56 protein-coding genes and 1 riboswitch (1 of these 57 only partly in view) are annotated in these 55,015 nt (G+C 69.3%); of the genes, 19 read left to right on the forward strand and 37 right to left on the reverse strand.

Annotated elements, in window-relative coordinates:
* From fliJ to fliR, 9 genes are all read left to right on the forward strand, one after another.
* Window positions 1-173: the end of a flagellar export protein FliJ gene (gene fliJ, locus BN940_RS11340; RefSeq protein ID WP_043683106.1), read on the forward strand. 277 nt of this gene lie to the left of the window's left edge; only the last 173 of its 450 coding nucleotides appear in the window; its start codon lies off the left edge, out of view; its stop codon occupies window positions 171-173.
* Between the two features lie 19 nt (window positions 174-192).
* The gene (locus tag BN940_RS17995) at window positions 193-1,563 is read left to right on the forward strand and encodes a flagellar hook-length control protein FliK (protein WP_206778292.1); all 1,371 of its coding nucleotides are present in this window, start codon (window positions 193-195) and stop codon (window positions 1,561-1,563) included.
* Window positions 1,564-1,645: 82 nt separating this feature from the next.
* The gene (locus BN940_RS11350; RefSeq protein ID WP_043683109.1) at window positions 1,646-2,119 is read left to right on the forward strand and encodes a flagellar basal body-associated FliL family protein; all 474 of its coding nucleotides are present in this window, start codon (window positions 1,646-1,648) and stop codon (window positions 2,117-2,119) included.
* Window positions 2,119-3,135 carry a flagellar motor switch protein FliM gene (gene fliM, locus BN940_RS11355; RefSeq protein WP_043683111.1) on the forward strand — a complete coding sequence of 339 codons (1,017 nt, stop codon included), beginning with the start codon at window positions 2,119-2,121 and terminating at the stop codon, window positions 3,133-3,135. Before BN940_RS11350 ends, fliM begins: the two co-directional genes overlap by 1 nt.
* Window positions 3,132-3,659, forward strand: coding sequence for a flagellar motor switch protein FliN (fliN, locus tag BN940_RS11360; protein ID WP_043683115.1), 528 nt, complete (start codon window positions 3,132-3,134; stop codon window positions 3,657-3,659). Before fliM ends, fliN begins: the two co-directional genes overlap by 4 nt.
* 6 nt (window positions 3,660-3,665) lie before the next feature.
* Entirely contained in the window at window positions 3,666-3,986 is a 321-nt protein-coding gene (fliO, locus tag BN940_RS11365) for a flagellar biosynthetic protein FliO (RefSeq protein WP_043683117.1), read from the forward strand.
* On the forward strand, window positions 3,986-4,759 hold the full coding sequence (gene fliP, locus BN940_RS11370) for a flagellar type III secretion system pore protein FliP (RefSeq protein ID WP_043683119.1): 774 nt from the start codon (window positions 3,986-3,988) through the stop codon (window positions 4,757-4,759). The genes fliO and fliP overlap by 1 nt, the downstream gene beginning before the upstream one ends.
* Before the next feature lie 10 nt (window positions 4,760-4,769).
* The gene (fliQ, locus tag BN940_RS11375) at window positions 4,770-5,039 is read left to right on the forward strand and encodes a flagellar biosynthesis protein FliQ (protein ID WP_043683122.1); all 270 of its coding nucleotides are present in this window, start codon (window positions 4,770-4,772) and stop codon (window positions 5,037-5,039) included.
* Window positions 5,040-5,058: 19 nt separating this feature from the next.
* The gene (gene fliR, locus BN940_RS11380) at window positions 5,059-5,844 is read left to right on the forward strand and encodes a flagellar biosynthetic protein FliR (protein WP_043683125.1); all 786 of its coding nucleotides are present in this window, start codon (window positions 5,059-5,061) and stop codon (window positions 5,842-5,844) included.
* 5 nt (window positions 5,845-5,849) lie between these two features.
* Here fliR and BN940_RS18000 read toward each other — a convergent pair whose 3' ends face one another.
* The 13 genes from BN940_RS18000 to flgB form a co-directional block, all read right to left on the reverse strand.
* The gene (locus tag BN940_RS18000; RefSeq protein ID WP_052355811.1) at window positions 5,850-6,584 is read right to left on the reverse strand and encodes a hypothetical protein; all 735 of its coding nucleotides are present in this window, start codon (window positions 6,582-6,584) and stop codon (window positions 5,850-5,852) included.
* Window positions 6,585-6,586: 2 nt separating this feature from the next.
* Window positions 6,587-8,374: a methyl-accepting chemotaxis protein gene (locus tag BN940_RS20120; protein WP_043683128.1), complete on the reverse strand. Its 1,788-nt coding sequence runs from the start codon at window positions 8,372-8,374 to the stop codon at window positions 6,587-6,589.
* Window positions 8,375-8,557: 183 nt separating this feature from the next.
* Entirely contained in the window at window positions 8,558-9,793 is a 1,236-nt protein-coding gene (gene flgL / locus BN940_RS11395) for a flagellar hook-associated protein FlgL (protein WP_043683130.1), read from the reverse strand.
* A 25-nt stretch (window positions 9,794-9,818) separates the two neighbouring features.
* Window positions 9,819-11,492, reverse strand: a complete 1,674-nt coding sequence (flgK, locus tag BN940_RS11400; protein WP_043683133.1) for a flagellar hook-associated protein FlgK — start codon at window positions 11,490-11,492, stop codon at window positions 9,819-9,821.
* A 131-nt stretch (window positions 11,493-11,623) separates the two neighbouring features.
* Window positions 11,624-12,598, reverse strand: a complete 975-nt coding sequence (gene flgJ, locus BN940_RS11405) for a flagellar assembly peptidoglycan hydrolase FlgJ (protein ID WP_043683136.1) — start codon at window positions 12,596-12,598, stop codon at window positions 11,624-11,626.
* A gap of 8 nt (window positions 12,599-12,606) precedes the next feature.
* The gene (locus BN940_RS11410; protein ID WP_043683139.1) at window positions 12,607-13,755 is read right to left on the reverse strand and encodes a flagellar basal body P-ring protein FlgI; all 1,149 of its coding nucleotides are present in this window, start codon (window positions 13,753-13,755) and stop codon (window positions 12,607-12,609) included.
* A 4-nt stretch (window positions 13,756-13,759) separates the two neighbouring features.
* Window positions 13,760-14,452, reverse strand: coding sequence for a flagellar basal body L-ring protein FlgH (locus tag BN940_RS11415; protein ID WP_148304952.1), 693 nt, complete (start codon window positions 14,450-14,452; stop codon window positions 13,760-13,762).
* 11 nt (window positions 14,453-14,463) lie between these two features.
* Window positions 14,464-15,249 (reverse strand): flagellar basal-body rod protein FlgG, encoded by a 786-nt coding sequence (gene flgG, locus BN940_RS11420; RefSeq protein WP_043683145.1) that lies wholly within the window; start codon window positions 15,247-15,249, stop codon window positions 14,464-14,466.
* 31 nt (window positions 15,250-15,280) lie between these two features.
* Window positions 15,281-16,030, reverse strand: coding sequence for a flagellar basal-body rod protein FlgF (flgF, locus tag BN940_RS11425; RefSeq protein WP_043683148.1), 750 nt, complete (start codon window positions 16,028-16,030; stop codon window positions 15,281-15,283).
* Window positions 16,031-16,045: 15 nt separating this feature from the next.
* A complete protein-coding gene (flgE, locus tag BN940_RS11430) occupies window positions 16,046-17,275 on the reverse strand; it encodes a flagellar hook protein FlgE (RefSeq protein WP_043683150.1) in 1,230 nt (409 codons plus the stop codon).
* Window positions 17,276-17,344: 69 nt separating this feature from the next.
* Window positions 17,345-18,031, reverse strand: a complete 687-nt coding sequence (locus BN940_RS11435) for a flagellar hook capping FlgD N-terminal domain-containing protein (RefSeq protein WP_043683152.1) — start codon at window positions 18,029-18,031, stop codon at window positions 17,345-17,347.
* Window positions 18,032-18,042: 11 nt separating this feature from the next.
* Window positions 18,043-18,450 carry a flagellar basal body rod protein FlgC gene (gene flgC / locus BN940_RS11440; protein WP_043683153.1) on the reverse strand — a complete coding sequence of 136 codons (408 nt, stop codon included), beginning with the start codon at window positions 18,448-18,450 and terminating at the stop codon, window positions 18,043-18,045.
* A gap of 23 nt (window positions 18,451-18,473) precedes the next feature.
* Complete coding sequence (gene flgB, locus BN940_RS11445) at window positions 18,474-18,887, reverse strand: flagellar basal body rod protein FlgB (protein ID WP_043683156.1); 414 nt, start codon at window positions 18,885-18,887, stop codon at window positions 18,474-18,476.
* A gap of 260 nt (window positions 18,888-19,147) precedes the next feature.
* Between flgB and flgA the strand changes: the two genes are divergently transcribed.
* From flgA to BN940_RS11460, 3 genes are all read left to right on the forward strand, one after another.
* The gene (gene flgA, locus BN940_RS11450; protein WP_043683160.1) at window positions 19,148-19,846 is read left to right on the forward strand and encodes a flagellar basal body P-ring formation chaperone FlgA; all 699 of its coding nucleotides are present in this window, start codon (window positions 19,148-19,150) and stop codon (window positions 19,844-19,846) included.
* Between the two features lie 85 nt (window positions 19,847-19,931).
* Entirely contained in the window at window positions 19,932-20,219 is a 288-nt protein-coding gene (gene flgM / locus BN940_RS11455; RefSeq protein WP_043683163.1) for a flagellar biosynthesis anti-sigma factor FlgM, read from the forward strand.
* Complete coding sequence (locus tag BN940_RS11460; protein WP_043683166.1) at window positions 20,216-20,653, forward strand: flagella synthesis protein FlgN; 438 nt, start codon at window positions 20,216-20,218, stop codon at window positions 20,651-20,653. The genes flgM and BN940_RS11460 overlap by 4 nt, the downstream gene beginning before the upstream one ends.
* Before the next feature lie 168 nt (window positions 20,654-20,821).
* On the opposite strand, the gene BN940_RS11465 is transcribed toward BN940_RS11460, so the two are convergent.
* The 23 genes from BN940_RS11465 to BN940_RS11575 form a co-directional block, all read right to left on the reverse strand.
* A complete protein-coding gene (locus tag BN940_RS11465) occupies window positions 20,822-22,981 on the reverse strand; it encodes a flagellar biosynthesis protein FlhF (RefSeq protein ID WP_052355813.1) in 2,160 nt (719 codons plus the stop codon).
* A complete protein-coding gene (locus tag BN940_RS19870; protein WP_043683169.1) occupies window positions 22,963-23,238 on the reverse strand; it encodes a hypothetical protein in 276 nt (91 codons plus the stop codon). Before BN940_RS19870 ends, BN940_RS11465 begins: the two co-directional genes overlap by 19 nt.
* Window positions 23,235-25,349, reverse strand: coding sequence for a flagellar biosynthesis protein FlhA (flhA, locus tag BN940_RS11475; RefSeq protein WP_043683172.1), 2,115 nt, complete (start codon window positions 25,347-25,349; stop codon window positions 23,235-23,237). Before flhA ends, BN940_RS19870 begins: the two co-directional genes overlap by 4 nt.
* Complete coding sequence (flhB, locus tag BN940_RS11480) at window positions 25,346-26,509, reverse strand: flagellar biosynthesis protein FlhB (protein ID WP_043683175.1); 1,164 nt, start codon at window positions 26,507-26,509, stop codon at window positions 25,346-25,348. Before flhB ends, flhA begins: the two co-directional genes overlap by 4 nt.
* Before the next feature lie 89 nt (window positions 26,510-26,598).
* Window positions 26,599-28,149, reverse strand: a complete 1,551-nt coding sequence (locus BN940_RS11485; protein ID WP_052355814.1) for a methyl-accepting chemotaxis protein — start codon at window positions 28,147-28,149, stop codon at window positions 26,599-26,601.
* Window positions 28,150-28,331: 182 nt separating this feature from the next.
* Window positions 28,332-28,976 carry a protein phosphatase CheZ gene (cheZ, locus tag BN940_RS11490; protein WP_043683177.1) on the reverse strand — a complete coding sequence of 215 codons (645 nt, stop codon included), beginning with the start codon at window positions 28,974-28,976 and terminating at the stop codon, window positions 28,332-28,334.
* A gap of 13 nt (window positions 28,977-28,989) precedes the next feature.
* The gene (cheY, locus tag BN940_RS11495; protein WP_043683179.1) at window positions 28,990-29,373 is read right to left on the reverse strand and encodes a chemotaxis response regulator CheY; all 384 of its coding nucleotides are present in this window, start codon (window positions 29,371-29,373) and stop codon (window positions 28,990-28,992) included.
* A gap of 65 nt (window positions 29,374-29,438) precedes the next feature.
* A complete protein-coding gene (locus tag BN940_RS11500) occupies window positions 29,439-30,506 on the reverse strand; it encodes a protein-glutamate methylesterase/protein-glutamine glutaminase (RefSeq protein WP_043683180.1) in 1,068 nt (355 codons plus the stop codon).
* A gap of 22 nt (window positions 30,507-30,528) precedes the next feature.
* A complete protein-coding gene (locus BN940_RS11505; RefSeq protein ID WP_043683182.1) occupies window positions 30,529-31,374 on the reverse strand; it encodes a CheR family methyltransferase in 846 nt (281 codons plus the stop codon).
* Between the two features lie 27 nt (window positions 31,375-31,401).
* Entirely contained in the window at window positions 31,402-33,141 is a 1,740-nt protein-coding gene (locus tag BN940_RS20125) for a methyl-accepting chemotaxis protein (RefSeq protein ID WP_043683185.1), read from the reverse strand.
* Window positions 33,142-33,201: 60 nt separating this feature from the next.
* Complete coding sequence (locus BN940_RS11515; RefSeq protein ID WP_043683188.1) at window positions 33,202-33,702, reverse strand: chemotaxis protein CheW; 501 nt, start codon at window positions 33,700-33,702, stop codon at window positions 33,202-33,204.
* A 22-nt stretch (window positions 33,703-33,724) separates the two neighbouring features.
* A complete protein-coding gene (gene cheA, locus BN940_RS11520; RefSeq protein WP_043683190.1) occupies window positions 33,725-35,899 on the reverse strand; it encodes a chemotaxis protein CheA in 2,175 nt (724 codons plus the stop codon).
* A 9-nt stretch (window positions 35,900-35,908) separates the two neighbouring features.
* Window positions 35,909-37,066, reverse strand: coding sequence for a flagellar motor protein MotB (gene motB, locus BN940_RS11525; RefSeq protein ID WP_084330655.1), 1,158 nt, complete (start codon window positions 37,064-37,066; stop codon window positions 35,909-35,911).
* Window positions 37,067-37,084: 18 nt separating this feature from the next.
* Window positions 37,085-37,957, reverse strand: coding sequence for a flagellar motor stator protein MotA (motA, locus tag BN940_RS11530; RefSeq protein WP_043686993.1), 873 nt, complete (start codon window positions 37,955-37,957; stop codon window positions 37,085-37,087).
* Window positions 37,958-38,080: 123 nt separating this feature from the next.
* Window positions 38,081-38,647, reverse strand: coding sequence for a flagellar transcriptional regulator FlhC (gene flhC, locus BN940_RS11535; protein ID WP_043683192.1), 567 nt, complete (start codon window positions 38,645-38,647; stop codon window positions 38,081-38,083).
* 28 nt (window positions 38,648-38,675) lie between these two features.
* Window positions 38,676-38,996, reverse strand: coding sequence for a flagellar transcriptional regulator FlhD (flhD, locus tag BN940_RS11540; protein WP_043683194.1), 321 nt, complete (start codon window positions 38,994-38,996; stop codon window positions 38,676-38,678).
* Window positions 38,997-39,400: 404 nt separating this feature from the next.
* A complete protein-coding gene (locus BN940_RS11545) occupies window positions 39,401-41,086 on the reverse strand; it encodes a glycerol-3-phosphate dehydrogenase/oxidase (protein ID WP_043683197.1) in 1,686 nt (561 codons plus the stop codon).
* Between the two features lie 15 nt (window positions 41,087-41,101).
* Complete coding sequence (locus BN940_RS11550) at window positions 41,102-42,835, reverse strand: ABC transporter substrate-binding protein (RefSeq protein WP_043683200.1); 1,734 nt, start codon at window positions 42,833-42,835, stop codon at window positions 41,102-41,104.
* Window positions 42,836-42,908: 73 nt separating this feature from the next.
* Window positions 42,909-43,217, reverse strand: a complete 309-nt coding sequence (locus BN940_RS11555) for a DUF2160 domain-containing protein (RefSeq protein WP_043683202.1) — start codon at window positions 43,215-43,217, stop codon at window positions 42,909-42,911.
* Window positions 43,218-43,244: 27 nt separating this feature from the next.
* On the reverse strand, window positions 43,245-44,063 hold the full coding sequence (locus BN940_RS11560; protein WP_043683205.1) for a carbohydrate ABC transporter permease: 819 nt from the start codon (window positions 44,061-44,063) through the stop codon (window positions 43,245-43,247).
* Window positions 44,056-44,949 (reverse strand): carbohydrate ABC transporter permease, encoded by an 894-nt coding sequence (locus BN940_RS11565; RefSeq protein WP_043683207.1) that lies wholly within the window; start codon window positions 44,947-44,949, stop codon window positions 44,056-44,058. The genes BN940_RS11560 and BN940_RS11565 overlap by 8 nt, the downstream gene beginning before the upstream one ends.
* Window positions 44,946-46,025: an ABC transporter ATP-binding protein gene (locus BN940_RS11570; protein ID WP_043683210.1), complete on the reverse strand. Its 1,080-nt coding sequence runs from the start codon at window positions 46,023-46,025 to the stop codon at window positions 44,946-44,948. Before BN940_RS11570 ends, BN940_RS11565 begins: the two co-directional genes overlap by 4 nt.
* A 1-nt stretch (window position 46,026) precedes the next feature.
* The gene (locus tag BN940_RS11575) at window positions 46,027-47,100 is read right to left on the reverse strand and encodes an ABC transporter ATP-binding protein (RefSeq protein ID WP_043683213.1); all 1,074 of its coding nucleotides are present in this window, start codon (window positions 47,098-47,100) and stop codon (window positions 46,027-46,029) included.
* A gap of 132 nt (window positions 47,101-47,232) precedes the next feature.
* Between BN940_RS11575 and BN940_RS11580 the strand changes: the two genes are divergently transcribed.
* From BN940_RS11580 to BN940_RS11600, 5 genes are all read left to right on the forward strand, one after another.
* Window positions 47,233-47,997 (forward strand): DeoR/GlpR family DNA-binding transcription regulator, encoded by a 765-nt coding sequence (locus tag BN940_RS11580; protein ID WP_043683215.1) that lies wholly within the window; start codon window positions 47,233-47,235, stop codon window positions 47,995-47,997.
* Between the two features lie 9 nt (window positions 47,998-48,006).
* A complete protein-coding gene (gene glpK, locus BN940_RS11585) occupies window positions 48,007-49,500 on the forward strand; it encodes a glycerol kinase GlpK (protein WP_043683217.1) in 1,494 nt (497 codons plus the stop codon).
* 136 nt (window positions 49,501-49,636) lie between these two features.
* On the forward strand, window positions 49,637-50,107 hold the full coding sequence (locus BN940_RS11590) for a TM2 domain-containing protein (protein WP_043683219.1): 471 nt from the start codon (window positions 49,637-49,639) through the stop codon (window positions 50,105-50,107).
* A 4-nt stretch (window positions 50,108-50,111) separates the two neighbouring features.
* Window positions 50,112-50,876, forward strand: coding sequence for a lipoate--protein ligase family protein (locus tag BN940_RS11595; RefSeq protein ID WP_043683222.1), 765 nt, complete (start codon window positions 50,112-50,114; stop codon window positions 50,874-50,876).
* A 46-nt stretch (window positions 50,877-50,922) separates the two neighbouring features.
* Window positions 50,923-51,105, forward strand: a complete 183-nt coding sequence (locus BN940_RS11600) for a ribbon-helix-helix protein, CopG family (RefSeq protein WP_043686996.1) — start codon at window positions 50,923-50,925, stop codon at window positions 51,103-51,105.
* Between the two features lie 57 nt (window positions 51,106-51,162).
* Here the strand turns inward: BN940_RS11600 and BN940_RS11605 are convergent, their stop codons facing one another.
* Entirely contained in the window at window positions 51,163-52,893 is a 1,731-nt protein-coding gene (locus BN940_RS11605; protein ID WP_148304953.1) for a SulP family inorganic anion transporter, read from the reverse strand.
* Between the two features lie 165 nt (window positions 52,894-53,058).
* On the opposite strand from BN940_RS11605, the gene panD reads away from it, so the two are divergent.
* Together panD and BN940_RS11615 are read left to right on the forward strand one after the other, a co-directional pair.
* Window positions 53,059-53,472 (forward strand): aspartate 1-decarboxylase, encoded by a 414-nt coding sequence (gene panD / locus BN940_RS11610; RefSeq protein WP_043683224.1) that lies wholly within the window; start codon window positions 53,059-53,061, stop codon window positions 53,470-53,472.
* Window positions 53,473-53,564: 92 nt separating this feature from the next.
* Window positions 53,565-53,657: riboswitch (TPP riboswitch) on the forward strand.
* Between the two features lie 52 nt (window positions 53,658-53,709).
* On the forward strand, window positions 53,710-54,975 hold the full coding sequence (locus tag BN940_RS11615) for a purine-cytosine permease family protein (RefSeq protein ID WP_043683227.1): 1,266 nt from the start codon (window positions 53,710-53,712) through the stop codon (window positions 54,973-54,975).
* The last annotated feature ends 40 nt before the right edge of the window (window positions 54,976-55,015 follow it).

Genomic DNA, 55,015 nt, shown 5'->3' on the forward strand with positions numbered 1-55,015 from the left:
GCATCGAGGCCGGACGCAAGCAGTGGCACGACGAAAAGCGCCGCCTGAACTCCTACGAAACCCTCAAGGCGCGCCAGGTCCGTCAGTGGCAGTATCGCGAGCAGCGCCGCGAACAGCGCGCCAGCGACGAGATCTCGGCCGGCCTGTACCGGCGCACCCGACAGCCGCATTGAATCCGCACACGCCATGAACATGCCCGTCCTCCCTGTCACCAGCTCCAGCCCGGCGCCCGCAGACGCCGCCGCGCGCGGAGCGGACGCCGCCGCCCCAACGGACGCCCCGGCCTTCTCGAACGTGCTGTCGCAGCAACGGGACGGCGCCGCCGGCCGCGCGACGGAATCCCGCCGGCCCGACAAGGCCGATGGCCGGACCGACGGCGCAGGCGGCCGGGTCAATGGCGCCCGCGGCCGGGCCGACGCGGACGCCGCCGAGCGGCGCGAACCCCTCGGCCCGGACGAGACCCTGTCGCTGATCCTGGACAGCGCCGCCCTGCCCCTGATGACGCAGGCCGCCGCCGAAAACCGCCCGCTCCAGACGGACCGGCCGGATGCCGCCGCCAGCCCGCGCGCGGCCCGCCTGCCGGCCGACGCCGCCGCGGGCCGGACGGCGGCGCCCCTCGCCGCACACGGCGACGCCCGCAGCGACGTGCGCGTCCTCGCTCCGGATCCGGACGCGCGCACGGCTTCGGCCGCGCATCCGGCCGAAGCCGGCACGGACGGCCGCAACCAGGCTGCGCGCACCGACACCGCGGTCTCCCATGCCGCGGCCGCCGCCAGCCGGACGCCCCTGCAGGCGGATACGGCGGCGCCGGCGGCCCAGGGGCCCGGCCGCGCCCGTACCGCCGCTGCGGCCCAGGCCCAGGCCCAGACCCAGGCCCACGCGCAATCCGCGCACCAGCCCCAGTCCGCGGGCCAGGCGCTCGCGGCGCAGGCTGCCGGAACCCGGGTTGTGGAATCCTCCGTCTCCGTCCGGCCCGACGCCGGCCCGGACACGTCCCAGGCCGCCGCGCCGAACGCCGCCGCCCTGGCCTCGGCCGCCGCGCCCACCAGCGCCGCCCTGCTGCCCGCCGCGGCGCCGGCGGCGAACCCGGCCGCGGCGCCCGTCGCCGTGTCCACCCCGCTGTCCAGCCCGCAATGGCCGCAGGATTTCAGCCGGCAGGTCCTGCAGCTGGCCCAGAACCTCACCGGCGCGGGCCACACCGTGCAGATGCACGTCAATCCACCGGAACTCGGGCCGATCCACATCACTCTGCACGTGGGCGAATCCATCGCCCAGGCGTCCTTCGTCTCGCCGCACGCCAACGTGCGCCAGGCCCTGGAAAATGCGCTCCCCCACCTGGAGCAGCAGCTGGCCCAGGCCGGCCTGTCGCTGGGCCAGGCCGACGTCGGCGACCAGCAGCCCGGCCAGCAGGCCCAAGGCCAGGGCCAGGCGCCTTCGGCCCGCAACGGCACGGCCGTCTTCAGCCTGGACGGCCAGAGCGCCGAAACGGCCTCCCTGCCGGCCGCAGCGTCGGCCCCCCGGTCCGCCGCCCGTCCGGATGCGCTGGTGGATACCTTTGCGTGAACTCTTTCGCTCCCCCGGGCAGGACCCGCATTACAATGCTTCATTTTGCCCTTCCGTCATCGTGACGCATTAACCCGGAACCATGCTCAGGCTACTCAAATTCATCCTCCTGCTCATCATCGTCATCGGCGCCTCGGTCGGCGCAACGATGTGGTTCACGAGTAGAGACGGCACACCCAGCGTGCCGGCGGCCGCCTCGGCGACCGAGCAGCCGGCTCCGGCGGCGCCCGTGGTGGTCCCGGCACCGATCTTCGCAGAACTCGATCCCTTCACGGTCACGCTGTACGGCGAAACCCGCAACCGCATCCTCTACACCGCGATCACCCTGCGCCTGGGCGACGAAGCCTCGCGCAAGCAGATCACGGACTACATGCCCGAAGTCCGCGACCGCATCCTCAAGGTGCTCTCGGCGCAGCAGCTGCCCCTCATCCAGAAGCCGGAAGGCCGCCAGGCGCTGGTCGACGCCCTCAAGGCCGCGCTGACCCATCCGTTCGCGGCGCAGCTGCCCAGTCCGCAGATCGCCGACGTCCTCTTCACAGCCTTCGTGGTGCAGTAATGGTCTACCAGAGCATGCTCTCCCAGGACGAAGTCGATGCCCTGCTCGCAGGCGTCACCGGCGAGGAGTCCTCGGGCCAGCAGGCCGCGGCCGAGTCCCAGGACGGGGTCCGCCCCTACGACCTGGGCTCGCCGGACCGCGTCGTGCGGCACCGGATGCAGACCCTGGAGCTGATCAACGAGCGCTTCGCCCGCCGCCTGCGTTCGATGTTCTTCGGCTTCATGCGGCGCAACGCCGACATCACCGTCAACGCGATCAAGATCCAGAAATACTCGGATTTCGAGCGCAACCTGCCCGTGCCCAGCAACCTGAACATGGTGGCCATGAAGCCGCTGCGCGGCACGGGCCTGTTCACCTACGACCCGAACCTGGTCTTCCTCGTCATCGACAGCCTGTTCGGCGGCCACGGGCGCTACAACACCCGCATCGAAGGGCGCGACTTCACCAACACCGAGCAGCGCATCATCCGCCGGCTGATGGGCCTGACGCTGGACTGCTACCGCGAGTCCTGGGAATCCGTCTACCCGCTGGAGCTGGAATACATCCGCTCGGAAATGCACACCAAGTTCGCCAGCATCAGCACGGGCAACGACATCGTGGTGGTGGCCTCGTTCAACATCGAACTCGGCGCCTCCGGCGGCAAGCTCAACATCTGCCTGCCCTATTCCATGCTCGAGCCGATCCGCGACCTGCTGTCGCGCCCGCTGCAGCAGAACGCCGCCGACGCGATCGACCAGCGCTGGACCCAGCAGCTCTCGCGCGAGGTGCGCAGCGCCGAGGTCGAGCTGTCGGTGGAATTCGCCCGGATCGACACCTCCATCGCCGAGCTGCTGCACCTGGCCGTGGGCGACGTGCTGCCGGTGGACATCCGGCCCTCCGTCACGGCCCGGGTGGGCGGCGTGCCGGTGCTGGAATGCGGCTACGGGACCTTCAACGGCCGCTACGCCCTGCGCGTGCACAAGGTGCTCGCCTCGCCCGACGACTCCGACAAACTGCTAGCCCGCACGAAAAAATGAGCGACATCAAAGACGACGACACCCAGGACCCGAACCTGACGGGCCAGGCCTCCGGTGGCTCCGTGGAAGACGACTGGGCCGCCGCCATGGCCGAGCAGCAGTCCGCGCACGACCAGCCCACCCAGGCCAGCGGCCTGGGCGCGGAAGACGACTGGGCCGCCGCCCTGGCCGAACAGACCGCCGCGACGCAGGCGCCGGCCCAGTCCGCCGCCGCCCAGGTGTTCCAGCCGCTGTCCAGCCAGGCCGCCGAGGGCGACAGCGACATCGACATGATCATGGACATCCCGGTCCAGCTGTCGGTGGAACTGGGCCGCACGCGCCTGACGATCAAGAACATCCTGCAACTGGGCCAGGGCTCGGTGGTGGAACTCGACGGCCTGGCCGGCGAGCCCATGGACATCTACGTCAACGGCTACCTGATCGCCCAGGGCGAGGTCGTGGTCGTGGACGAGAAATACGGCATCCGCGTCACCGACATCATCACGCCCTCGGACCGTATCGCGCGGCTGAACAACCGCCGCTGATCCGCCATGGACCAGGACCAGATCCTGCGCGTCGTCCTCGCCCTGCTGTTCATCCTGGGCCTGCTGCTGATGCTCGCCTGGGTGGCCCGCCGCGGCGGCTGGCTGCCGGGCCGCGCACAGACGGCGCGCCTGCGCGTGCTCGGCACGCTCAGCCTGGGGGCGCGCAGTTCGGTCGCCCTGGTCCAGGTCGAGGACGCCCGCCTGGTGCTGGGCGTGACCGCCCAGCAGATCACCCTGCTGCATACCCTGCCGGACGCCTCCCGGGCGGGGGACGCCGCGTCCGGGGACTTCGCCGACACGCTCGGCAAGACCCTGTCGGGCTCCTGATGCGCCGCCCCGCCCCGCACGCCGCGCGACCGGCGCCCTGGCTGCTGGCCGGCCTGGCGCTGATCCTGTCCTGGCCCGCCGGCGCCCTGGCGCAGGCCACCCTGCCCGCCCTGACCGCCACGCCCGGCCCCAACGGCGCGGAAACCTGGTCGCTGAGCGTGCAGACGCTGGTCATGCTGACCATGCTGTCGTTCCTGCCGGCGGCGCTGCTGATGATGACGGGCTTCACCCGCATCATCATCGTGCTGGGCCTGCTGCGCAACGCCCTGGGCACGGGGGTCTCGCCGCCCAACGCGGTCCTGGTGGGCCTGGCGCTGTTCCTGACCTTCTTCACGATGTCGCCCGTCTTCGACCAGATCTACGCCCAGGCCTACCAGCCGCTGGCGCGCGACGAGATCACCTTCGAGCAGGCGCTCGGCCGGGGCAGCCAGCCGCTCAAGACCTTCATGCTGCGCCAGACCCGCGAAGCGGACCTGGCGATGTTCGCCGAGATGGCCGGCGTCGGCCCGCTGGAAGACCAGAATGCCGTCCCCCTGCGCGTGCTGGTGCCCGCCTTCGTGACCAGCGAGCTCAAGACGGCCTTCCAGATCGGCTTCACGATCTTCATCCCCTTCCTCATCATCGACCTGGTGGTCGCCAGCCTGCTGATGGCGCTGGGGATGATGATGGTGCCGCCGGTGACGATCTCGCTGCCCTTCAAGCTGATGCTGTTCGTGCTGGCCGACGGCTGGCACCTGCTGCTGGGCTCGCTGGCCCGCAGCTTCTACCAATAGGAGGCCCGGCATGACTCCCGAAACCGTCATGTCCATGACCTACCAGGCGCTGCGGGTGGCCCTGATCATGGCGGGGCCGCTGCTGCTGATCACCCTGGCCGTGGGCCTGATCATCAGCATCTTTCAGGCGGCCACGCAGATCAATGAAATGACGCTGTCGTTCATTCCCAAGGTGCTGGCCGTGGGCGCCACCCTGGTGCTGCTCGGGCCCTGGCTGATCGGCACCATGGTGGACTACATCCGCACCCTGCTCGACTCCATCCCGGGCCTGGCCGCCTAGGGCCCGTTCCCACAGGGCCATGATTTCCTTCCAGATCGGCCAGCTCTACGACTGGATCAACGGCCTGCTGTGGCCGCTGTTCCGCATCGCGGGGCTGGTGGCGCTGGCGCCCGTGCTGGGGGAATCGTCCATCCCCATGCGGGTGAAGATCGGCCTGTCCATCGCCCTCACCCTGATCGCCGCGCCCCTGGCCGGCCCGATGCCGCAGATCGCGCCGGCCTCCTGGAGCGGCCTGCTGATCGCCGCCCAGCAGGTGCTGATCGGCATGGCGCTGGGCCTGAGCATGCGGCTGGTCTTCACCGCCGTCATGATGGCGGGGGAATTCGTCGGCCTGAAGATGGGCCTGGCCTTCGCCTCGTTCTTCGACCCGGCCACCGGCGCCAACACGGCGGTGCTGTCGCGGCTGATGAACGTCGTGGCGATGCTGGTGTTCCTGGCGGTCAACGGCCACCTGCTGATGCTCGACGGCCTGGTGCGCACCTTCGACCTGCTGCCCGTGGGCGCGCCGCTGATGACCGACGGCTGGGGCGCGCTGCTGGACTGGAGCGCCCAGCTCTGGGTCTCGGGCACCCTGCTGGCGCTGCCGCTGGTGATCGTGCTGCTGACGATCAACCTGGCCATGGGGATCCTGAACCGCACGGCGCAGCAGCTCTCGGTGTTCGCCATCGGCTTTCCGATCTCGCTCACCACGGGCCTGATCACGCTGGCCATCGTGGTGCCCCAGAGCGGCGATTTCCTGGCCAGCCTGTTCGAGGGCGGCTACCAGGCCATGGCGCGCATCGCGCGCAGCCTGGCCGGCATGTAATCGCGTCAGCGATCCTTGCGCACCGGATAGGTGACGCCGGGGATGACCCGGGTGCCGGCCGGCAGCAGCGGATTGGCGCCGCCCGCCTTGGGCGCGCCCGCCTGGCCGGCGCGGGCCCTGGCCGATTTGCCGGAGGTCCGGGCCGCCGGCGCGGCGGGCGGCGGAATGGTCAGGGACGCGGGCTGGATGGCGTCGGCGGCCGGCACGGCGAGCGGCACCGCCGCGGCGCCCGCGGTCTCTCCCGCTGGCGCCGTGGCGGCCTGGACGGGCAGCGGAGCGGCCGCCGCCGGGCGCGCGGCCTGCTCGCGTCCGGCCTGCTGGCGTTCGGCCCGCGCCTCCTGGTCGGCCTGCGCCGCCGTCCTGGGGCGCCGGTTCAGGGGCAGGTTGATGGCGTTTTCCATGCGCTGGAACGTGCCGTCCGGGCCGAAGCGCAGCCAGGCCTCCTGGCGGATGTAGACGGCATCGGTGGCGAGGGAGCCCTTGAAGGCCCAGCGGGCCAGCGTGGTGTCGCCCTGCCGCCAGACGTCCACCGGCCGCGCGCCGAGGTAGTCGGAAGCCTGCTCCATCGTGGTGCGGCCCTCCACGATGCGGTCCAGCCCCGACGTATTCAGGACGTCCGTGGATGCGCACGCCGACAGCAGCGCGACCGAGACCGCCAGCGCGGCCCGGCGCAGCCGCCCGGCCGCGCTGGCCCCGCCCGGAACCCGCCCGGGCGCGCGGCGCGCGAAAAAAGATCCCATGCTCAGAATTCCTCCCATTCTTCCTCGCGCGCCGGCTGGCGGGCGGGTGCGGACTTGCGTGCGGCCGGCAGCCGCGGCGCGGCGGCGGGGGCCGGCCGCTCGCGCCGGGCGGAGGCCGGGGCCGGGGCCGGTTCGTGCCCGGCGGCCGATTCGGCCGGCAGTGCGGCGGCGGGCGGCACGGCGGCGATCGGCGCGGCGGCGGACGGCGGCATCCCGTGATCGTCGGCGGCGGCGTCGCCCACCTGGAACACCGCCAGCGCCTGGTTGACTTCGGCGGCCAGGGATTCCAGCGATCCGGCCGATTCCGCCGCCTGCTGCACCAGCAGGGCGTTCTGCTGGGTCACGGAATCCATCTGCGCGACCGCCAGATTGATCTGGTCGATGCCCGAGGACTGCTCGATGGTGGCGGCGGTGATCTCGCTCATGATGTCCGACACGCGGGTGACCGCCTCGACGATCTCCCGCATGGTCGCGCCGGCCCGCTGGACCTGCGCCGAACCGGCGCCGACGCGGCTGACGGAATCCTCGATCAGCCCCTTGATTTCCTTGGCGGCGGCCGCCGAACGCTGGGCCAGCGCGCGCACTTCCCCGGCCACCACGGCGAAGCCGCGGCCCTGCTCGCCGGCGCGGGCGGCCTCGACCGCGGCGTTGAGCGCCAGGATGTTGGTCTGGAAGGCGATGCTGTCGATCACGCCCACGATGTCGGCGATCTTCTGCGAGCTGCCCGAAATGCCTTCCATGGTGGCGACGACCTCGCCCACCACCTCGCCGCCGCGCGAGGCCACCTGGGAGGCGGTATGCGCCAGCTGGTTGGCCTGCTGGGCGTTGTCGGCGTTCTGCTTGACCGTGCTGGCCAGCTGCTCCATGCTGGCCGCCGTCTGCTGCAGGGCCGCCGCCTGCTCGTCCGTGCGGCTGCTCAGGTCCAGGTTGCCCGCCGCGATGCGCTGGGCGCCGCCGGCCATCTGCCCCATCCGACCCCGCACGCCGGAGATCATGGCCTCCAGGCTGTCGCGCATCGTCTTCAGGTCGCGCAGCAGGGCGCCGATCTCGTCGCTGGAGCGCGGCACGATGGCCACGCGCAGGTCGCCGCCGGCGATGCGCTGCAGATGGCGGCCCACGGCCTGCAGCGGCCGCAGCACCGTGCGGATCAGGGTCCGGTAGGCGAGCAGGGCCAGCACCACGGCCACCACCAGCAGCGCCAGCAGGCCGGTATTGGCCCAATGGAACAGCTGCGCCAGTTCGGCGCGCGAGGCCGAGCTGCGGTCCTGGATGAATTTGTCGAACTGGCCGAACACGCGATCCATGCCGCGCGCCGCGCCGCGCAGGCGGCCGCGCTTCAGGGCCTCGAAGCCCTTGGCGTCCTGCTTGGCCGCGAAGTCGCGCAGCTGCTCGACCTGGGCCCAGTAGTCCTTGAAGGACGCGTCCAGCATGTGCAGCAGGTTCTCCCCGTCGGAGCCCGCCAGGGCGCCCGAGGCCTGCAGGGACGCCATGCCGTCGCGCGAGCGCTTCAGCAGCTGGTCGGCCTGGCCCAGTTCCCAGAGGCGCTGCTTTTCGTTGGTGATGCCCAGCGCGCCGTCGACCTGGGTGGCCGCCTGCTGGGCGTAGATGTAGGCGTTCTTGACGTCGGAATTCGCCTGGACCCCGATGGCCGACAACTGGCCCACCGTGCGCTGGCTTTCCCGCTGGACGAACCAGGCGCTGCCCACCGCCGCGAACGTCAGCAGGGACAGCAGCGCCACGACCAGCGTCAGCCGGGCGCGCAGGGACAAAGTCAGGGTGATTTTTCTCATGTCTCCTCTACCTCTATCAGGTTCCCAGCATGCCATGTCGGCGCCGGGATGCTTCCAAAGAAAATAGGGCCTTGTAGGCCCCATTCGTCGGTATTGCTCCGCCCCTGGTCCAGGGGCGGAAACAGACCGGGACAGCCAAGGCCATCCCGGAAATTGCCACTTGCCGCGATGCCCGCGGCCGGATCACTGATTGCGGTTGAACAGGCTCAGGCCCTGGATGGTCTGGAACGCGAGGCCCGCGCCTTCCAGTGCCATCTTGCGCAGGCTGAGCTGCGTGGAGGCCTCATAATAGTCCAGGTCCTCGATGTTGGACAGCGCCTGGGCGTAGCCCAGGTTGCGCTGGGAACCGCTGCCGTCCAGGGCGGTCAGTTCGTTCATGCGCGCGCCCACGGAAGCGCGCACCGTCAGCACGTTGTCGTAGCTGGTGGCGACCCGCTGCATGGTGGTGTTCAGCACGTTGCGCAGCGCCGCCGTGGCCTGGCCGTTGCCCGAGGAAGGCGTGTTCAGGGCGGCGATCGCGTCATCGAAGGACTTGAACAGATTGACGTCCTCGTGCTGCAGGGGCTTGACGTCGAACTGGTCGCCGCTGGCCGGCGAACCGGAGATCTGCACGGTGGTGCCATAGCCCAGGTCGAGCGTGGCCTGCCCGGACGCGAGGGTGAAAGGCGAGCCCGCGGGCGGGGGCATGGGGGTCCCGGTGGACGCATCCGTGACGGTGACGGTATAGGTCGTCGGGCTGGTGAAGTTGACGCTGAAGCTGTAATTCGCCGCGGCGTTGCCGGCCGAGCCGTCCGTCACCCCCGGCTGCCCCACCACCGCCGTGCCGGTGTTGCCCGCATCCGCGTAGGACGCATAGGCCCGCGTGCCCGGCTGGGCGCGCTGGAAGACGTCCGAACCCACGTCGCTGCCGGCGATCCGGCGCGTCTGGTCGGCCTGGATCAGGCGCTGCAGCGTATCGCCGCTGTAGTTCCCGCTGGCGTCGTAGGCGGGCGTGTCGCCCTTGGAGCCGGAAAACAGATATTGGCCACTGCCGTCCGTGGTGTTGGCGACGCCCATCAGGGAATCGCGCGCATTCTTCAGCACATTGGACAGGGTCGCCCGGTCGGAGTCCGACAGCGTGCCGTTCGAGGCCTCGACCAGCCGGGTGCGCACGTCCTGCAGCAGCAGCGTCAGCGAATTGAGCGCGTCTTCCTCCGCGCCCAGACCCTGGCTGGCGACCGCGCGGTTGTCGGCGTAGCGCGCGTTCTGGGCCTGGGACTGGGAAATATTGATCGCCTGCGAGGCGCCCAGGGGATCGTCGGCCGGAGAGACCATCTTCTGGCCCGTGCCGATCTGCTGGTAGAGGTGCAGCAGGTCGGCCTGCTGGGTGTTGATGGTCTTCAGGCCGGTCTGGAAAACGAGGCTGGAGCTGATGCGCATGATGGATTCCTGAAACGGGCGCGGCTTAGCTGCGCAGGGCGAGCAGGGTGTCGAACAGGGTCGAGGCCGTGTCGATCAGGCGTGCGGCGGCGCGGTACTGTTCCTGGAACTGCTGCAGATTGATGTATTCTTCGTCCAGATTGACGCCGGACACGGCCTGCTGCGCCGAAAAATTCTGGGAGATCAAGGATTCCTGGGCTTTCTGGGCCGTGGTATTGGCCTGCGTCTTGACCGCCACGTTGTTGACCAGTTTGGAATAGCCTTCGTTCAGGCCCATGGAGCCATTGGCCAGGACTTTCTTGGAACGCAGGGCGGCCAGTTCGAGGGCGTTGTCGCCGTTGGCGGTGCCGGCGCCCACGCCCGGGGAAGCCTCCCCGGCCGCGGCGACCTTGTCGGGATCGGTGATCGCCACCGTCATGGCGGCCGCCGCGTTGCGCGTGGGCTGGATCAGCCAGCTGTCGCCCGCCGCCGGGGTCATGCCCGCCGTGTCGATTTCCAGGCCGTCGAAGCTCAGGGTCGTGCCCGCCGCCGTGGGCGTCACGGCCGTGCCTTCGGGCACCCGCGTGATCGTGTAGTTCGTGCCGTCGAACTGGATCCGGTAGTCCTGGTTGGTGATCTTGGACAGATCCCCGGGCACGTAGGTGGCGGCCGGCGTGCCCGCCGCCGCGCTGTTGTTCTCGTTGCCGATGACCTTGGGCGTGCCCACGGTGAAGAAATCGCCGCCCAGGGTGCCGGACAGGTCGTAGCCCTGGGCATGCTGCTCGTTGATGGCGACCGAGATCCCCAGGGCGATGCGCCCCAGGTCGTTCTGGGTCGAGTCGAGGACGTCGGTACGGAAGGTCAGCAGGCCGCCCAGCTTGCCGCCGGTGATCAGCGTATCGCTCATCTCGACGGGGATGGTCGTGCCGCCCGGGCCCGGGACGGTGAAGCTGACGGCGGTGCGCGACGGGTCGGCCTTGGAAGGATGCGTTTCGAGATGGAAGACGGAATCCCCCCCCAGCACCGTCTGGCCATTGCCGACGGTGATGTTGACCCGGTCTTCCTGCACGTAGGTCTTGATGTCGATGAGCTGGCCCAGTTCGGACACGAGCTGGTCGCGTTGATCGAGCAGGTCGTTGGGCGGCTGGCTCGGATTGGTGGCCTTGGCCGTGGTGATCTGGCGGTTCAGGTCCTGGATGCGGTCCAGGTAGCTGTTGATCTGGCTGACGGTGGTGTCGATCTGGGTATTGACGTTGATCCGCTGATTGTCGATGAAGGCATTGGCATCCCGCAGCTGGGCCGCCAGGCTGTTGGCCTGGCCGATGAGCTCCTGGCGGGCGGCCACGTCGGCGGGAGCCGAGGCCACCGCGTCCAGGCTGTCGAAGAATTTCTGGATGGCCGGGGAAATGCCCACCGTGCGGTCGGCCACCAGATTGTTGATCTGGCTGATCTGGTCGCCATAGGCCTTGAGGGCGGCGCCGCGCATCAGCGAAGTGGCGAGCTGGTTCTGCAGGAAATTGTCGTAGGAACGCTGCACGCTGACGGCCTGCACGCCCCGGCCGATCCAGCCGGCGGAAGTCGACATGGCGCCCGCCGTCTCCGACAGGACGGTCTGGCGGCTGTAGCCGGCGGTCGCGGCGTTGTTGATGTTGTGCCCGGCCGTCTGCAGACGGTTTTGCGCGACCAGGAGGCCCGCCTTGCCGAGATTCTCCAGATTCATATGCTGCAATCCTATCGGTTGCGGTGCGCGCCGGAGGGGCGTGCACCGGAATTCTTCCCTGATGATAACGGCAGGCGCGCACGGAAATTTAGGTCCGGCGCGCTTAGGTCCGGCGCGCGGGGGCCGCGCCCTCAGCGGGCGTTGAAATACCCCATGATGGAAATCAGCTTGTCGGCATAGCCCGGGTCGGTGGCGTAGCCGGCTTCCTGGATGCGCCGGGCGGCGGCCTCCGCGGAAGGGGCGGTGGCGACCTTGCCGTAGCGCTCGCTGCCGCCGATCAGTTCGGCATAGTCCTGGAAGGACTCGGCATAGGAGCCGTAGGCCCGGAAAGGCTGCGACAGGCGGCGCGCCACGCCGTCCTCGTCATATTCGGTGGTCGTCACGTGGACCACTTCGCCGCGCCAGCCGCCGCCGGCCTTGATGCCGAACAGGTTGTGGCTGCTGCGGCCGTCGGGGCGCAGGATCTCGCGCTCACCCCAGCCCGATTCCAGCGCCGCCTGGCTGAGGATCAGCCTGGCCGGCACGCCGCTGCGCCGGGACGCCAGTTCCGCGGCGCCGGCCATGCGGTCCACGAAGGCGCGGATGTGTTCCGGCGCGCCCTGAATGGCGCCGCCGATCCGGTCGCCCGCGCCGCGCCGCGCCAGGCGGTCGATCAGGCCTTCGATGGAATCGGCCATCTCGCGCCGGCCCTCGCCGATGCGCGACTGCAGGCCCGGCAGGCGCGAGCGGGCCACCTCGGGCGGATCGCCCGAGGCACCGGCCGACGACTTCAGCACCCCGCCCCGCATCTGCGCCATCAGCGCGTCGGCCAGGCCCAGGCCGGGGTCGGCCATGGCCAGCGCGGCCTGCTCGTCGCCCAGGCTCTGGGCCATGCGCGTCGCCTCGGAGTCGAACAGGGACGGCATCTGCGCCGACTGCTGGCGCGCCTGCTTGAGCATCATCTGGATGAAGATCGCCTCGAACTGGCGCGCGACCTCGCGCTGCGGGTCCTGCGCGGCATCCCCCCCGGCCCGCACGCTCTGCTTCAGGGCATTCAGGCCGCTGAAGTCCAGCGCCGACGGCGTGGCGTCGGAACCGGGCAGCGGCATGTGCGAAACGAATCCCATGGCCGGCCTCAGATCACTTCCAGGTCGGCGCGCAGGGCGCCGGCGCTCTTCAGGTTCTGCAGGATGGACAGCAGGTCCTGCGGCGTGGCGCCCAGGGCGTTGAGCGCCCGCACCACGTCGGCCAGGTTGGCGCTGGTGGTGACGCGCTGGATGGCGCCGCCCTCGCTGCGCATTTCGATCTGGGTGTTCTGCGTCACCACGGTCTCGCCGCCGCCGAAGGGCGTGGTCGGCTGGCTGACCTGCTGCTGCGGGCTGATGGTGACCGACAGGTTGCCGTAGGCGATGGCGGCCTCGTCGATGGTGACGGTGCGGTTCATCACCACCGAGCCGGTGCGGGCGTTGACGACCACCCGGGCGCGGGCGGGCGGCAGGCCGACCTGGAGGTTTTCCACCTGGGACAGGAAGGCGAGCTGGGCCTTGGGATCGGCGGGCGCGCGCAGTTCGATGGTGCGGCCATTCAGGGCGGTCGCCGTCTGCGCGCCGAACTTGCGGTTGAGCGCCGCCACGACGTTCTGGGCGATGCCGAAATCGCTGCTGTTCAGCTCCAGGCGCACCATGCCGTTCTGGGCGTAGGTCGTGGGCACGCCGCGCTCGACGATGGCGCCGTCCGGGATGGTGCCGCCGTTCAATTGATTGACCTGCACGCTGGCGCCGCCCTGGGACGCGCCGGCACCGCCGACCAGCAGATTGCCCTGGGCCAGGGCGTAGACCTGGCCGTTGGCGCCCTTGAGCGGCGTCATCAGCAGCGTGCCGCCGCGCAGGCTCTTGGCGTTGCCCATGGACGACACCACCACGTCCAGGCTCTGGCCCGGCTGGGCGAAGGCGGGCAGGCGCGCGGTCACCATGACTGCGGCGACGTTCTTCACCTGCATGTTGGTGCCCTGGGGCACGGTCACGCCCAGCTGGGACAGCATGTTGGTCAGGCTCTGCTGGGTGAAGGGCGTCTGGCGCACCTGGTCGCCGCTGCCGTCCAGGCCGACCACCAGGCCGTAGCCGATCAGCTGGTTTTCGCGCACTCCGGTGAACGACGCCAGATCCTTGATGCGCTCGGCGGCCTGCACGGCGCCCGGGAGCGCCAGCGCCCCCAGGCACAGGGCCAGGGCGCCGGCGGCCAGGCGGCGCGAAAGGAAGGAAAGCGGAATCAGCGATGCGGCCATGACGTCAGAACGGAGCGATGTTGAGGAAGAAGCGCTGCAGCCAGCCCATGGTCTGGACTTCGTCCATCACGCCCTTGCTGCGGTATTCGATGCGGGCGTCGGCCACCTGGGTCGAGGCCACCGTGCCGCTGCCGGTGATCGAGCGGGGGTCCACCACGCCCGAGAAGCGCACGTATTCGCTGCCCCGGTTGATGGCGATCTGCTTTTCCCCGGCGATCTGCAGATTGCCGTTGGGCAGCACCCCGATGACCGTGGTGGTGAGCGTGCCCGTGAACAGATTGGTGGCGCTGCTGGACCCCTTGCCCTCGGACTTGTTGCCGCTGTCGGTTTCGAAGTTCTGCTTGGCCCCCAGGTCGGTGGGCAGGATCGCCGGCGCCAGGCCGATGGTCATGCTGGAACTGCCGCTGCGGTCGGTGGACGTGCCGACCGTCTTGGCGGCATTGGTCTTTTCCTGGATCACGATCGTGACGATGTCGCCCACGTTGCGCGGCCGGCGGTCCTCGAACAGGGGATAGTTGCCGTAGGCGGTGGGCTGGTAGATGGAGCCGTTGGCTTCCGCCGCGGGCGCCGCCGGCGGCGGGGGCGGCGCGGTCAGCGGCCCCGTGACGATCGGCTCGGGCGGCACCAGCGCGCACCCGGACAAGACCAGCGCCAGCACTGCCGCACACGCGCCCGCCGCACCCCGCAATCCCTTCATGGACATCCTGGTTACATCTGGGTCAGGCGGGCGAGCATCTGGTCGGACGTCTGCACTGCCTTGCTGTTCATCTCGAAGGCACGCTGGGTGGTGATCATGTTCACCAGTTCCTCGGCCACGTTGACGTTGGACGTTTCGACGTAGTTCTGCAGCAGCACGCCCGCGCCGTCCAGGCCGGGCTGCAGCACGTTGGCCGGCCCCGAGGCATCCGTCTCGGCGTACAGGTTCTCGCCCAGGCTCTGCAGGCCGGTCGGATTGATGAACGTGGACAGCTGCAGCTGGCCGACCTCGACGTTGGTGCCGGTCGCGCCCGGCTGGGTCACGGACACCGTGCCGTCGCGCGCGATCGTGATGGTGAGCGCGTTGTCGGGGATGTTGATGCCCGGCTGGATGGGATAGCCGCCTGCCGTCACCAGCATGCCGTTCTGGTCGCGCTGGATGCTGCCGTCGCGCGTGTAGGCGAAGGTGCCGTCGGGCAGTTCCACCTGCAGGAAGCCGTTGCCCTGGACGGCCACGTCCAGCGCATTGCCGGTTTCCTTCAGGTTGCCCTGGGTGTGGATGCGCTCGGTGGCCACGGTGCGCGCGCCGGTGCCCAGCTGCAGGCCGGAGGGCAGCTGGTTGGCCGCGCCGACGCTGGCGCCGGGCTGGCGGATCGTCTGGTACATCAGGTCCTCGAACACGGCGCGGCTGCGCTTGAAGCCCGTGGTGTTGACGTTGGCCAGGTTGTTGGAAATCACGTCCATGCTGGTCTGCTGGGTTTCCAGACCGGTCTTGGCGATCCACAGGGAACGTATCATGTCTCTGGGTCCTGTTTCGGGGGCGCCGGGCTCAGCCCGCCGCCGAAAGAATCGAATTGCCGCGTTCCGCGTTGGTGCTGGCGTTCTTGATCACCTGCATCTGCTGCTCGAACTGGCGGGCGTTGGAAATCATGGCCACCATCATGGCGGCCGGATTGACGTTGCTTTTCTCGACGAAGCCCGGCGCGATCTTGACTTCCGGGGCGGCCTGGGCGGGCTGGCCCCCCGCCAGGCGGAACAGGCCGTCGTCGCCGCGCACCAGCTGGTCCTGGGGCGGATTGACCAGTTTCAGCTGCGCCAGCAGCTGGATGTCGCGCGGATTGTCGCCGGCGCCCAGGGCGCTGATCTGGCCGTCCGTGGCGAAGGTCACGCTGCCGCGCTCGGGGATCTCGATGGGGCCGCCGTCGTTGGACAGCACCGGCAGGCCGGTGTGCGTGACCAGCTGGTTCCGGTCATTGACGGCGAACTCGCCCGCGCGGGTATAGGCCTCGCCCTGCGGGGTCTGCACGGCGAACCAGCCGTCGCCGGCGATGGCCGCGTCCAGGGCATGGCCGGTCTCGGCCATGGTGCCCTGGCGGAAATGGCTGCCCGGGGTGGACGCCACGGTACTGACCCGGGTGGGCAGCTCGCCCGCCTGGGGCACCACCGGCACGGAGCGGTAGATCGCCATCTGCTCGCGGAAGCCGGCCGTGGCCACGTTGGCCATGTTGTTGGCGATGACCGACTGCTGCTCCAGGATGCGGGCCGCGCCGTTGGAGGCGGTGTAGAGGATGCGATCCATGCCGGGCTACCGCGGTCAGCGCATGGCCATCAGGGTCTGGAGCACCTGATCCTGCGTCTTGATCGTCTGGGCGTTGGCCTGGTAGGTGCGCTGGGCGATGATCAGGTTGACCAGTTCCTGGCTCATGTCCACGTTGGATTCCTCGACCGCCTGCCCCTTGACGCTCGCCAGCCCGTTGCTGCCCGGCGTGCCCATGATGGCCTGCCCCGAGGAGGCGGTCTCGACCCAGGCGTTGCCGCCCACCGACTGCAGCCCCTGCAGATTGTTGAAGTCCGCCATGGCCACGAAGCCGGTGGTCTTCTTGGCGCCATTGGTGTAGTTGGCCACCACGGCGCCGTCGGTCCCGATCGACAGGCTGGCGAATTCGCCCGAGGCATAGCCGTCCTGCACGAAATTGGTGGTATAGCCGCCGGAGAATTGCGTCGAATCGTCGTAGCTGACGGTGACGTTGAGCGCCGCGGCACCGCCCGCCGCCGGCAAGGCGATCGTCCCGGTGGGTGCCGCCGGCGTCGTCACCAGCCGGCCCGCCGTGTCGAAAGTCAGGTTGGCCGAGCCGACATTGCTGGTCGTGCCCGTCGCCGGATCGGTATATTGATAAGTGACGGTCCAGGCATTCGTCCCGGTGCGCTGGTACACCTGATCGACCCGGTGCGCCTTGCCCAGGGAGTCGTACACCGTGACCGGCGTCGAGGTGGAAAAGGTGGTGGGATCGGTCAGGTCGGGGGCGGGAACCGGGGAGAGGATGTCCGCATCCGCATCGAGGTTGAGCTTGTTCTTGACGGTTTCCGTGAACTTGGGCTCGATGTTGCCCACCGGCACGGTCAGGCCGACCAGGCCGCCGCCCATGATCGGGCGCGGCGGCGTCACGCTGTTGTCGACGTTGAACCCCATCAGCTGGTTGCCCTGGGCATTGACGATGCGGTTTTCCTTGTCGCGCGTGAACTGCCCGTTGCGGGTGTAGAACGTGGTGCCGTCCGTCGGGGACGTGATGACGAACAGCCCGCGGGTGCCGTCGATGGCGATGTCGAGCTCGTTGCCCGAAACGGACAGGACCCCCGTCGTGAAGCGCTGCGTGACCCCGGCCATCTGGACCCCCAGGCCGACGCGCGAACTGGCATAGATATCGGCGAAGGCGGTGGACGCTGCCTTGAAGCCGACCGTCTTGGCGTTGGAGATGTTGTTGCCGATGACGTCCAGATCCTGCGAGGCGGTGTTCAAGCCGCTGAGACCTTGTCCGAAACCCATGGTTGACCTCTTTCAGTGCGTAGTGCGTTGATTCGTGGAAACGGCGGCGCCGTGCGGCCGCCGTCCGGATTACATGACCTGCCGGACGTCCAGCAGGGAAATCTTTTCGCCCAGGGCCAGATTCAGCCGCAGGCCCTCGGCGGTGTAGGCGACGCTGCCGATGTGGCCGGAGGTGAGCGCCTCGGCCGAGACCGGCTGGCCGTTGGCGTCGGACGCCGCCACCTGGACGGTGTAGGCGCCGTCCGGCACGGCGACGCCCGCGGCGTCCAGGCCGTCCCAGCTCAGGGGATAGATGCCGGCGTCCTGCGCACCGAATTCGTAGATGCGCACGGCCTTGCCGGTGGCGTCCAGGATGGAGACCGTGGTCTTGGCGGCGCCGGACATCAGGTCGATGCCGAAAGGCGTGGCGATCTTGGCGCCCGTGTCCGGATCGCTGCCCAGGGAGATCTTCTCGCCCGGATACAGGATGTCCTTGCCGATCAGGCCGGCGGCCTGCAGCGACTGGGACATGTCCATCTGGCCCGAGAGGGCCAGCAGGGTGTTGTTCAGGCTCTGGATGCCGTTGACCATGGACAGCTGCGCGATCTGCGTGGTGACCTCGGCGTTGTCCATGGGATTCAGGGGGTCCTGGTTCTGCAGCTGCGTGACCAGCAGGGTCAGGAAGCGGTCCTGGGTGTCGCCCAGCAGGCTGCTGGACTGCGCATTGGCCAGCGTGGAAGCGGTGCTCGTGCCGTAGACATCGTTGACGGTGGTCATGGCGGGACTCCTTATTGACCCAGGGTGAGGGTCTTGGCCATCAGCGATTTGGCCGTGTTGATGACTTCCACGTTGGCCTGGTAGGAACGCGAAGCGGAAATCATGTTGACGGTCTCGGCGACGACATCGACGTTGGGCAGGGTGACGTAGCCCTTGGCGTCCGCCAGGGGGTTGCCGGGATCGTACTGGATGCGCGGGGGCGCGTTGCTTTCGAGGACCGAGGCGACCTGCACGCCGCCGACGGCCTCGGAGCGGGCCGAGGGCGTCATCTGGAACACGACCTGGCGGGCCCGGTAGGGCTGGCCGTCGGGGCCCGCGGCGCTGTCGGCGTTGGCGATGTTGCTGGCCGACACGTTCATGCGCTGGGATTGGGCCGACAGCGCCGAACCGGCGATCTGGAAGATGCTGAAGGTGGACATGGCGGTTTCCGTGGCGCGGCCGGTTATTGCTGGATCGCGGCCAGCAGGGATTTGATGCGCCCGTTCAGCACCTGCAGGTCGGTCTGGTAGCGCAGGGTGTTGTCCGCGAACTGCACGCGCTCGACGTCCATCTCGACCGTGTTGCCGTCCAGGCTGGGCTGGGTGGGCACGCGGTAGAGTTCTTCGGCGGGGCCGCTGGTGTGGGCGCTGGCCGGGATGTGGCGCGCCGAGGTCAGCGTCAGGGACGTGTCCGGCAGGCGCGGCAGGCCTCCCTCGCCCATCGCGTCGCGCAGGGTGGCGTTGAAATCGACGTCGCGCGCCTTGTAGTTGGGCGTGTCGGCGTTGGCGATGTTGGACGCCAGGATTTCCTGGCGTTGCTGACGCAGGGCCAGGGCTTTCTGGTAGAACTCGAAGTCCTTGCCGATTCGATCGATCATGGCTTTACACTGAAACGGATGAGCAGTGTGCGCCGCCACCGTGCACCAAATGATCCCCCGACCATTCGCGGTTTTCTCGCACGCCATCATAGTACGGTCCCCGTCAGGGGGATAAACGCCAAAACAAGGCGGGGATTGAAGCCCTATTCGTCCGATGCGGGCCGGACACCGGCCTGCGCACGGCGGCCCCGGGCGGCCCGCGGCCCCCGAAGCCCGGCGCTGCGGGTTCGAACCCGCCGGCGAGACACTACAATGGGGCGATGCGCGCATCCCGATTCCTGCCGTCCCTGCTGCTGGCCGCCGTGCTGCCGGGGCCGGCGCACGCCCAGGCGGCCCGCCCCGCCCTGCAGGACCCGGCGGCCGTCGTTGCCCAGGTCGAGACCCTGCTGCAGGACCGGGCGGCGGACTGGCCGGGCCGCGCCGTCATCCACGTGGACGCCCCCCGCATCGTGAACCAGCCGGCCTGCGAGCGGATGGAGGCCTTCCTGTCCGGCTCGGGCCTGCAGCCGCGCACGCCCGTCGGGGTGCGCTGCCTGGCACCGCAGCCCTGGACGATCTACGTGCAGGCCAGCGTCCAGATCCTGGGCACCTATTTCGTCGCCAACCGCCTGATCCGGCGCGACGAGGTCCTGAGCCTGGACGACCTGGACACTCGCGAAGGCGACCTGCTGCGCAACCGCCGGCTGATCGGCGATCCGGCCCACATCGTGGGCTGGATCGCCACGCGCCGCATCCGGGCCGGCGGGCCGATCGAATCGGGCGCCCTGCGCGACCCGAACGCCATCGAACGCGGCCAGCAAGTCCGCACCATCGCGCGCGGCGTCGGCTTCGTCGCCACCGGCGAGGGCCAGGCGCTGGAATCGGGCGGCCCCGGCGCCCGGATCCAGGTCCGCACCCCGGGGGGACAGATCATCACCGGCACGGTGATCGACGCCCACACGGTCCAGGTTATGATGTAGCGACGGGGAACCCTAAAGAATCCGCCCGGCCCGCCGTTACGAGGGATGCACCAATGATCCTTCCCACCCAACCCGGAGACGAGTCTTGAAAATCAATTCCACTTCGTCCAACCCCCTGCTGAACGGGGTGGCCGGGGGAACGCGCAACGACACGGCCTCCCCTGCCGCGCCGAGCGCGGCTGCCGGTAGCCGCACGGCGGTCGATCTCAGTCCGGCCGCCCGCCATCTGGCCGCCCTGAACGACAGCGACGCCGACGTCCAGGCCGAGCGCGTCCAGCAGATCCGCGACGCGCTGGCCTCCGGCGAACTGAAGATCGACCCCAGCCGGATCGCCGACGGCCTGCTGGCCAGCGTCCGCGACCTCCTCAAATGAGCCTGGCGGACGACCTGCTGCAATGCGTCCAGGCCCAGTCGGGCCTGCTGGACGAATTCATCCAGACGCTGGAAGCAGAATCCGCCACCTTGCTGGACACCCCCACGAACCTCGCCCTGGCCGAACTGGCCCAGCGCAAGAACGACTACGCCGAACGCCTGGGCCGGCTGGACGGGGAACGCGCCCGGCTGCTGGGCGAACTGGACCAGGCGGACGACGCCGGCGGCATCGACGCCGTCTGCGCCGTCCACCCCGAACTGCGCCCAGCCTTCGACGCGCTGTTCGAGCGCGCCGACCGGGCCAGCCGCCTGAACCAGGACAACGGCCAGCTCCTGCGCACCTTCATGGAACACAACCAGCGCGCGCTGGACACCCTGCATTCCCTGGTCAACCAGGACCTGTACGACGCCCGCGGGCGCCTGCCCCGCCGTTAGTTTCGCCGCCGGGCCGCCCCAAGGCGAAAAGCGCCCCATCGGGAAGCAGCAAGAAGCCGCAGGCTGCGCAGCGTGGGGGGCCCTCTTTTCGCCGTCGGGCCGCCCCAAGGCGAAAAGCGCCCCCTCGGGGGGCAGCAAGCAGCCGCAGGCTGTGCAGCGTGGGGGCCCTCAGTCCGCCAGCAGTTCTTTCAGCGCATACAGCTTGAGCAGCCCGGCGTGGGCATGGCGCGGCGCGAGCCGGTCGGCGCCCAGCATGCGGGCGGCGACCCGGGCCGCCGGCGCCAGGGCCGGATCCTGGGCCAGACGCCAGGCCGCCAGCCCCATCTGGGCGACGAACACGGCCCGGTCCACCAGCGGTTCGCGGCCGGCTTCGGCCAGCAGCGGCGCGGCCTGCCGCCAGGCTGCCTGGCATTCCTGGCGCAGGATCAGGGCGCGGGCGATCCGGCCCGGATCGGGGTCCACCGCCATCCCGGCCACGGCGTGCCAGACTTTCAGCAGGCGCCCATCCCGGGGATCCACCGCCCGCAGGCTGAAGACCCGCACCGGCAGCGCGGGCTCGCCGCGGACGCGCAGTTCGGCCTCGCCCAGCGCGGCCCACCAGGCCGGCCGGGCGTCTTCCAGGCCCGCCGCCGACAGCAGGGGCCAGAACGTCTGCGCATCCAGCGGCTGATACATCAGGGACTGGACGGCGGCCGACAGGACACCGGGCTCGTCGTCGAGGAAGACCCGGGCGCGCGGGCTGCAGGCGGCCAGCCAGCGGCGCTCGCGGGCGCTCAAGGCGCGCAGCAGGGCCTGGCTGCCGCCGTCGAACACGTGCAGGACCGCAGAGGGCGCATCCTCGGTTTCGGTTTCGATCTGCGCCAGCAGCGCATCGGCGGCCGAAGGCGCCGGAATCCGCCCGCCGCGCTGCGCTTCCGGCCTGCCGCCCCCCGGGAGGACACCTTTCGCCTGGAGACGGTCCGACGGGAGGAACCAGGCCCCCTGCGGCGTATGCCAGCCGTCCGCCAGGCCGATCTGCTGGGTGGCCGCGGCCAGCGGCCGGCCCTGGCCGTCGAACCAGGCGGCCCCCGACCAGGCGCCGCGCCGGCCCTGCCAGTCCAGGGACTGGCGCGCATGCACGACCAGGGCCGGCTGGGTTTCGTCCAGGCCGCCGTGGGCGACCCGGCGCAGATGCTCGATGGCCTCGGCGGCCGGCGGCAGGCCGCCCGCCGCCCGGCTGCGCCACAGGTCGTAGGCTTCGGACAGCACCGGATCCTCGTCCTGCAGGGTCACGGCGGCCCGCAGCTGGTCCATGCCCAGCGCATCGCCGCTCGCCGAGCCGGTCAGCAGCTGCGGCAGCAGGATCTGCTGGCGGCGGCGTTCGGCGGCGGCATCGGGGCTGTCGGCCGGCTGCGTCATGGACAGCAGTGCCGCCAGGTCGGCCTCGGACGGCGCGTACAGGGCGCGGTTGGCCTGGATCGGCGCGAGCGCCCGGTCCACCAGCTCGGCTGCCGGCAGGAACAGCAGGTTTTCCGGGACCTTCTGGCCGTTGGATACGTAATGGATCGGCAGCTTGTAGCGGATCGCGGTGTCCAGCGCCGCGCCCAGGCGCGAGGCTTCGTCGATCTTGGAGACGATGCAGCCGCGCAGCGGCGTGCCGCCGTCGCCGGCATAGGACCGGGCGACCTCGTCCAGGGTGTCGCCATGGCTGACGGCGTTGAGCACCAGCAGGCGCTCGATCCTGCGGCCGGCGCCCGCCAGCAGGGCGGCCTGCTCGTGGATGTAGCGGTCGCGCTGGCTGATGCCGACATTGTCGATCAGCAGGGTCTGGTCCGGGCGCACCGTCTGCACGATGCGGCGCATTTCGTGGATGTCCTGCACGACGTGCACCGGCACGCGCAGCATCTGGCCGTAGATTTTCAGCTGCTCGTGGGCGCCGATCCGGTAGGTGTCGGTCGTCAGCAGCACCAGGCTGCCGGGCCCGCTGCGGCGCACGCAGCGGGCGGCGAGTTTGGCCACCGTGGTGGTCTTGCCCACCCCGGTGGGGCCGACCAGCGCCAGCGCCAGACCGGGCTGCCAGAGGGCGTCCTCGGCTTCCAGCACCGGCAGATGGCGGACCAGTTCGTTGCGCGCCCACTGGAAGGCGGCCCGGGCGCCGGCCTGTTCCGGCATGTGCTTGAGCATGGCCCGCAGCAGGGCCGTGCTGAAGCCGAAGCGCAGCAGGTTCTGGAACAGCGTGACCGCCTGCGGCGAGCGGCGCAGCTGGCTGCCCCACAGCAGTTCGTCGATGCGGGTTTCCAGGGAGCCCTTGAGCTCGCCGATGGCGCCCATCAGGTCCGCGCCCGGCATGCCGGGCGCAGGCCCCGCGGCGGCATGCGGCGCCGGGGACGGGGCGCGGCGGCGGGCCGGGGCGCCGCGGGCGCCGCCGGGCGGGCGGGGGCGGCGGACGGACCGGCGTCCGGCAGGGACGTCTGGTCGGTGGCGAGGATCTCCACCCCGCCGTTGACCCGCTTGTTGGAGATGATCAGGGCATCGGGCCCCAGCGCGAGGCGCACCTGGCGCAGGACCTCGCGGTTGGTGGCACCGAAGAAACGACTGATGTTCACGCAGGACTCCCGCCGACGACTGCAGTGACCCGAATGATACGCTCTTCAGGGATCTCGGCGCTGGAGAGCACCGCCATGTGCGGCAGGTGATGGCGCAGGAAGCGCGACAGCGAAGCGCGCAGCACCGGCGGCACCACCAGCACGGGGGCGTCGCCCCGGTCCTCCTGTCCCTGGACGATGCGCTCGACGTCGCCCAGCAGGTTTTCCGCCAGGCCGGGCTCCAGGGCGCCGCTGCTGCCCAGGGCCTGCGTCAGCACGCGCTCCAGGCGGGCGTCCAGGCCGATGACGCGCAGTTCGGTCTCGCTCGCGAACCAGTGCTGGACGATGGCCCGGCCCAGGGCGACCCGGACCTGCGCCAGCAGTTCGTCGGGATTCGGCCCGGTGCCGGCCGGATTGAGGGCGGCCAGGCGCGGGGCGTATTCCGTGATGGTCTCGAGGATGCTGCGCATGTCGCGGATGGGGACGTCCTCGTCGAGCAGGCTGCGCAGCAGGTTCTGCAGCTGCGGCAGGGAAAGGGTCTTGGGCACCAGGTCCTCGACCAGCTTGGGCACGTCGCGGGCGACGTGGTCGAGCAGCTGCTGGGTTTCCTGGCGGCCCAGCAGGCGCGAGCCGTAGCGGTGCATCAGGTGGTTCAGGTGGGTGGCGACCACCGTGGCGGTATCGACCACGGTGTAGCCCGCGATCTGCGCCTGTTCGCGCAAGGCCGGGTCGATCCAGAACGCCGGCAGGCCGAAGGCCGGGTCCTTGGTGGGCGTGCCCTGGACCGGGCCCGTCACCCCGCCCGGGTCGATGGCCAGCCACTGCCCGGTCTGGGCCACGCCGCGGCCGATCTCCACGCCGAACAGCAGGATGCGGTAGTCCGTGGGCTTGATTTCGAGGTTGTCGCGGATGTGCACGACCGGCGGCAGGAAGCCCATTTCCTGGGCGAATTTCTTGCGCAGGCTGCGGATGCGGTGCAGCAGCTCGCCGTTCTGCTGGTGGTCCACCAGCGAGATCAGGCGGTAGCCGACTTCCAGCCCGAGCGGATCGACGGGGGCCACGTCGTCCCAGCTCGCCTCGGCGGCGGCGGCCACGGCGGCCGCCTGCTCGTGGCCCGGATCGGCGGCGGCCGCCTGGAGGTCGCGCTGCTGGCGCTGCAGCAGCAGCCAGCCGCTGCCGCCGATGATGGCCGCCAGCAGCAGGAAGGCGACGTGCGGCATGTTGGGGATCAGGCCCATCAGCGTCAGGATCCCGGAAGTGATGAACATCACGTTGGGATTGGAGAACAGCTGGCCGATCATCTGCTGGCCCACGTCCCGGTCGTCGGCCACGCGCGAGACCACCACGCCGGCCGCGGTGGAGATCACCAGCGCCGGGATCTGCGCCACCAGGCCGTCGCCGATGGTGAGCAGGGTGTAGACGGTGCCCGCGTCGGAGGCCGACAGGCCGTGCTGGACCATGCCGACGATCAGGCCGCCGATGATGTTGATCACCATGATCAGCAGGCCGGCCACGGCGTCGCCGCGCACGAACTTGCTGGCGCCGTCCATGGCGCCGTAGAACTCGGCCTCCTGGGAGACCTCGGCGCGGCGCTTGCGGGCCTCGTCCTCGCCGATCAGGCCGGCGTTCAGGTCGGCGTCGATGGCCATCTGCTTGCCGGGCATGGCGTCCAGGGTGAAGCGCGCGCCGACTTCGGCGATGCGGCCCGCGCCCTTGGTGATGACGGTGAAATTGATGATCACCAGGATGATGAACACGATGATGCCGACGGCGAAGTTGCCGCCCACCAGGAAGTGGCCGAAGGCCTCGATCACCTGCCCGGCGGCATCCGGGCCCTTGTGGCCGTTGAGCAGCACCACCCGGGTGGAGGCGACGTTCAGCGACAGGCGCAGCAGCGTGGCGAACAGCAGCACCGAGGGAAAGGCGGCGAAGTCCAGCGGCTTGCGCGTGAACATGGCCACCAGCAGGATCATCACCGAGAGGGAAATGTTGAAGGTGAACAGCAGGTCCAGGATGAAGGGCGGCAGCGGCAGGATCATCATGGCGAGCACCATGAGGATCAGCACGGGCCCCGCCAACAGGCGGGCATGCCCGGAGCCTTGGGTCTTGAGAAAATCCAGGAAGCTGTTCATGAGGCGGGGACTGGCACCGGTTCAGGGCCGTGTTGCGGATCGAGTTCGGGCGGCACGCGCAGGTCCCGCGGCGCCTGCGGCAGTGTACCCGAGCCGTGCTGCCAGTTGCGCACCTGATAGACCCAGGCCAGCACTTCGGCCACAGTGGCGTACAGGGCGACGGGGATTTCCCGGTCGAGTTCGACGTGATGATACAGGGCGCGCGCCAGCGGCGGGGCCTCCAGCAGGGCGACGCCGTGCCGGTCGGCGATCTCGCGGATCTGCGCGGCGATCAGGCGGGTGCCCTTGGCCACGACCACGGGCGCCCCGCCCTGCCCTTCGCGGTAGCGCAGGGCCACGGCGTAATGGGTCGGGTTGGTGACGACCACGTCGGCCTCGGGCACGGCGCTCATCATGCGCCGCCGCGCCATGGCGCGCTGCTGCGAGCGGATGCGGCCCTTCACGTGGGGATCGCCGTCGCTGTCCTTGTGCTCCTGCTTGACATCGTCCTTGGACATGCGCAGCTGCTTGGCATGGTTCCAGATCTGCCAGGGCACGTCGATCAGGACGATGATGATGAGCGACGAGGCGATCAGCAGGCAGCACAGGGCGGTCAGGTCCAGCCCGCGCGCCAGGGCCTCGGTGGGCGCCATGCGCGAGAGGGCCAGCATGTCGTCGCGGTAGGCCCAGATGACCTTGACGCCGACGAAGCCGACCAGCCCCGCCTTGGCCAGCGTCTTGACCAGCTCGATGAGGGTCTGCGCGGCGAACAGGCGCTTGATCCCCGCCAGCGGGTTGAGCCGCTCGAATTTGGGCTCCAGGGCCTTGCCCGACAGCAGGAAGCCGCCCAGCGCCACCGAGGAAAAGATGCCGACCACCAGCAGCAGGGCCATGAACGGCAGCACGATCATCAGCCCGTGCCAGGCGGAGTCGCCGGCCACGTTGAGCATGACCTGGGGATCGCGCGCGATCCGGGTGTCGAACCACAGGCCGTTGAGCAGGATGCCGCGCAGCGTGCGGAAGATCGCATCGCCGCCGAGCCACAGGGCGCCGATGCCGCAGATCAGGGCCAGGAAGGTGCCCAGCTCGCGCGAGCGCGCAACCTGGCCTTCCTCGCGCGCCTTCTGGAGGCGCCGGGGAGTCGCTGGTTCTGTTTTTTCGAGATCGCTATCCTGGGCCATGCTCAGCCGACGACAATACGGACAGCCTGGATTGTAGTGTCCAGGCAGCCGGGGCGAAGCACGGATAAAAGCGCATTAGGCGCGGCAATTCAAGGGCTTGCAAGCCGGGCGGCGGCGGCGGGGGCGGCCGCCGGGGACAGGGCCTGCTCGAACTGCAGGTAATCCAGGCCGATGCGCACGGCCCCCCAGCGCGCGCCGTCCAGGTCCAGGGGCAGGGAGACGTCGGTGATGATTTCCCCGGTGTCGCGCATGTAGGTCTGGCACAGCACCCCGCCCCGGTTGCCGATCGCGCCGCGGCTGATCTGGTCGTCGAACAGGCGCTTGTCGCGCGAGTGCAGGGTGTCGTGCGCGACGTCGCCGGTGGGCGGGCGGGAATAGCGGCGGTTGTGCGTGGGCGCATAGCCGTTCATGTCCACCAGGATCGCGTAGTAGCCGTGCGGCACCTGCTCCAGCACCCCGTCCAGGATGCCCTGCAGGGTCTGGTCGATGGCCTGGTCGTAGGCCACGTGGTAGCGCGGCGGCCGGCTGCCGGGGATCTGGCGGTAGGCCTTGTCGAAGACGTCCAGGCCGTCGGCGCGGGCCTGGCGCAGCAGCGCGGCGCAGCGGTCGCGCAGCTGGCCGAGGCGGGCCGCCAGGTCGTCGAAGGGGGTGGCGCCGGTGCGCCAGGCCGCCAGCATTTCCTGCAGGCTCTCGGTCTGGGTGCGCACGCCATGCACCTGCTCGCGCATGGACTGCATGCGCTGGCGCAGGATGGCGCTGTGGTCGGCGATGCGGCCGATGGAGCGGCTCATGTCCTGGTTGGTCTGGTTGACCTGGGCGACGTGGTCGGCCACGCCGTCGAGCTGGGCGCCGACGCCGCCCAGTTCGCGCACCAGGGCGTCGAACTGCCCGGCGAACTCGTCCACCAGGCGGTCGGAAGCGCGCATGTCGGCATGGATGGACTGGCTCTGCTGTTCGGTGTCGGACACCAGGCCGAGGATTTCGCCGGTGTGCTGGACGATGTCGCCGGTGGCCGCGTTGACGCGCTCGGCCAGCTTGCCGACCTCGCTGGCGACCACGGCGAAGCCCCGGCCGGCCTCGCCGGCGCGGGCGGCCTCGACCCCCGCGTTCAGGGCCAGCAGGTGGGTCTGGAGGGCGATGTCCTTGATCAGGCGGCTGGTGTCCTCGACCGAGCGCGCCCGGTGGCTGAGCTGGGCGATGACCTCGGCGAAGGACTGCATCTGGGTCGTGACCCGGGCCACCCGGCGGTGCAGGTCGGCCAGCTGTTCCTGGGTGGAGCGCAGGCCGCCGAGCTGCTGGCGGAACACGCCGGCGGCGCCCGCCACGATGTCGTTGGTCTGCTGCGAGAGGCTGGCGATCTGGGTGCCCTGGGCCGACAGGCTCTCGGCCTCGCGGGCCTGTTCGTCGGCCATGGTCTCGCAGGCCTCGGTGTGCGCCTGCAGGCGGGCGGCGTTGATGGCGATGCGGATGCTGGACTGGCGCATGACCACGAAGCGCTCGCGCAGGGCCCCCAGGAAGCGCCCGACCGGCAGGGCGAGGGGGCTGAGGGTCCAGGCCCGGTCGTTCAGGGTGGCCCGACCGTGGCGCAATTGCCGGATCAGGCGCCCCAGCCCCAGGTATCTTCCGCGTGCAGTGGACATGTTGCCTCCGTGTGAAGAAGGCCGATGCCGGCCGTGAACCCCGGAGCCTCGCCGCTCCCTCCGGATCGGCTCATATTGAGTTTCAGACCTTACACGGGACTTACATTTCTCCCCGATGTCACATTGTCCAGGGAAAACCCCAGGCGGGGGGCGACAGTCCGCGGAGGACCGTCGCCGCGTGTTCAGAATCCAAGGCTGGCCAGGAGGTCGTCGACCTGATCCTGGTTGGTGACCACGTCGCTCTTGCCCGCGGCGTTGACCACCGGGCCGTTGAGCAGCGTCTTGGTCTCCTCGCGCTTTTCCTGGGGCACGTTGTCGATCAGCACCTGGACCAGCTCGGTCTCGATGGCGCCGATCACGCCCAGCATCTTCATGATCACCTGGCCGGTCAGGTCCTGGAAGTCCTGGGCCATGATGATTTCCATCACGTTGTTCTGCGAAGCCTGGGTCTTCTCGGGGACGTCCTTCAGGAAGGCCCGGGTGTCGTCCACCAGCGAGCGCGCCTGGTCCAGCTCGACCGGGTGGTCGAACCAGTCCTGCCAGCGGGCGTCCAGGGCCTTGGCGTCGCGCTGCATCGCTTCCTGCCAGGGCTGGATCTGCTCGGCGGCGTTGAGCACCCGGTTGGCGGCCTGCTCGGTCATCTGGGCCACGTAGTGCAGCCGGTCGCGCGCGTCGGGAATGGCGTGGGCGGCGTCCTTGATGGCCTGGTCCAGGCCCAGCTCGCGCATGCTCACGCGCAGCGTGCGGGTGAGCTGCGCGATGCGCTGGATCAGGTCCATGGAAGGTTCCGCGAAATCCCGTTGACCGGAAGATTGATCCGTCGTCATGATGCGCCTCCGATCAGAGTTTTTCAAATATCTTGTTCAGCTTTTCTTCCAGGGTCGCAGCCGTGAAGGGCTTGACCACGTAGCCGTTGGCACCGGCCTGGGCCGCCGCGATGATGTTTTCCTTCTTGGCCTCGGCCGTGACCATCAGCACGGGCAGGCTGGCCAGATTGGGATCGGCGCGGATGTTCTGCAGCATGGTCAGACCGTCCATGTTGGGCATGTTCCAGTCCGACACCACGAACTCGAAGCCGCCGTTGCGCAATTTTTCCAGCGCCTGGGCGCCGTCCTCGGCCTCGTCGACGTTCTCGAACCCCAGGTCCTTGAGCAGGTTCTTGACGATCCGGCGCATGGTGGGAAAGTCGTCGACGACCAGGATTTTCATCGTTTTCTGTACCACGGATCACTCTCCAATCAATAAAAAAAGCAGGGTATTCGGGTACCCGATGCCACTGTTCAAGTCCGTCAAACGCGGTGCCCGAAGGAGCCGGCGCTTTTCAGGATACGTTCGCTGAGTTCGTCCAGCGGGACGGCCTCCTCGGCGGCGCCGATCAGCAGCGCCTCGCGCGGCATGCCGAAGACGACGCAGCTCGCCTCGTCCTGGGCGAAGGTGCGCGCGCCCGCCTGGCGCATCGCCAGCAGGCCCTGGGCGCCGTCCTTGCCCATGCCGGTCAGGATGACGCCGATGGCGTTCTTGCCGGCCACCTGGGCGGCCGACTGGAACAGCACGTCCACGGACGGCCGATGGCGGTTGACGGGCTCGCTGTATTCCAGCTTGACCACGTAATTGGCCCCCGAGCGGGCGAGCTTCATGTGGGCCACGCCGCCCGGCGCGAGGTAGACGTGGCCGGGCAGCACGCGCTGGCCGTCCTCGGCCTCGTGGACCTGCACGGCGCATAGGCCGTCCAGGCGCTGCACGAAGGACTTGGTGAAGCCGGCCGGCATGTGCTGCGTGATCATGATCGCCGGGCTGTTGGCCGGCAGGGGTTCGAGCACGTGGCGGATGGCCTCGGTGCCGCCCGTGGACGAACCGATCATGACGAGCTTTTCGGTGGTGGAGAAATTGCCCGACAGGCGCTGCCGCGGCGCCTCGCCGCCCGGCTGGGCCGTGCGCGGGCGCAGCCGGGCATGGGCGGCGGCGCGGATCTTGTCGGCGATCATGTCGCCGTAGTCCAGCAGGCCGTCGCGCAGGCCGAGCTTGGGCTTGGTGACGAAATCGACCGCGCCCAGCTCCAGCGCCCGGATGGTGACTTCGGAATTGCGCTCGGTCAGCGAGGACACCATCACCACCGGCATGGGCCGCAGGCGCATGAGCCGCTCCAGGAAGTCCAGGCCGTCCATGCGCGGCATCTCGACGTCCAGGGTCAGCACGTCGGGATTGTGCTGCTTGATGAGCTCGCGCGCGATCAGGGGATCGGGCGCGGTGGCGACGACCTCCAGGTCGGGGTGGGCATTGATGATTTCCGTCATCAGACTGCGCACCAGGGCGGAATCGTCGACGCACAGCACGCGGATTTTCTTGTTGACGGCCATTTTTCAGCAGGACTCCCCCGGATCAGGCGACGGCGTAGACCGTCTGCCCCTGAAGGCGCAGGGATTTGGTCAGGTAGGTGAAGTTTTCCGAGTGGCCCGCGAACATCAGGCCGCCCGGCTTGAGCAGGGGGACGAAGCGCTCCAGAATCCGGGTCTGGGTCGGCTTGTCGAAATAGATCATGGTGTTGCGGCAGAAGATCGCATCGAACTTCTGGTTGATCGGCCAGCTGGGCGCGACCAGGTTCAGTTCCTCGAAGGTGACCATGTTGCGGATCACGGGCTTGACCATGGCCATGCCCGCCTGGCGCCCCGCCCCGCGCAGGAAGTAGCGCCGCAGGAATTCCTGCGGCACCGGCTTGATGCGGTCCAGGGTATAGACGCCCTTGCGCGCCTGGGCCAGGGCCTGGGTGTCGATGTCCGTCGCCAGCACCGACAGGCCGGCTTCCGACTGGCCACAGGCATCGTGCAGCGTCATCGCCAGGGTGTAGGGCTCCTCGCCGGTGGACGAGGCGCAGCACCAGACGGAAATCGGCTTGCGGCGGGTGCGCACGAAATCGGCCAGGATGCGGAAATGGTGCTGCTCGCGGAAGAAGGCCGTGTGGTTGATCGTGAAGGCGCTGATGAAGCGGTCCCACTCGTCGGCCTGCGGGTTCTGTTCCAGGAAGTCCAGGTAGCCGCGCACCGTGGCCGCGCCGGCGTGGTGGGCGCGCAGGCCCAGGGTGCGGGCGGCCATGTCCTTCTTGTGGTCGCCCAGGATGATCCCCGCCCGCCGGTGCAGCACCTGCACCGCCCGCGCCAGGTCCGCCCCGTCGGCCCTGGGAAGGGCGGGCTGCGAAAAATAGGAAGCGGAAGGCGCGTCGTGGATCATGTCGATGTCGGGGCGGGAAATCCGGAATCAGGCCTGTCCCAGCGCCAAGGCCGGGCGTCCGGCGCGCGGAGTATAGCCCAGTTGCCCGCCCTGCACCTCGACCACCTGCCCGCCTTCCTGGAGGCGGAAGGCGGCGACGGCCATGCCGAGCTGCTCGGCCTGGTCCTGCAGGGAGCCGGCGGCGCTGGCCGCCTCCTGGACCAGGGCGGCGTTCTGCTGCACGACATGGTCCATGTCGTTGACGGCCGCGTTGATCTGGCTGATGCCGTCGGCCTGCTCGCGCGAGGCCGAGGAGATCTCGTTCATGATGGCCGTGACGCCCTGCACCGAGCGGACGATCTCGCTCATGATGCGGCCGGCGTCCTGGACGCGCTCCGAGCCTTCGCGCACCCGCACCACGGAATCGTCGATCAGGCCCTTGATTTCCTTGGCGGCCTGGGCGCTGCGCTGGGCGAGCGAGCGGACCTCGCCGGCCACCACGGCGAAGCCCTTGCCCTGCTCGCCGGCGCGGGCGGCCTCGACCGCCGCGTTCAGGGCGAGGATGTTGGTCTGGAAGGCGATGCCGTCGATCACGCTGACGATCTCGCCGATCTTGCCCGAGCTCTGGGTGATGCCGGCCATGGTCTCGGCCACGCTGGTGACGGCGGCCCCGCCGCGCTGGGCCACGTCCGCCGCGGTCTTGGCGAGCTGGTCGGCCTGGGCGGCGTTGTCGGAATTCTGGCGCACGGTGCTGGCGAGCTGCTCCATGCTGGCGGCGGTCTGCTGCAGCGAGGCCGCCTGCTGCTCGGTGCGGCTGCTGAGGTCGGTATTGCCGGCGAAGATTTCCTGGGCGCCCAGGCGGATCTCGCCCACGCCGCTGCGCACCGAGGACACCATGCGCACCAGGCTTTCCTGCATGCGCTGCATCGCCAGGTAGAGCACGCCGATCTCGTTGCGCGAGGGCACGTGGATGGGCTCGGTGAGGTCGCCCGCGGCGATCCGGTCGAAGTGCTGGCCGGCCACGCGCAGCGGCCGCAGCACCACGCGCTGCAGGAACAGGTAGGCGGCCACGGCGAACAGCAGCGCCACGAGCATGGAAACGCCCACGATGAGGACCACCAGGCGCAGGTGCGCGGCCTCTTCCCCGATCGCCTGCGCGGTCAGTTCCTGCTGCAGGTCCTTGAGCGCCTGGGCGGCCTGCACGAAGTCGCGCTCGGCCGGCTCGACGGTCTTGGACTGGAGGTTCTCGTATTCCTCGATCTGGCCGGCCTTGAGCTGCGCCAGCACGGGCGGCAGCACCTTGTCGAGCAGGTGGGCGTAGGTCTGGCTGATCCGTTCGACGTGGCCCGCCTGCTCGCTGCCGGTCATCTGCGCCTGGGCGGCGCTGCGGAACCGGTCGAACGCCACGCGCGCCTGCCCCAGGCGGGTCTCGGCCAGGGCGATCAGGGCCCGCGAGCCATCGCTGAGCGCGCTGGAGCCGCCCGCCTGGCCCTCGCCGGCCCAGGCGGAAAGAATGGCGCTGTTGGCCAGGTCGCTGTTGACGACGATGCTGCCCAGGGTGCGCCCCATCAGCACCTGCACTTCGCGGTAGCGGCCGACGGACTCGTCCAGCAGGCGGACGGCCTCGTCGTCGGCGGCGATTTCCCGCAGGGCGTCATTGTTCATCTTCAGGGACAGCACGCCCAGCAGCGCCCCCGAAATGAGCATGATGAAGAAAAAAACGAGCACCAGAACGAGGCTGGTGCGGACTTTGAGCGCGCCGATGAGCGATCTTCCGCCTGATTGCATGTGGTCAAACCCAATGAATGAAACCCGTCGGGGGTCGAAACAAGGAAAGCCGCCCGGTGATCAGGCGACCGCGTCCTCGACCAGCGCCATTTCCTCGCTGGTCATGAGCTTTTCGATGTCCACCAGGATCAGCATGCGGTCGCCCACGGTGCCGATGCCCGTCAGGTGCTCGGTAGAAAAGGCGGAGCCGAACTGCGGCGCCGCGCTGATCTGCGAAGTCTGCAGGATCAGCACGTCGGACACGCCGTCGACCACCACGCCCACGATGCGGGACCGGACGTTGAGAATCACCACCACGGTCTGGGAGGTGTATTCCACGTTGTCCATGTTGAATTTCAGGCGCAGATCGACGATGGGCACGATCACGCCGCGCAGGTTGGTGACGCCCTTGACGAAGGACGGCACGTTGGCGATGCGCGTGACGGTCTGGCTGTCGTAGCCGCGGATCTCCTGCACCTTGAGGATGTCGATCCCGTATTCCTGGTTGGCCAGGGTGAAGATCAGGAATTCCTTGCCCTGGGTTTCTCCCTGCGCCTGCTTGGTGGGGGTGGCTTGATTCATGATGGCTCCGAATGGGTGGGGGTCAGGCGGCCGCGCCGGCCCGCAACGAGGTGGTGCGTCGCAGGGCGAACACATCGACGATCAGGGCCACGCTGCCGTCGCCCAGGATCGTGGCGGCCGAGATGCCCGGCACCTTGCGATAGTTGGTTTCCAGATTCTTGACCACGACCTGATGCTGGCCGATCAGGTGGTCCACCATCAGGGCGAAGCGCTGGTCCTCGGCCTGCAGGATCACGGCGATGGCCCGCGTCAGGTCGGTTTCGGCATTCGCCACGTTGAAGACTTCGTGCAGCGCGACGATGGGCAGGTATTCGCCGCGCACGTGCAGGACCTGCTCGGTCTCGGAAATGCGGTGGATCTGGTCCTGCGTGGCCTGCATGGACTCGGTGACGTGGGACAGCGGAAGGATGAAGGTTTCCTCGCCGACCTTGACCGACATGCCGTCCAGGATGGCCAGCGTCAGCGGCAGGACGATGCGGGTGGTGGTGCCCTCGCCCTTGCGCGAGGCGAGCTGCACGTGGCCGCCCATGCTCTGGATATTGCGCCGCACCACATCCATGCCAACCCCGCGGCCGGAAATGTCCGTGACTTTTTCCGCCGTGGAGAAGCCCGGCGCGAAGATCAGCTGCCAGAGTTCGTCGTCGGGCGTCGCCTCGGACACGGGGAAGCCGGAGGAGATCGCCTTTTTCAGGATCCGCTCGCGGTTCAGGCCGGCGCCGTCGTCGATCACGTCGATGATGATCTGGCCGCCGTTGTGCTGGGCCGACAGGATCAGCGTGCCTTCCGGATCCTTGCCCTGCGCGATGCGGGCGTCCGGCGTTTCCAGGCCGTGGTCCAGGCTGTTGCGCACCAGGTGGGTGAGCGGATCGATGATGCGCTCGATCAGGCTCTTGTCGAGCTCGGTGGCCTGGCCCTTGGTGACCAGCCGGATGCGCTTGCCCAGCTTGGTGGCGTTTTCCCGCACCACGCGCGGGAAGCGGCTGAAGACGTAGTCCATGGGCATCATGCGGATGGACATCACGGCCTCCTGGAGGTCGCGCGCGTTGCGTTCCAGCTGCTCGATGCCGTTGAGCAGGCGGTCGTGCAGCACCGGGTCCAGCGTCTGGGAGGTCTGCAGCAGCATGGCCTGGGTGATGACCAGCTCGCCCACCAGGTTGATGATCTGGTCGACCTTTTCCACGCCCACGCGGATGGTGCCGCTTTCCTTGGGCTTGGCGGCCTTGGCGCCGGACTTGCCGGAATCGGCGGCATCGCGCGATCCGGACGATTCCGCTGCGTCGGACGCCGTGGCCTCCGCGGCGGGCGCGGCCGGCGCGGGAGCGGGCTGCGCCGCGGGCGCTGCGGCCGGCGCGGGAGCAGCCGCGGCGGGGACAGGTGCTGGCGCGGGTGCGGCGGGGGCGGCTGCCGGTGCTGCGGGCGCCGGCGCAGCGGCGGCGGGCTCGGCGCCCGGCACGGCCTCGCGCGCGACGGAGACCTGGTCGGCGTTCACGATGAAGCAGCAGACGGCTTCGAGGTCGGCGGCCGGGGTGTTGGTCTGCAGCCACAGCGACAGGTCGCTGCCGCTCTGCTCGCGGTGCAGGATCTGGCCCATGAGGGCCATCTCGTTGACCAGGGGCTCGACGTCCTTGTCCTGGATGCGGCTGATCCGCACGCGCACCGGCAGATCGCCCGAGGGTGCGGGCGCGGCGGCCTGGGGCGCCGGCGCGGCCGGGGCCGCGGGAGCCGCCGCAGCGGCGGGCGCCGCGGGAGCCGCAGCCGCAGGGGCCGCGGCGGGCGCCCCGCCCTGCCCCTGCTCCTGCTGTTCCAGGGCGAGTTGGCGCAGTTGAGCGCAGATGCGCTCATAGACTTGCTGATCGGGCTTCCCCGAGCCGCGGTAGGCGGCGACTTGGTCGGTCAACACGTCCTTGGTCTCCAGAAAGAGGTCGATCATATCCTGACGCAGGGTCATTTCCCCATGGCGAATCAGGTCGAGAAGGTTTTCCAGCAAATGGGTGGTCTTGGCGAGCTCCTCGAAACAACCGAAGGTGCCCGCCCCGCCCTTGATGGAATGCGCGGCCCGGAAGATGCCGTTGAGCACGTCCGGGTCCGGCTGCTCCAGGTCGAGGTTCAGCAGCTGCTGCTCCATATTGGTCAGCAGTTCGTCGGCCTCGTCGAAGAACGTGTCGAAAAACTCACTCAGGTCCACGCCTGCACTCATGATCCATCCTCACCCTTGATTACCGGACGCGCCGGCCGGGGGAACCGCCGGCGCACCTGTGGATTGCCCCGCTGGGGGGGATACGGTCGCGGCGCCCGGCCCCGGGGCGGCACCCGCGGCCGGCGCGGAAACGGCGGGCGCCGGCGCGGAAATCTCGGCCGGTGCGGTCACTGCGGGCGCCGGTGCGGCGGCCGGCGCGGGAGGCGCCGGTGGCGCGGCGCCGTTCCCCGCCCCGGCGGCGCCCGGAACGGCGCCGGGATGCCGCAGCATTTCCAGCCGTTCGCGGATCCTGGCGCCGTCCTCGCCGATGGCGTTCTGCTCGTCGATGCGCCGTTCCGCGCGGCGGTTCAGCACCAGGATGCTGATGCGGCGGTTGACCGCCGCCATGGGGTCGTCCTTGATCAGGTCGACGGTGTCGCCCAGCCCCAGGATGCGCTTGATCTTGTTTTCGACCAGGCCGCCCGCGACCAGCTCGCGGCGCGCCGCGTTGGCGCGGTCGGCCGACAGTTCCCAGTTGCTGTAGTTGCGGTCGCCGGAGGCGTAGCGCAGCGCGTCGGTGTGGCCGGAGATCGTGATCGAGTTCGGCAGTTCGCTGATCAGCGGGGCGAGCTCGCGCAGGATGTCGCGCATGTAGGTCTGCACCACCGCGCTGCCGGTGGTGAACATGGGCCGGTTCTGCTGGTCCAGGATCTGGATCCGCAGGCCGTCGGGCGTCATGTCCAGCAGCAACTGGGGCCGGAACTGCCGCAGCACGGGATTGTGCTCGATCAGGTTGTCGAGCTTCTGCTTCAGGTTTTCCAGGCTTTCCTGGTCGGCCTGGTCCTCGTCCAGGTCGAGATCGCCTTCGGCGCTGTTCCGGAGGCTGCTGGCCGGAGGCAGGGGATGCTGGTTGGGGATCACGCTGGGATCGCCGCCGGGAATCTTGGATTTGCTGGAATCCATTTTCTCGCCGCCCGTGATCGCCGTCATCAGCGGCATGCGGAAGTACTCGGCGATGGACTGGAGGTCTTTTTTCGGCACCAGCAGCAGCAGCCACATCACGAGGAAGAACGCCATCATCGCGGTCATGAAGTCCGCGTAGGCGATCTTCCAGCTGCCCCCGTGATGGGACTCGCCGTACGCCCGCTTGCGGCGAACGACGATGCGGCCGGTGTCGTGTTTGGCCATGGCCCCCCGTCCCTCGCGTCAGCGGCTCGCCGCCTGGCCCTTCGTCTGCCGCACGTGAGCCTCGAGCTCGGAGAACGTGGGACGGACGGAGGAGAACAGGACCTTGCGGCCGAATTCGACGGCCAGCGGCGGCGGATAGCCGTTCATGCTGGCCAGCAGGGTGACCTTGATGCATTCGAGCACCTTGATCGAAGCCACCGACTGGCGCTCGACCGCCGAAGCGAACGGCGCACAGAAGCCATAGGACAGCAGGATGCCCAGGAAGGTGCCCACCATGGCCTTGGAAATCAGGTCGGCCAGGACGGCCGGCGGCTGGTCGACCGCCGCCAGGGCCTTGACCACCCCCAGCACGGCGGCCACGATGCCGAAGGCGGGCAGCCCGTCGGCCACGGCGCGCACGGCGTTGACGGGAGTGTGGTGCTCGTTGTGCAGCGCCTCGATCTCCTGGTCCATCAGCGTTTCGATCTCGAAGGAATTCATGTTGCCGCTGATCATGATGCGCAGGTAGTCGGTCAGGAACTCCATCAGCTTGGCGTCCTTCTGGACCTGGGGATACTGGGTGAAGATGGCGCTGGCCTTGGGATCCTCGATGTCGGATTCGATGGACATCAGCCCGTCGCGCCGGGCCTTGTTCAGCAGGGTGTACAGCAGGGCCAGCAGCTCCATGTAGAGCGGCTTGCCGTAGGGGTTGCGCTTGATGGCCTTGGGGATGGCTTCGATCAGCAGCTTGACCGAGGCACCGTTGCTGGCGGCGATGTAGGCGCCCAGCGCCGCACCGCCGATGAGCGTGAATTCGAAGGGCTGGTACAGGGCGCCCATGTGGCCGCCCATGGCGATGAAACTGGCGAAGACCCCCACCCCTACGATCAGGTACCCCAGGATGATAAACACGTGCACGCGCCTCGAGAGTCAGAATACCGCCATCATCCCCTGTTTTCCTGCATTCAAAAGCATGGTTAAACAGGTCTTTTTGTCCACAAATCCCGAATCAGGCCGCGGGACGGGGCCACGGGATCAGGCTGGCATGCGCGCCGTCGACCGGCGGCGCGCGCGGGTCTTGCCCGCCCGGGGCGGCGGCTTGCAGATGGCGCAGACGAATCCTGACTCGGGATCGTGCGCGTGGGCGACGAACAGGCCCTGGCATTGCTGGCAGCCGGAGAGCTGCACCAGTCCGCTTTCGAAGAAGCGCACCAGCATCCAGGCGCGCGTGAAGCTGAGGACGGGCTCGTCGGCGTCCTCGCCGGGCTGCAGCCCCACCGAGGACTGCTCCAGATAAAGACGGTAGGCCTCCACCAGCGCCTGCGATTTCTTCGCCGGGGTGAAGGTGTCCATATAGCGGTAGATGTTGTAGAACAGGCTGGAATGGATGTTCGGCAGCCAGGTCATGAACCAGTCCACCGAAAACGGCAGCATGCCCTTGGGCGGCGAAGCGCCCTTGACCTCGCGGTACAGGCGCGCCAGCCGGTCGTAGCTGAGGGACGTCTCGGCCTGCAGCACCTGCAGGCGGGCGCCCAGACGGATCATGTCCGTGGCGAGCAGGATGTCGTCGGCTTCTCGGGAAACGCTCTTGCTGGTGGACATGCTAGGACCCGTACACGCTGACCGGATCCTAGGCGGACACGGTTTCCTGCCGCGCCATCAGGATGGTGGAATGCGCCTGCTGCAGCACCCCGCCCAGGACTTCGTGGGTGAGGGAGTTGAGCAGCTGGGCGTCGTTCAGGCGGAAGGCGCACAGCACGGAATTGGAACTGGCCAGCCGGACGATCTGGGCCGGCGACAGATTGAGGATGATTTCCGCGACGTCGGCGTCGAAGCCCAGTCGGAACATGCCGGCGGCCAGATTTTCACGCAGTAGCCGCTGGGCCAGCATCAGATAGGACAGATTGACTTCGCGGACGTCGTTCAACAGCGTGGAATCGAAAGTGGACATGGGATCCCTTTTTGGCTATTACCGGAGCCCGCAAGCGGGCGCCGGCTTCATCACAGGCAGGCCGATGGCGCCGCCCGCACCTGAATCAATTGTCACAAATGACGCGTCACAACAATTAAATCCAGACATCAAAAATACATTTCCATGCACATTTGACATGAACGGTAGGAGTATAGCCTTAACTGTCCCCAAATTTGGCGCTACTTAACCTTTAACAAAAGAAATTTTTGTTTATATATGTAAGGCAATCTAGGGAAAACCATGACGAAACACTGGCTTACCCTAATGAAAGTTGCACAGACGCAACATCCTGTATCCGCATGGACGGGCCGGCGGAATCCCGCGCAAAGCCGCGCCCCGCGGGCCTTTCGGCCCGTGGGGCGGCACCCCGGGGAAGGCGGCGCTCAGGCCGGCACGTGGCGGTACTGTTCGGCCAGGGCCAGGAAGGCGCCCAGATCGCCGTCCGAGCCGATTTCCTCGGCCAGGATGCGGGCGACGGCGGGCGCCACCTGGATCGCCCGGTCCGCATGCAGAAACAGCATCCGGTGGCGCCGGGCCAGCACGTCCTCGACGGTGCGGGCGTATTCGCGGCGCGCGGCGTGGCGCACCATGGCCTCGGTCAGGCCCAGGCCCAGCTCGTTGCCCGCGCCCGGCAGCGCCTGCACGTCGGCGGCCTCGGTGCCGTAGGCGTGCAGCCCCGGCGGGTGCGTCAGGCGCGTGGCGGGCGCGCCGGGCGGCGGCGCGCCCAGCAGCGGGAAATGCGCCGTGCGGCAGGGCGGCAGGGCCGGCAGCAGCCCCGCGCCCTGGCAATGGCGCAGGACGTCCTCGGCCATGGAACGATAGGTGGTCCACTTGCCGCCGGTCACGGTCACCAGTCCGGAGGGGCTGACGCGCACGGTGTGCTCGCGACTGATGGTCTTGGTGCCGCCCCGCACCTTGCCGCTTGCAAGCGGCTCGGATTCGTCAGGCATGGCGCAGTCCGCAGGGACTGCTCCATGTCCAGCTTCATCCTCGTGCGCCGGCCGCACCAGGGGGCGCAGCCCGACCCAGACGCTGAGCACATCCCCGGCCCGGGGCGCGCGCGCCAGCACGTGGGCGGATTCGTTCAGGATGAAGGCGATTTCCTCGGGCAGCGCCCGCGGCTCGCGGGCGACGGCGTCGCGCGGCGTATCGGTGGTTCCCAGGATCAGGTGCCCCAGCCAGGGCACGGCGAACAGCACCCGGCCGTCGCGGGTGCGCGGCACCAGCAGGGCCTCGTCGGCCGGCATGAAGGACCGGTCCACTACCAGGTGCACTCCCTGGCTGGGCGCCACCATGGGGGCGGTGTCCTGCCCCCGGGCGGCATCGTCCAGGCGGCGCAGTTCGTCCACCCAGACGCCGGTGGCGTTGATGACGCAGCGGGCGCGGACCGTGCCCTCGCGGCGCCCGCCGGCATCCCGGGCATCGCGCCAGCGCACGCCGCCGACGCGGCCGTTTTCGTGCAGCACGTCGACGACGGGGCAGTAATTCAGCACCAGGGCGCCCTGGGCGGCGGCCGTGCGGGCCAGCGCCAGGGCCAGCCGGGCGTCGTCGAACTGGCCGTCCCAGTACTGGACGCCGCCGAACAGGCCGGCCGCGTTGACGCCCGGCAGCCGGGCGGCCGTGCCGGCGCGCCCCAGCCATTCGGTGCGGCCCAGGCTGGCGGAGCCGGCCAGGGCATCGTAGATCTTCAGGCCCAGGCCGTAGAACGGCACTTCCCAGGGCCGGTAGGCGGGCATGACGAAGGCCAGGGGCTGGGCCAGGTGCGGCGCGTTGTTCAGCAGCGCCCGGCGTTCGTGCAGGGCTTCGCGCACCAGGCCGATGTTGCCCTGGGCCAGATAGCGGACCCCGCCGTGCACGAGCTTGGTCGCGCGCGATGAGGTGCCGCCGGCGAAATCGTGGGACTCCAGCAGCAGGACCGACAGGCCCCGCAGCCGGGCGTCCAGGGCGACGCCCAGGCCGCTGGCGCCCCCGCCGATGACGATCAGATCGACCTCGGACAGCGCCTCGAGGTCATGCAGCAATCGATCCCGATCCGTCGTGACGGGCGGCAGGACAGCAGTCTGGAACATCGTTTCACACTCCCCTCAGCGGACGCGGCCTTCCTTCCAGGCCTGCAGCAGCGAATCGTAGGACACGGTTTCCGGCTTCGGATTCTCGTTGGCGAGCTTCTTCCACGGGGCGTGCTCGTCGCTGAGCCACTTGGCCGGATCGCTCTTTTCGTTGAGCTTCGGCGCGCAGCGCTTCATGCCGGCGCGTTCCAGGCGGGACATGACCTTGTCCATCTCGTTGGCCAGATTGTCCATGGCCTGCTGCGGCGTCTTTTCCCCGGCGATCGCCTGGGACACGTTGCGCCACCACAGTTGCGCCAGCTTCGGATAATCGGGCACGTTGGTGCCGGTCGGGGTCCAGGCCACGCGCGCCGGGCTGCGGTAGAACTCGATCAGGCCGCCGTACTTGTTGGCGTTCTGCGTGAAGTAGTCGCTGTGGATGTCGCTGTCGCGGATGAAGGTCAGGCCCTCGATGGATTTCTTCAGCGAGGTCGTCTTGGCGGTCACGAACTGGGCGTACAGCCAGGCGGCGGCGACCTTGTCCGGATCGTGGTCCTTGAAGAAGGTCCACGAGCCCACGTCCTGGTAGCCGTTCTGCATGCCGTCCTTCCAGTAGGGGCCGTGCGGGGCCGGCGCCATGCGCCACTTGGGCGTGCCGTCCTCGTTGACCACCGGCAGGCCCTTCTTGGTCATGTCGGCCGTGAAGGCGGTGTACCAGAAGATCTGCTGGGCGATCTCGCCCTGGGCCGGCACGGGGCCGGCTTCGGAGAAGGTCATGCCCAGCGCCACCTTGGGCGCGTACTGCTTCATCCAGTCGATGTACTTGGTCAGGGCGTAGACGGCGGCCGGCGAGTTGGTCGCCCCGCCGCGCGCCACGGAGGCGCCCACCGGCGTGCACTTGTCGTCGGCCACGCGGATGCCCCATTCGTCCACCGGCAGGCCGTTGGGGGTGCCCTTGTCGGCCGAGCCCGCCATCGACAGCCAGGCGTCGGTGAAGCGCCAGCCCAGGGACGGATCCTTCTTGCCGTAGTCCATGTGGCCGTAGATGGGCTTGCCGTCCAGGGTCTTGATGTCCTCGGAGAAGAACTTGGCGATGTCCTCGTAGGCGGTCCAGGTGACCGGCACGCCCAGTTCGTAGCCGTACTTGGCCTTGAACTTTTCCTTCAGGTCGGGACGGTTGAACAGGTCGTAGCGGAACCAGTACAGGTTGGCGAACTGCTGGTCGGGCAGCTGGTACATCTTGCCGTCCGGCGCGGTGGTGAAGGAGGTGCCGATGAAGTCCTTCAGGTCCAGGCCCGGATTGGTGTATTCCTTGCCGGCGCCTTCCATGTAGTCGGTGAGCGACAGGACCACGCCGTAGCGGTAGTGCATGCCGATCAGGTCGGAATCGGAGATCCACCCGTCGTAGATGGACTTGCCCGACAGCATGGAGGTCTGCAGCTTCTCGACCACGTCGCCTTCCTGGATCAGGTCGTGGTGGACCTTGATGCCGGTGATTTCCTCGAAGGCCTTGGCGAGGACCTTGGATTCGTATTCGTGGGTGGTGATGGTCTCGGACACCACGTTGATTTCATTGACGCCCTTGGCCTTGAGCTTGGCCGCGGCGTCGATGAACCACTGCATTTCGGCCATCTGCTGGTCCTTGCTCAGCGTGGACGGCTGGAATTCGTTGTCGACCCACTTCTGGGCCTCTGCCTGGCCGGCCCAGGCGGCCTGGCCTCCCAGGGCGCAAGCGACGGCCAGCGCCAAGGCGGTATGGCGGAATCTCATCATGTTCTCCTCTGTGTGCTCCCCTGCCCTGTCTGCCGGCGCCGCCCGGGGAAATAGGCTGGCGCTGGAAATATCATCCTTTTTTCATGATCAACGCCAGCGCCCCCATGGACAGGACGAAGCTGATCCAGACGGAGGGCTCCTCGTCCAGGGCGAACCAGTCCATGAAGGTCTCGCCCAGGCCGAGGAAGGCCAGGTTGATGTAGGCGGCCACCAGCAGGCCGATGAACAGGCGGTCGCCGCGCGTGGTCGCCATCGGCAGGAAGCCCTTGCGCAGCACCGTGGGCGAGCGGATCTCCCAGACCGTCATGGCGGCCAGCATCAGCGCGATGCAGATGAAGAACACGGCGGTGGGGGTGGTCCAGACCATCCAGTCGAACATGGCGTATTCCTTGAGCGTGAACGGGCGCTAGACCCGGCCCATCGCGAAGCCCTTCGCGATGTAGTGGCGCACGAACCAGATGACGATGGCGCCGGGCACGATGGTGAGCGTGCCGGCCGCCGCGAGGGTGGCCCAGTCCATGCCCGAGGCCGAGACCGTGCGGGTCATGATGGCCACGATGGGCTTGGCGTCGACGCTGGTGAGCGTGCGCGCCAGCAGCAGCTCCACCCAGCTGAACATGAAGCAGAAGAAGGCCGCCACCCCCACCCCCGACTTGATCAGCGGCAGGAAGATCGTCAGGAAGAAGCGCGGAAAGCTGTAGCCGTCTATATAGGCGGTCTCGTCGATTTCGCGGGGGATGCCGCTCATGAAGCCTTCCAGGATCCAGACGGCCAGCGGCACGTTGAACAGCAGGTGCGCCAGCGCCACGGCCCAGTGCGTGTCCATCAGGCCCAGGGTGGTGTAGAGCTGGAAGAACGGCAGCAGGAACACGGCCGGCGGCGTCATGCGGTTGGTCAGCAGCCAGAAGAACACGTGCTTGTCGCCCAGGAAGGAATAGCGCGAGAAGGCGTAGGCCGCCGGCAGGGCCACGGCGATCGCCATGACCATGTTCATGCAGACGTAGATCAGGCTGTTGACGTAGCCCATGTACCAGGAGGGATCGGTCAGGATCAGCCGGTAGTTGTCCAGCGTGAACTCGCGGGGAAACAGCGAAAACTCGGCCAGGATGCCCTGGTTGGTCTTGAAGCTCATGACCACCATCCAGTAGATGGGGACCAGGGCGAACAGCAGGTACAGGATCAGGAAGACGGTGCGCTTGCGCGGCAGGAACGAGCGGTCAGTCATGGGCGGCCTCCGAATCCCGGGTGCCGACGCGCAGCATCCAGTTGTACAGGACGAAGCAGAACATCAGGATGATGAGGAAATAGATCAGCGAGAAGGCGGCCGCGGGCCCCATGTCGAACTGGCCGATGGCCTTCTGCGTCAGGTACTGGCTGAGGAAGGTGGTGGAGTTGCCCGGCCCGCCGCCGGTCAGCACGAAGGGCTCGGTGTAGATCATGAAGCTGTCCATGAAGCGCAGCAGCACGGCGATCATCAGCACGCCGCGCATCTTGGGCAGCTGGATGTAGCGGAACACGGCCCATTTGCTCGCGCCGTCGATGCTGGCGGCCTGGTAGTAGGCCTCGGGGATGGACTGCAGGCCGGCGTAGGCGAGCAGCGCCACCAGCGGCGTCCAGTGCCAGACGTCCATCAGCAGCACGGTGAGCCAGGCGTGGACGGGATTGCCGACGTAGCTGTAGTCCAGCCCCAGGCGGGCCAGCGTCCAGCCGAACAGGCCGATGTCCGTGCGGCCGAAGATCTGCCAGATCGTGCCCACGACGTTCCAGGGAATCAGCAGCGACAGGGAGACGATCACCAGCACGGCCGAGGCGCGCCAGCTGCGCGCCGGCATGGACAGGGCCAGCGCCACCCCGAGGGGGATCTCGATGGCCAGCACCGCGCCGGAGAACAGCAGCTGCCGCCACAGCGCGGCGTGCAGGTCCTCGTCGCGCATGATGCTGGTGAACCATTCGGTGCCGACGAACACGGCGTTGTCCGGCGAGATGATGTCCTGGACGGAATAGTTGACCACGGTCATCAGCGGGATGATGGCCGAGAACGCCACGCACAGGATCACCGGCAGGATCAGCCACCAGGCTTTCTGGTTGACGGGTTTCGCAGGGGTGCTCATCCGATCAGCTCCTCGTTGCGGTAGTAGCGGGTATGCGGGCCGATCAGGGCCAGGTGCACCAGCGCGCCTTCGGCGGGCGGCGCGGCCTCGGCCGGCAGGTGGGCCTTCGCCTCGTGGCCGCCGATCCGGACGCCGAGCAGCTGGCTGGTGCCCAGGTGGCGCACCTGGGACACGGTGGCCGGCACGGTGTCGGGACCGCCCGCGGGCGCCAGGCGCAGGTATTCGGGGCGGATGCCCAGGGTGAGCGGCCCGGCGGGCAGCGCCAGGGCGTCCGGGCGCCCGAGGCACTGGCCGTCCAGCCAGAGCGCGCCGTCGGCACGCGCCTCGACCGGCAGCAGGTTCATGCCCGGCGAGCCGATGAAATGTCCCACGAAGGTATGGCGCGGGCGCTCGAACAGGTCTTCCGGGGTGCCCTGCTGGACCACCCGGCCGCGCGCCATCACCAGGACCTGGTCGGCGAAGGTCATGGCCTCGACCTGGTCGTGGGTGACGTAGATCAGGGTCAGCTTCAGTTCGTGGTGGATCTGCTTGAGCTTGCGGCGCAGTTCCCATTTCAGGTGGGGGTCGATCACCGTCAGCGGCTCGTCGAACAGCACCGCCGAGACGTCCGGGCGCACCAGCCCGCGCCCCAGGGAGATCTTCTGCTTGGCGTCGGCCGCCAGATTGGCCGCGCGCTGGTCGAGCTGGGCGGACAGGTCGAGCATTTCCGCGATGCGCCCGACGCGCTCGCGGATGCGGGCTTCCGGCACCTTGCGGTTGCGCAGCGGGAACGCCAGGTTCTCGCCCACCGTCATGGTGTCGTAGATGACAGGGAACTGGAACACCTGGGCGATGTTGCGCTCCTGGGGCGTGGCGCGGGTGCGGTCCGCGCCGTCGAAGCGGATGGTGCCGTGCGAAGGCGTGACCAGCCCCGAGATGATGTTGAGCATGGTGGTCTTGCCGCAGCCCGACGGCCCCAGCAGGGCGTAGGCCCCGCCGTCCTCGAAGACGATGTCCAACGGCAGCAGCGCGTAGTCGGCGTCGGAGCGCACGCTGCGCGCGTAGCTGTGGGCCAGCTGGAGTTCGATGCGCGCCATGTCAGGCCTCCTGCGCCAGGGGCGCCCGCAGCAGGGTTTCGTCGGGACCGAACACATAGGCCCGGCGGCTGGAGAAATGCAGGGTGACGGCATCGCCCAGGCCGTGATGCCGGACGCCCGGCATCTGGGCCACCAGATTGCCAGCCGGCGTTTCGGCGTGGACGTAGGTGGAGGAGCCGGAGATCTCGGCGAGCTGGACCCGCCCCGGGATCCGGCAGTCGCCGCCCTGATCGGCGAGCGAGAGATCGACGGCCCGCAGTCCGACGGTCACGTCGCCCTCGGGCACGTCCCGCCCCGCCGGCAGGCTCACGCCGGCCAGCGCACGCAGGCTGACCGCCGCGCGGTCGGCCCGGGCCGCCAGGAAATTCATGGGCGGATCGCTGAAGGCGCGCGCCACCCGGATCGACGCGGGCCGCCGGAACACGTCCAGCGTCGGGCCGTACTGCAGCAGCTCGCCCTGGTCCAGCACGGCCGTGTAGCCGCCGAGCAGCAGCGCCTCGCCGGGCTCGGTCGTGGCGTAGACGACGGTGGAGCGGCCCTGGTCGAACAGGGCGCCGAGTTCTTCGCGCAGTTCCTCGCGCAGCTTGTAGTCGAGATTGACCAGCGGCTCGTCCAGCAGCATCAGCGGCGCGTCCTTGGCCAGGGCGCGCGCCAGGGCGACGCGCTGCTGCTGGCCGCCGGACAGCTCGGAGGGCAGGCGGTCGAGGAATTCGTCGATGTGCAGGGCGCGCGCGATTTCGCGCACCCGCGGCATGAAATCGGCCTCGCCGCGCAGCCGCAGGGGCGAGGCGATGTTGGCGGCGACCGTCATGGAGGGGTAATTGATGAACTGCTGATACACCATGGCGACGTTGCGCCGGCGCACCGGCAGCCCGGTGACGTCCGCGCCGTCGACCAGGACCCGGCCGGTGGTGGGCGCGTCCAGCCCGGCCATCAGCCGCATCAGGCTGGTCTTGCCGGCGCGGGTCACGCCCAGCAGGACCGTGACGGCGGATTCCCGCGGCGCCAGATCCAGCGGATGCAGCCAGGTTTCGGCACCGACCTTCTTGCCGACGCGAACCAGCTCGAGTTGCATGAGCGCTTACTCCGAAAGTTCCTTTTTGTGAATTATTGTTCGTTTTTACTCTTTTTGCTGTCCATATAAACCCTAAGATTCTTTCCTTTTCTTTCGCTGTACAGTGTGTCCGTCGTGTCGAAGGCCATTCCCATGCATCCCAATCCGCGCCAGATCAAGCTGCTCAACCGCCTGCAGGGCACGGGCTCCTGCAGCCTGGAAACCCTGGCCGGCGACCTGGACGTCACGGTCCAGACCGTGCGCCGCGACGTCCAGCGCCTCGCCGAGGCCAACCTGCTGGTGCGCTTCCACGGCGGAGTGCGGCTGCCCAATTCGACCATCGAGAACATCGCCTACCGTCAGCGCGCCCAGCTGCACGCCGCCGAAAAAGAGCGCATCGCCCGCGCCATCGCCCGCGAGATCCCCAACGACTGTTCGCTGCTGATCAACATCGGCACCACCACGGAGGCGATCGCGCGCGCGCTGTCCGGCCACACGGGGCTGCGCGTCATCACCAACAACGTCAACGTGGCCTGCACCCTGGGCCAGCAGCCCGGCTGCGAAGTCATCCTGGCCGGCGGCAGCGTGCGCTCCCGCGACCTGGGCATCGTGGGGGAGGCCACGGTGGAATTCATCCGCCAGTTCCGCGCCGACATCGCCCTGATGGGCATCTCCGGCATCGAGGCCGACGGCACGCTGCGCGACTACGATTTCCGCGAGGTGAAGGTGTCCCAGGCCATCATGCAGTCGGCCCGCGAGGTCTGGATGGCCGCCGACACCAGCAAGTTCCACCGGCCGGCCATGGTCCGGCTGGGAGACCTGTCCCAGATCGGCCGCCTGTTCACCAACGCCCGCCCGCCGGAGCCCTTCCCCGGCCTGCTCAAGGCCGCCGGCGTGGACTGCGTCATCGCCCCCTGAGGACTCCCCATGACCTATCTGCTCGCCCTGGACCAGGGCACTTCCAGCACCCGCAGCATCGTCTTCGACCGCCAGGGCCGCATCGTGGGCCTGGCGCAGCGGGAATTCACCCAGCACTATCCCCAGCCCGGCTGGGTCGAGCACGATCCGCTGGAGATCTGGCAGACGCAGCGCGACACCATCGGCGAGGCCATCCACCGCGCCGGCATCGCCGCGCGCGACATCCGCGCCATCGGCATCACCAACCAGCGCGAGACCACCGTGGTCTGGGACCGCCGCACGGGAGAGCCGATCCACCGGGCCATCGTCTGGCAGGACCGCCGCGCCGAGCCCACCTGCGCCGAGCTGCGCGCGCAGGGCCTGGAGCCCGAGATCCTGAACCGCACCGGGCTGCGCATCGACGCCTATTTCTCGGCCACCAAGCTGAAATGGATCCTCGACCACGTGCCCGGCGCGCGCGCCCGCGCCGAGGCGGGCGAGCTGCTGTTCGGCACCGTGGACAGCTGGCTGATCTGGCAGTTGACCGGCGGCCGGCATCACCTGACCGACGTCAGCAACGCCGCGCGCACCATGCTGATGGACGTGCACCGCAACGCCTGGGACCCGGACCTGCTGGACCGGCTGGACGTGCCGGCGCGCATGATGCCGCGCATCCTGCCCTCATCGGCCGACTACGGCGCCACCGATCCGCAGCTGCTGGGCCACGCGGTGCCGATCTGCGGCGTGGCCGGCGACCAGCAGAGCGCCCTGTTCGGCCAGGCGTGCTTCCGCCCCGGCATGGCCAAGAACACTTACGGCACGGGCTGCTTCATGCTGATGCACACGGGCGAGCGCTTCCAGGTGTCCGGCAATGGCCTGGTGACGACCAGCGCGGCGCAGCCCGACGCCCGGCCCGCCTACGCCCTGGAAGGCAGCATCTTCGTCGGCGGCGCCGTGGTCCAGTGGCTGCGCGACGGCCTGCGCGCCTTCGTGCGCAGCAGCGACATCGAGGAACTGGCCCGCAGCGTGCCGGACTCGGGCGGGGTGATGTTCGTGCCCGCCTTCACCGGCCTGGGCGCGCCCTGGTGGGATCCGGACGCGCGCGGCACCATCACCGGCCTGACGCGCGGCACCACCATGGCGCACATCGCCCGGGCCGCCCTGGAGAGCATCGCCTACCAGAGCGCCGCCCTGCTGCAGGCCATGGGGCGCGACGCCCAGGCGGCCGGCGCGGCGCCGCTGCGCGAACTGCGCGTGGACGGCGGCGCCTGCGTCAACGACCTGCTGATGCAGTTCCAGGCGGACCTGCTGGGCATCCCCGTGCTGCGCCCCACCATGGTGGAGACCACGGCGCAGGGGGCGGCCTTCCTGGCCGGCCTGCAGGCGGGCGTCTATGCCGACCTGCAGGAACTGGAATCGCTCTGGCGCGTCGAGCGGCGCTTCGAGCCGGCCATGCCGCGCGACCAGGCGGCCGGGCGGCTGGCCGAGTGGGACCACGCGATCCGCCAGGCCTGCGCGCGCTGAGGGCGCGCGCACGGACGCGGCCGAAGACCGGGCCGCCCGCGATCCGGGCCATCCCGGATAGAATGGGGGTTTGCGCCCGCCTCGCCGGGCGCCCGGCGGCCACGCAGCCCGCGGCCTCCTCAAGCACAGGACACCCATGCTGAAAAAACTGATCCTGGTCGTGGCGATCTTCCTCGTCATCCTGCTCGCCCTGAGCTTCGGAGAGACCGTCTTGCGCGAGGTCTTCGACTGGATCTCGTCCCTGACGGGCGTGCTGATCCGCAATTTCGGCGACCTGTACTTCGCCGCGGCGGACTACCTGCGCAGCCACGCCGGCAGGGTCCTGCTGGCCATCGTCCTGACCATCCCCGCCAGCCTGTGGGTGCTGCGCTCGCGCGGCGAGGCCCTGGGGCGCCCGGCCGGGCAGCGCCGGATCGCCATCGTGCTGGCGGTCTTCCTCGGCTGGCTGGGCGCGCACCGCTTCTACCTGGGCCAGATCGGCTGGGGCCTGGGCCTGCTGATCCTCTGCTGGATCTTCCTGCCCCTGGCCGTCGTGGTGGGGCTGATCGACGCGATCCGCTACCTGTTCATGGACGACGACACCTTCGCGGCGACCCAGCTGTCCTAGGGCCATGCCGGACCCGCGCCCCGTCCATTACCGCCTGCTGGACGCGCCCGCCGAGGCCGGCCCGCTGGCCGACGAGATCCTGCTGGCCCCGGCCGCCCGCGAGCCGGTCGCCTGTCTCTGGCAGACGGCGCCCGGGCTGGTGGTGCCGCGCACCTACGCGGCCCGGCCGGGATTCGCGGCGGTCCAGGCCGAATTCGCCGCGCGCGGCTGCCCCGTCCACGTGCGCCAGTCGGGCGGCGGCGTGGTGCCCCAGGGGCCGGGCATCCTGAACCTGAGCCTGGCGCAGGCCTTTTCCGGCCGGCCGCTCGATCATTCCGAAGCCCTCTACCGCCACCTGTGCGCGCTGATCGCGGAGGCGCTCGCCGCCTTCGGCATCCAGGCCCGCGCGCAGGCGGTCGAAGGCTCGTTCTGCGATGGCAGGTACAATCTGGCCGTGCCGGCCCCCGTCCGCAAGATCGCCGGCACCGCGCAGGTCTGGCGGCGCGTCCCGGGCCATGCGCCCGACCGCCACGTGGGGCTCGTCCACGCGCTGATCCTGGTCCGCTGCGATCCCGCCGAACTGACGGCGCGCGCCAACGCGCTGGAAGCCGCGCTCGGCTCGGCCCGCCGCTACGACGCCGGCCGGATCGAGACGCTGGACCGCCTGCTGCCGCCGGCCTCGCAGCCGGGCTTCCCGGAGGCCCTGGAAGCGCGCCTGCGGGAAACCCTGCGAAACGGAACTCCGCTGCCGGCCGCCGCGCCGGTCCGCCCCCCGATGCCCACTCCCTGATGCGTGTGAACAGAGGCCCCAGACCCGAACCATGAGCCCGACCCCGCTGGAACACAAGACCGCCCGCCTGACGGTGCTGGTCGATCCGAACAAGAAGCAGGCCTTCGAGCGGCTCTGCGCCGCCCAGGATCTGACGCCCTCGCAGGTGGTGCGGCAGCTGATCCGCGAATACCTGGCCCGGCACGGGGTGGACTGGGCGCCCAGCAAGCCGCCGCGTCCGCGGACGTAGGGCCGCAGCGGCCTCATTCCCGGCCCGCGCCGGGCCGCGCTCCGGCGAACGGACGCCTCAGGCGGGCGCCGGCACCGTCCGCCCCGCGGCGCCCCGCCCCGCACCGTCCTGCGCGCTCTCCGCCGCAGCCTCCGCCCCGCCCGGTGTCCCGGCCTGCGCCGCAGACAGCGCCGCGGCCAGGTCCGGCTGGAAGTCGCCCGCGCCCAGCCGGGACAGGGTGCCCATGCGGTGCAGCTTGGCGCGGATGCGGGGGTCGGCGCCGCACAGGATCACGCGCACGCCGCGCCCGTGCGCGGCCGCGATCTCGTCGTCCAGCGCCTGCAGCGCCGTGGCGTCCGCGAACGGCGCCTGTTCCAGGCACAGGATCAGCACGGCCGCATGCTCGCCCCGGAACGCCGCCCGCAGCGATTCGACCGCCGCGAAGAACAGCGGCCCCCGCACCCGCAGGGCGCGCACGCGCGGCCCGGCCGCCGGCGCGGAGACCGCGTCCGGGAGCGTCACGGGCGCCACGTCGACGCTGGAGGCCATGCGGCGCAGGAAGTGCAGCACGGACAGCACGATGCCGATGTTGACCGCCACGACCAGGTCGGCGAAGACCGTCAGCAGCAGGGTCAGGCACAGGATGACGGCGTCCGCGCGCGGCGCGTGCCGGACCAGGCGCACCACGCGATGCGCCTCGCTCATGTTCCAGGCGACGACGAACAGGATCGCGGCCAGGGTGGCCAGGGGGATGTTGCGCGCCAGCGGCGCGAACGCCAGCAGCACCAGGGCCAGCACCACGGCATGGACCACCCCGGCGAGCGGCGCGGTGCCGCCGCTGCGGATGCTGGTGGCCGTGCGCGCGATGGCGCCCGTGGCCGCGATGCCGCCGAACAGCGGGCTGAGCACGTTGGCCAGGCCCTGGCCGAACAGCTCGGCGTTCGAGTCGTGCCGCGTGCCGGCCATGCCGTCGGCGACGACGGCCGACAGCAGCGATTCGATGGCGCCCAGCAGGGCGATGGTGAACGCCGGGCCGATCAGCGGCACGATCCGGTCGAGCCCGCCCCCCGGCCAGTGGGGCAACGGCAGCCCGCGCGGCAGGTCGCCGAAGGTGCTGCCGATGGTGGCCAGATGCGGGAACTGGGCGACGCCCTGCAGGACCGTCGCCGCGACCAGCGCCAGCAGCGGCCCGGGGACGCGCTGCAGGATCCGCACCCGCCGCGGCAGCAGCACCAGCGCCAGCGAGCCGAAGCCGAAGGCGGTGGTCACCGGATCCAGCCGCGGCAGGTTGCGCAGCAGGAACCAGAGCTTTTCGTGGAAGAAATGGCCCGGCACCGCCGGCAGCCCGAAGAAGGCCTGCCACTGCCCGACCCAGATGATGATGCCGATGCCGGCCGTGAAGCCCAGGATCACCGGCAGCGGGATGTAGCGGATCACGCCGCCCAGGCGGGCCAGGCCGAAGGCGCACAGCATCAGGCCGGCCATGAGGGTGGCCAGCTGCAGGCCCGCGACGCCGTGCTCGGCGACGATGCCCGACAGGATGACGATGAAGGCGCCCGTGGGGCCGGCGATCTGCACGCGGCTGCCGCCGAACAGGGACACCACCACCCCCGCCACGATGGCGGTGTAGAGGCCCTGCTCGGGCTTGACCCCCGAGGCGATCGCGAAGGCCATGGCCAGCGGCAGCGCCACGACGCCGACGATCACGCCCGCCGCGATGTTGCCCGCCCAATGCCGGGGAGACCACAGCCCCGCTTTCAAGGCTTCCCGCGCAGCAAACAACATGATGTCCCGTCCGATGATCCGCATGCCGAATTCGGCGCTCGTGCCGCCCCTGCGGAACACAGCCTCATTCCATGAACATTTGATTATAATGATCTGCACATGTCCGGGAGCAATTTCCCGTGGCGGACTGATGCTGCGACGCAACGCGCTAGAATGTCGCCTGCTCAATTTCCTTCTCCGGACTTCCAAGTGAGAAAAATCGTCCGCGCCAAACTGCATGGCATCCGCGTCACCGGGGCCGACCTGGACTACCACGGCTCCATCACCCTGGACCCCGACCACTGCGAGGCCGCCGGCATCCTGCCCATGGAATTCGTGGACATCTGGAACAAGAATTCCGGCGCCCGCATCAGCACCTACGTGATCTACGGCGAACGCGGCTCGCGCTGCTGCATCCTGAACGGCGCCGCGGCGCGCACCTGCCAGCGCGGCGACGAGGTCATCATCGCCAACTCGGAATACATCCAGGAATCCGAGCTGGAGCACATCAAGCCGGTGGTGCTCACCTTCCATCCCGACAACAGCGTGCGCGAGCGCCTGGGCTATTCCGTCGGCCGCGACGAACAGGGCCGGCTGAGCTTCGAGATCGTGCACTTCGACTAGGCACTTCGACCAGGCATTTCGACCAGGCATTTCGACCAGGCTTGCCCGCCGGCCGGGCCGATCCTACAATCGAACCCGATACGCCTTTTACCGAGCCTCGCTAGGGGTGCCGCCGCGGCGGCTGAGACAGTCCCTTCGAACCTGATTGAGATCATCCTCGCGCAGGAAAGCAGCTCGCCACGGCGGCTGCTCGTGCGCCGCCCGCGTCTGCCCCCTGCCTTTTCCGACAGGCACGCCATGCAGACATCCGCTTCCCCCATTTCCTCCGCCCCCGAACGCGTGTTCGGCTGGCACGATCACGCCGCCCTTTGGTTCAGCCTGGGCGTGGGCCTGCTGGTGATCCAGGTCGGCGCCTACCTGGTGCCGGCACTGGGCACGCGCGACGCCCTGGCCGCCGTGGTCTTCGGCTCGATCCTGGGAGCCGGCCTGCTGGCCTGGGTGGCCCGCCTGGGCTGCGACAGCGGCCTGTCCAGCGCCGGCCTGATCCACGCCGTCTACGGCCAGCGCTTCGCCCGCCTGCCGGTGCTGCTGAACATCGCGCAGTTGCTCGGCTGGGCGACCTTCGAGCTGGTCGTGATGCGCGACGGCACCGCCGCCATCGCCCGCCAGGCCCTGGGCCTGGACACGGGCCTGGTGCTGCCCACCCTGTTCTGGGGGCTGGTCGTCCTGGCCCTGCTGCGCGGCTCCATGATCACGCTGGTGCGGCGCATCGTCAGCCGCATCGGCCTGCCCCTGGTGATCCTGTCGCTGATCTGGCTGAGCGTCCAGTTCGCCCTCAAGCTGGATGCCGAGGGCCTGCGCGCCCTGTGGCTGCGCGCCGGCGACGGCAGCATGAACGCCTTCCAGGCGCTGGACCTGGTGATCGCCATGCCGGTGTCGTGGCTGCCGCTGGTCGCGGACTACGCCCGGCACGGCCGCAGCGGCCGGGGCGCCCTGGGCGGCACCTGGCTGGGCTACACGATCGCCAACATCTGGTGCTACGCCCTGGGCGTGCTGGTGATCGCCGTCACCGGCCCGGATCTCGACATGGTCGCCGCCCTGCTGCTGGCGCAGGGCGGCCTGGTGGCCCTGGGCCTGATCCTGATCGACGAGCTGGACAACACCTACGGCGACCTGTATTCGGGTTCCGTGTCCGCCCACAGCCTGTGGCAGGGCGCCAGCCTGAAGACCTGGGGCACGCTCCTGGCCGCGGCCTCGATCGGGCTGGCGATGGTGCTGCCCATGCACACGCTGGAGCCCTTCCTGCTGACGCTCAGCTCGGTGTTCGTGCCGCTGTTCGGCACCATCCTCGGGCGCCTGGGCACGCAGCCGGCGCGCCTGGCCGACGCGCCGCGCGCCCTGCATGCCGCCCCGGCCCTGACCTGGGTGCTGGGGATCGCGGTCTACCACGCCCTGGCGCAATGGGCGCCGCAGTACGGCAGCGCGCTGCCGACGCTGCTGCTAACCTTCGTGCTGGGCGCCCTCGGCGCGCGCGCCGGCGCCCGGGCCGCGCAGGCCGCCTGAACGGCGACGCGGGGCGGGGCCCCGCGGGCCCCCGGCGGCA

This window comes from Castellaniella defragrans 65Phen (genome assembly GCF_000612685.1).
In the GTDB taxonomy this organism is placed as follows: domain Bacteria; phylum Pseudomonadota; class Gammaproteobacteria; order Burkholderiales; family Burkholderiaceae_B; genus Castellaniella; species Castellaniella defragrans.

Bases quoted from the DNA above. Each gene is read 5' to 3' on its own strand.
- BN940_RS17995 (WP_206778292.1), top strand. From the start codon at position 193: ATGCCCGTCCTCCCTGTCACCAGCTCCAGCCCGGCGCCCGCAGACGCC.
- BN940_RS11350 (WP_043683109.1), top strand. From the start codon at position 1,646: ATGCTCAGGCTACTCAAATTCATCCTCCTGCTCATCATCGTCATCGGC.
- fliM (WP_043683111.1), top strand. From the start codon at position 2,119: ATGGTCTACCAGAGCATGCTCTCCCAGGACGAAGTCGATGCCCTGCTC.
- fliN (WP_043683115.1), top strand. From the start codon at position 3,132: ATGAGCGACATCAAAGACGACGACACCCAGGACCCGAACCTGACGGGC.
- fliO (WP_043683117.1), top strand. From the start codon at position 3,666: ATGGACCAGGACCAGATCCTGCGCGTCGTCCTCGCCCTGCTGTTCATC.
- fliP (WP_043683119.1), top strand. From the start codon at position 3,986: ATGCGCCGCCCCGCCCCGCACGCCGCGCGACCGGCGCCCTGGCTGCTG.
- fliQ (WP_043683122.1), top strand. From the start codon at position 4,770: ATGACTCCCGAAACCGTCATGTCCATGACCTACCAGGCGCTGCGGGTG.
- fliR (WP_043683125.1), top strand. From the start codon at position 5,059: ATGATTTCCTTCCAGATCGGCCAGCTCTACGACTGGATCAACGGCCTG.
- BN940_RS18000 (WP_052355811.1), bottom strand. From the start codon at position 6,584: ATGGGATCTTTTTTCGCGCGCCGCGCGCCCGGGCGGGTTCCGGGCGGG.
- BN940_RS20120 (WP_043683128.1), bottom strand. From the start codon at position 8,374: ATGAGAAAAATCACCCTGACTTTGTCCCTGCGCGCCCGGCTGACGCTG.
- flgL (WP_043683130.1), bottom strand. From the start codon at position 9,793: ATGCGCATCAGCTCCAGCCTCGTTTTCCAGACCGGCCTGAAGACCATC.
- flgK (WP_043683133.1), bottom strand. From the start codon at position 11,492: ATGAATCTGGAGAATCTCGGCAAGGCGGGCCTCCTGGTCGCGCAAAAC.
- flgJ (WP_043683136.1), bottom strand. From the start codon at position 12,598: ATGGGATTCGTTTCGCACATGCCGCTGCCCGGTTCCGACGCCACGCCG.
- BN940_RS11410 (WP_043683139.1), bottom strand. From the start codon at position 13,755: ATGGCCGCATCGCTGATTCCGCTTTCCTTCCTTTCGCGCCGCCTGGCC.
- BN940_RS11415 (WP_148304952.1), bottom strand. From the start codon at position 14,452: ATGAAGGGATTGCGGGGTGCGGCGGGCGCGTGTGCGGCAGTGCTGGCG.
- flgG (WP_043683145.1), bottom strand. From the start codon at position 15,249: ATGATACGTTCCCTGTGGATCGCCAAGACCGGTCTGGAAACCCAGCAG.
- flgF (WP_043683148.1), bottom strand. From the start codon at position 16,030: ATGGATCGCATCCTCTACACCGCCTCCAACGGCGCGGCCCGCATCCTG.
- flgE (WP_043683150.1), bottom strand. From the start codon at position 17,275: ATGGGTTTCGGACAAGGTCTCAGCGGCTTGAACACCGCCTCGCAGGAT.
- BN940_RS11435 (WP_043683152.1), bottom strand. From the start codon at position 18,031: ATGACCACCGTCAACGATGTCTACGGCACGAGCACCGCTTCCACGCTG.
- flgC (WP_043683153.1), bottom strand. From the start codon at position 18,450: ATGTCCACCTTCAGCATCTTCCAGATCGCCGGTTCGGCGCTGTCGGCC.
- flgB (WP_043683156.1), bottom strand. From the start codon at position 18,887: ATGATCGATCGAATCGGCAAGGACTTCGAGTTCTACCAGAAAGCCCTG.
- flgA (WP_043683160.1), top strand. From the start codon at position 19,148: ATGCGCGCATCCCGATTCCTGCCGTCCCTGCTGCTGGCCGCCGTGCTG.
- BN940_RS11460 (WP_043683166.1), top strand. From the start codon at position 20,216: ATGAGCCTGGCGGACGACCTGCTGCAATGCGTCCAGGCCCAGTCGGGC.
- BN940_RS11465 (WP_052355813.1), bottom strand. From the start codon at position 22,981: ATGCCGGGCGCGGACCTGATGGGCGCCATCGGCGAGCTCAAGGGCTCC.
- flhA (WP_043683172.1), bottom strand. From the start codon at position 25,349: ATGAACAGCTTCCTGGATTTTCTCAAGACCCAAGGCTCCGGGCATGCC.
- flhB (WP_043683175.1), bottom strand. From the start codon at position 26,509: ATGGCCCAGGATAGCGATCTCGAAAAAACAGAACCAGCGACTCCCCGG.
- BN940_RS11485 (WP_052355814.1), bottom strand. From the start codon at position 28,149: ATGTCCACTGCACGCGGAAGATACCTGGGGCTGGGGCGCCTGATCCGG.
- cheZ (WP_043683177.1), bottom strand. From the start codon at position 28,976: ATGACGACGGATCAATCTTCCGGTCAACGGGATTTCGCGGAACCTTCC.
- BN940_RS11500 (WP_043683180.1), bottom strand. From the start codon at position 30,506: ATGGCCGTCAACAAGAAAATCCGCGTGCTGTGCGTCGACGATTCCGCC.
- BN940_RS11505 (WP_043683182.1), bottom strand. From the start codon at position 31,374: ATGATCCACGACGCGCCTTCCGCTTCCTATTTTTCGCAGCCCGCCCTT.
- BN940_RS20125 (WP_043683185.1), bottom strand. From the start codon at position 33,141: ATGCAATCAGGCGGAAGATCGCTCATCGGCGCGCTCAAAGTCCGCACC.
- BN940_RS11515 (WP_043683188.1), bottom strand. From the start codon at position 33,702: ATGAATCAAGCCACCCCCACCAAGCAGGCGCAGGGAGAAACCCAGGGC.
- cheA (WP_043683190.1), bottom strand. From the start codon at position 35,899: ATGAGTGCAGGCGTGGACCTGAGTGAGTTTTTCGACACGTTCTTCGAC.
- motB (WP_084330655.1), bottom strand. From the start codon at position 37,066: ATGGCCAAACACGACACCGGCCGCATCGTCGTTCGCCGCAAGCGGGCG.
- flhC (WP_043683192.1), bottom strand. From the start codon at position 38,647: ATGTCCACCAGCAAGAGCGTTTCCCGAGAAGCCGACGACATCCTGCTC.
- flhD (WP_043683194.1), bottom strand. From the start codon at position 38,996: ATGTCCACTTTCGATTCCACGCTGTTGAACGACGTCCGCGAAGTCAAT.
- BN940_RS11545 (WP_043683197.1), bottom strand. From the start codon at position 41,086: ATGTTCCAGACTGCTGTCCTGCCGCCCGTCACGACGGATCGGGATCGA.
- BN940_RS11550 (WP_043683200.1), bottom strand. From the start codon at position 42,835: ATGAGATTCCGCCATACCGCCTTGGCGCTGGCCGTCGCTTGCGCCCTG.
- BN940_RS11555 (WP_043683202.1), bottom strand. From the start codon at position 43,217: ATGTTCGACTGGATGGTCTGGACCACCCCCACCGCCGTGTTCTTCATC.
- BN940_RS11560 (WP_043683205.1), bottom strand. From the start codon at position 44,063: ATGACTGACCGCTCGTTCCTGCCGCGCAAGCGCACCGTCTTCCTGATC.
- BN940_RS11565 (WP_043683207.1), bottom strand. From the start codon at position 44,949: ATGAGCACCCCTGCGAAACCCGTCAACCAGAAAGCCTGGTGGCTGATC.
- BN940_RS11570 (WP_043683210.1), bottom strand. From the start codon at position 46,025: ATGGCGCGCATCGAACTCCAGCTGGCCCACAGCTACGCGCGCAGCGTG.
- BN940_RS11575 (WP_043683213.1), bottom strand. From the start codon at position 47,100: ATGCAACTCGAGCTGGTTCGCGTCGGCAAGAAGGTCGGTGCCGAAACC.
- BN940_RS11580 (WP_043683215.1), top strand. From the start codon at position 47,233: ATGCATCCCAATCCGCGCCAGATCAAGCTGCTCAACCGCCTGCAGGGC.
- glpK (WP_043683217.1), top strand. From the start codon at position 48,007: ATGACCTATCTGCTCGCCCTGGACCAGGGCACTTCCAGCACCCGCAGC.
- BN940_RS11590 (WP_043683219.1), top strand. From the start codon at position 49,637: ATGCTGAAAAAACTGATCCTGGTCGTGGCGATCTTCCTCGTCATCCTG.
- BN940_RS11595 (WP_043683222.1), top strand. From the start codon at position 50,112: ATGCCGGACCCGCGCCCCGTCCATTACCGCCTGCTGGACGCGCCCGCC.
- BN940_RS11605 (WP_148304953.1), bottom strand. From the start codon at position 52,893: ATGCGGATCATCGGACGGGACATCATGTTGTTTGCTGCGCGGGAAGCC.
- BN940_RS11615 (WP_043683227.1), top strand. From the start codon at position 53,710: ATGCAGACATCCGCTTCCCCCATTTCCTCCGCCCCCGAACGCGTGTTC.